47 protein-coding genes (1 of these 47 running past the window's edge) are annotated in these 57,671 nt (G+C 40.6%); 17 read left to right on the top strand and 30 right to left on the bottom strand.

The genetic code is table 11. From position 1 onward, the window contains the following. The first annotated feature begins 360 nt into the window (after positions 1–360). Positions 361–918, top strand: coding sequence for a YgjV family protein (locus tag AAC000_RS12035; RefSeq protein ID WP_339723008.1), 558 nt, complete (start codon positions 361–363; stop codon positions 916–918). Between the two features lie 72 nt (positions 919–990). Next, positions 991–1,695, top strand: a complete 705-nt coding sequence (locus tag AAC000_RS12040) for a DUF445 domain-containing protein (protein WP_339723009.1) — start codon at positions 991–993, stop codon at positions 1,693–1,695. Here the strand turns inward: AAC000_RS12040 and AAC000_RS12045 are convergent. The 5 genes from AAC000_RS12045 to AAC000_RS12065 form a co-directional block, all read right to left on the bottom strand. Beyond that, complete coding sequence (locus tag AAC000_RS12045; RefSeq protein ID WP_339723184.1) at positions 1,692–2,357, bottom strand: RluA family pseudouridine synthase; 666 nt, start codon at positions 2,355–2,357, stop codon at positions 1,692–1,694. The genes AAC000_RS12040 and AAC000_RS12045 overlap by 4 nt on opposite strands. A 16-nt stretch (positions 2,358–2,373) precedes the next feature. Continuing rightward, on the bottom strand, positions 2,374–3,006 hold the full coding sequence (locus AAC000_RS12050; RefSeq protein ID WP_339723011.1) for a LysE/ArgO family amino acid transporter: 633 nt from the start codon (positions 3,004–3,006) through the stop codon (positions 2,374–2,376). A 45-nt stretch (positions 3,007–3,051) separates the two neighbouring features. Next, the gene (locus tag AAC000_RS12055; protein WP_339723013.1) at positions 3,052–4,893 is read right to left on the bottom strand and encodes an ABC transporter ATP-binding protein; all 1,842 of its coding nucleotides are present in this window, start codon (positions 4,891–4,893) and stop codon (positions 3,052–3,054) included. 70 nt (positions 4,894–4,963) lie between these two features. Further along, positions 4,964–5,590 (bottom strand): RraA family protein, encoded by a 627-nt coding sequence (locus AAC000_RS12060; protein WP_339723015.1) that lies wholly within the window; start codon positions 5,588–5,590, stop codon positions 4,964–4,966. 4 nt (positions 5,591–5,594) lie between these two features. Next, complete coding sequence (locus AAC000_RS12065; protein WP_339723016.1) at positions 5,595–6,014, bottom strand: MAPEG family protein; 420 nt, start codon at positions 6,012–6,014, stop codon at positions 5,595–5,597. 320 nt (positions 6,015–6,334) lie between these two features. Between AAC000_RS12065 and AAC000_RS12070 the strand changes: the two genes are divergently transcribed. Further along, positions 6,335–7,216 carry a universal stress protein gene (locus tag AAC000_RS12070; protein ID WP_339723018.1) on the top strand — a complete coding sequence of 294 codons (882 nt, stop codon included), beginning with the start codon at positions 6,335–6,337 and terminating at the stop codon, positions 7,214–7,216. Positions 7,217–7,542: 326 nt separating this feature from the next. Here AAC000_RS12070 and AAC000_RS12075 read toward each other — a convergent pair whose 3' ends face one another. The 6 genes from AAC000_RS12075 to pyrC all read right to left on the bottom strand — a co-directional run bounded on the left by AAC000_RS12075 (position 7,543) and on the right by pyrC (position 13,913). Then, a complete protein-coding gene (locus AAC000_RS12075; RefSeq protein ID WP_339723020.1) occupies positions 7,543–9,012 on the bottom strand; it encodes a sensor domain-containing diguanylate cyclase in 1,470 nt (489 codons plus the stop codon). A 176-nt stretch (positions 9,013–9,188) separates the two neighbouring features. Then, complete coding sequence (locus AAC000_RS12080; protein WP_339723022.1) at positions 9,189–9,686, bottom strand: DUF3592 domain-containing protein; 498 nt, start codon at positions 9,684–9,686, stop codon at positions 9,189–9,191. A 140-nt stretch (positions 9,687–9,826) separates the two neighbouring features. Next, positions 9,827–11,206, bottom strand: a complete 1,380-nt coding sequence (gene dbpA / locus AAC000_RS12085; protein ID WP_339723023.1) for an ATP-dependent RNA helicase DbpA — start codon at positions 11,204–11,206, stop codon at positions 9,827–9,829. A 34-nt stretch (positions 11,207–11,240) separates the two neighbouring features. Continuing rightward, on the bottom strand, positions 11,241–11,930 hold the full coding sequence (locus AAC000_RS12090; RefSeq protein ID WP_339723025.1) for a crotonase/enoyl-CoA hydratase family protein: 690 nt from the start codon (positions 11,928–11,930) through the stop codon (positions 11,241–11,243). A 97-nt stretch (positions 11,931–12,027) separates the two neighbouring features. Then, positions 12,028–12,747 carry a transporter substrate-binding domain-containing protein gene (locus AAC000_RS12095; RefSeq protein ID WP_339723026.1) on the bottom strand — a complete coding sequence of 240 codons (720 nt, stop codon included), beginning with the start codon at positions 12,745–12,747 and terminating at the stop codon, positions 12,028–12,030. Between the two features lie 134 nt (positions 12,748–12,881). Further along, positions 12,882–13,913 carry a dihydroorotase gene (pyrC, locus tag AAC000_RS12100; RefSeq protein ID WP_339723027.1) on the bottom strand — a complete coding sequence of 344 codons (1,032 nt, stop codon included), beginning with the start codon at positions 13,911–13,913 and terminating at the stop codon, positions 12,882–12,884. Between the two features lie 207 nt (positions 13,914–14,120). Between pyrC and AAC000_RS12105 the strand changes: the two genes are divergently transcribed. Further along, positions 14,121–15,869, top strand: a complete 1,749-nt coding sequence (locus AAC000_RS12105) for a lysophospholipid acyltransferase family protein (RefSeq protein WP_339723028.1) — start codon at positions 14,121–14,123, stop codon at positions 15,867–15,869. Between the two features lie 93 nt (positions 15,870–15,962). Here AAC000_RS12105 and AAC000_RS12110 read toward each other — a convergent pair whose 3' ends face one another. The 8 genes from AAC000_RS12110 to AAC000_RS12145 form a co-directional block, all read right to left on the bottom strand. After that, positions 15,963–16,814 (bottom strand): universal stress protein, encoded by an 852-nt coding sequence (locus AAC000_RS12110; protein WP_339723030.1) that lies wholly within the window; start codon positions 16,812–16,814, stop codon positions 15,963–15,965. Positions 16,815–16,823: 9 nt separating this feature from the next. After that, positions 16,824–18,314, bottom strand: a complete 1,491-nt coding sequence (locus AAC000_RS12115; protein ID WP_339723032.1) for a SulP family inorganic anion transporter — start codon at positions 18,312–18,314, stop codon at positions 16,824–16,826. A gap of 347 nt (positions 18,315–18,661) precedes the next feature. Next, positions 18,662–19,063: a Cu(I)-responsive transcriptional regulator gene (gene cueR / locus AAC000_RS12120; protein WP_339723034.1), complete on the bottom strand. Its 402-nt coding sequence runs from the start codon at positions 19,061–19,063 to the stop codon at positions 18,662–18,664. 6 nt (positions 19,064–19,069) lie between these two features. Next, positions 19,070–21,436 carry a heavy metal translocating P-type ATPase gene (locus AAC000_RS12125; RefSeq protein WP_339723036.1) on the bottom strand — a complete coding sequence of 789 codons (2,367 nt, stop codon included), beginning with the start codon at positions 21,434–21,436 and terminating at the stop codon, positions 19,070–19,072. Between the two features lie 311 nt (positions 21,437–21,747). Next, a complete protein-coding gene (locus AAC000_RS12130) occupies positions 21,748–22,185 on the bottom strand; it encodes a hypothetical protein (protein WP_339723038.1) in 438 nt (145 codons plus the stop codon). 2 nt (positions 22,186–22,187) lie between these two features. After that, complete coding sequence (locus AAC000_RS12135; RefSeq protein ID WP_339723040.1) at positions 22,188–22,523, bottom strand: zinc ribbon domain-containing protein YjdM; 336 nt, start codon at positions 22,521–22,523, stop codon at positions 22,188–22,190. A gap of 309 nt (positions 22,524–22,832) precedes the next feature. Further along, positions 22,833–23,354 (bottom strand): hypothetical protein, encoded by a 522-nt coding sequence (locus AAC000_RS12140; RefSeq protein ID WP_339723042.1) that lies wholly within the window; start codon positions 23,352–23,354, stop codon positions 22,833–22,835. A 184-nt stretch (positions 23,355–23,538) separates the two neighbouring features. Then, positions 23,539–24,753: a DNA-binding transcriptional regulator gene (locus AAC000_RS12145; protein WP_339723185.1), complete on the bottom strand. Its 1,215-nt coding sequence runs from the start codon at positions 24,751–24,753 to the stop codon at positions 23,539–23,541. 181 nt (positions 24,754–24,934) lie between these two features. On the opposite strand from AAC000_RS12145, the gene xylB reads away from it, so the two are divergent. Next, positions 24,935–26,404, top strand: coding sequence for a xylulokinase (gene xylB, locus AAC000_RS12150; RefSeq protein ID WP_339723044.1), 1,470 nt, complete (start codon positions 24,935–24,937; stop codon positions 26,402–26,404). Next, complete coding sequence (xylA, locus tag AAC000_RS12155; protein WP_339723046.1) at positions 26,401–27,720, top strand: xylose isomerase; 1,320 nt, start codon at positions 26,401–26,403, stop codon at positions 27,718–27,720. Before xylB ends, xylA begins: the two co-directional genes overlap by 4 nt. A gap of 448 nt (positions 27,721–28,168) precedes the next feature. Here xylA and AAC000_RS12160 read toward each other — a convergent pair whose 3' ends face one another. Next, a complete protein-coding gene (locus AAC000_RS12160; RefSeq protein ID WP_339723048.1) occupies positions 28,169–29,602 on the bottom strand; it encodes an IS1182 family transposase in 1,434 nt (477 codons plus the stop codon). An 872-nt stretch (positions 29,603–30,474) separates the two neighbouring features. Next, on the bottom strand, positions 30,475–31,452 hold the full coding sequence (locus tag AAC000_RS12165; protein WP_339723049.1) for a transposase: 978 nt from the start codon (positions 31,450–31,452) through the stop codon (positions 30,475–30,477). 671 nt (positions 31,453–32,123) lie between these two features. Between AAC000_RS12165 and AAC000_RS12170 the strand changes: the two genes are divergently transcribed. Next, a complete protein-coding gene (locus AAC000_RS12170) occupies positions 32,124–34,502 on the top strand; it encodes an alpha-L-fucosidase (protein WP_339723186.1) in 2,379 nt (792 codons plus the stop codon). Between the two features lie 22 nt (positions 34,503–34,524). Further along, a complete protein-coding gene (locus tag AAC000_RS12175) occupies positions 34,525–35,097 on the top strand; it encodes a PEP-CTERM sorting domain-containing protein (protein ID WP_339723051.1) in 573 nt (190 codons plus the stop codon). 134 nt (positions 35,098–35,231) lie between these two features. Here the strand turns inward: AAC000_RS12175 and AAC000_RS12180 are convergent, their stop codons facing one another. The 6 genes from AAC000_RS12180 to AAC000_RS12205 all read right to left on the bottom strand — a co-directional run bounded on the left by AAC000_RS12180 (position 35,232) and on the right by AAC000_RS12205 (position 44,570). Next, positions 35,232–35,360 (bottom strand): hypothetical protein, encoded by a 129-nt coding sequence (locus tag AAC000_RS12180; RefSeq protein ID WP_339723053.1) that lies wholly within the window; start codon positions 35,358–35,360, stop codon positions 35,232–35,234. 574 nt (positions 35,361–35,934) lie between these two features. Beyond that, positions 35,935–37,572, bottom strand: coding sequence for a glycoside hydrolase family 43 protein (locus AAC000_RS12185; protein ID WP_339723055.1), 1,638 nt, complete (start codon positions 37,570–37,572; stop codon positions 35,935–35,937). Next, a complete protein-coding gene (locus AAC000_RS12190; protein ID WP_339723057.1) occupies positions 37,569–38,891 on the bottom strand; it encodes a glycoside-pentoside-hexuronide (GPH):cation symporter in 1,323 nt (440 codons plus the stop codon). The genes AAC000_RS12185 and AAC000_RS12190 overlap by 4 nt, the downstream gene beginning before the upstream one ends. Then, positions 38,888–40,054 (bottom strand): endo-1,4-beta-xylanase, encoded by a 1,167-nt coding sequence (locus AAC000_RS12195; protein WP_339723059.1) that lies wholly within the window; start codon positions 40,052–40,054, stop codon positions 38,888–38,890. Before AAC000_RS12195 ends, AAC000_RS12190 begins: the two co-directional genes overlap by 4 nt. A 76-nt stretch (positions 40,055–40,130) precedes the next feature. Then, positions 40,131–41,156, bottom strand: a complete 1,026-nt coding sequence (locus AAC000_RS12200; RefSeq protein ID WP_339723061.1) for a LacI family DNA-binding transcriptional regulator — start codon at positions 41,154–41,156, stop codon at positions 40,131–40,133. Positions 41,157–41,288: 132 nt separating this feature from the next. Beyond that, complete coding sequence (locus tag AAC000_RS12205) at positions 41,289–44,570, bottom strand: TonB-dependent receptor (protein WP_339723063.1); 3,282 nt, start codon at positions 44,568–44,570, stop codon at positions 41,289–41,291. A 557-nt stretch (positions 44,571–45,127) separates the two neighbouring features. Between AAC000_RS12205 and AAC000_RS12210 the strand changes: the two genes are divergently transcribed. Together AAC000_RS12210 and AAC000_RS12215 are read left to right on the top strand one after the other, a co-directional pair. Continuing rightward, positions 45,128–45,904 (top strand): bZIP transcription factor, encoded by a 777-nt coding sequence (locus AAC000_RS12210; RefSeq protein WP_339723065.1) that lies wholly within the window; start codon positions 45,128–45,130, stop codon positions 45,902–45,904. A gap of 351 nt (positions 45,905–46,255) precedes the next feature. Then, positions 46,256–50,548, top strand: a complete 4,293-nt coding sequence (locus tag AAC000_RS12215) for a hypothetical protein (protein ID WP_339723067.1) — start codon at positions 46,256–46,258, stop codon at positions 50,546–50,548. An 84-nt stretch (positions 50,549–50,632) separates the two neighbouring features. Here AAC000_RS12215 and AAC000_RS12220 read toward each other — a convergent pair whose 3' ends face one another. Both AAC000_RS12220 and AAC000_RS12225 read right to left on the bottom strand, forming a co-directional pair. After that, positions 50,633–51,358, bottom strand: coding sequence for a siderophore-interacting protein (locus AAC000_RS12220; protein WP_339723069.1), 726 nt, complete (start codon positions 51,356–51,358; stop codon positions 50,633–50,635). Positions 51,359–51,374: 16 nt separating this feature from the next. Continuing rightward, on the bottom strand, positions 51,375–51,830 hold the full coding sequence (locus AAC000_RS12225) for a hypothetical protein (protein WP_339723070.1): 456 nt from the start codon (positions 51,828–51,830) through the stop codon (positions 51,375–51,377). Positions 51,831–51,913: 83 nt separating this feature from the next. Here AAC000_RS12225 and AAC000_RS12230 point away from each other — a divergent pair, with 83 nt between their 5' ends. Next, positions 51,914–52,336 carry a MarR family transcriptional regulator gene (locus tag AAC000_RS12230; protein WP_339723071.1) on the top strand — a complete coding sequence of 141 codons (423 nt, stop codon included), beginning with the start codon at positions 51,914–51,916 and terminating at the stop codon, positions 52,334–52,336. Positions 52,337–52,446: 110 nt separating this feature from the next. On the opposite strand, the gene AAC000_RS12235 is transcribed toward AAC000_RS12230, so the two are convergent. Next, entirely contained in the window at positions 52,447–52,800 is a 354-nt protein-coding gene (locus tag AAC000_RS12235; protein ID WP_339723072.1) for a DUF1428 domain-containing protein, read from the bottom strand. 451 nt (positions 52,801–53,251) lie between these two features. On the opposite strand from AAC000_RS12235, the gene AAC000_RS12240 reads away from it, so the two are divergent. The 6 genes from AAC000_RS12240 to AAC000_RS12265 all read left to right on the top strand — a co-directional run. Next, complete coding sequence (locus tag AAC000_RS12240) at positions 53,252–53,803, top strand: MarR family transcriptional regulator (RefSeq protein ID WP_339723073.1); 552 nt, start codon at positions 53,252–53,254, stop codon at positions 53,801–53,803. Positions 53,804–53,861: 58 nt separating this feature from the next. Next, positions 53,862–55,238 (top strand): cytochrome ubiquinol oxidase subunit I, encoded by a 1,377-nt coding sequence (locus AAC000_RS12245; protein ID WP_339723074.1) that lies wholly within the window; start codon positions 53,862–53,864, stop codon positions 55,236–55,238. Next, positions 55,235–56,233, top strand: coding sequence for a cytochrome d ubiquinol oxidase subunit II (gene cydB / locus AAC000_RS12250; protein ID WP_339723075.1), 999 nt, complete (start codon positions 55,235–55,237; stop codon positions 56,231–56,233). The genes AAC000_RS12245 and cydB overlap by 4 nt, the downstream gene beginning before the upstream one ends. Before the next feature lie 25 nt (positions 56,234–56,258). Further along, complete coding sequence (locus tag AAC000_RS12255; protein ID WP_339723076.1) at positions 56,259–56,612, top strand: hypothetical protein; 354 nt, start codon at positions 56,259–56,261, stop codon at positions 56,610–56,612. Positions 56,613–56,789: 177 nt separating this feature from the next. Beyond that, positions 56,790–57,332 carry a hypothetical protein gene (locus tag AAC000_RS12260; RefSeq protein ID WP_339723077.1) on the top strand — a complete coding sequence of 181 codons (543 nt, stop codon included), beginning with the start codon at positions 56,790–56,792 and terminating at the stop codon, positions 57,330–57,332. A 19-nt stretch (positions 57,333–57,351) separates the two neighbouring features. Continuing rightward, positions 57,352–57,671 carry the 5' portion of a Rid family hydrolase gene (locus tag AAC000_RS12265; protein WP_339723078.1) on the top strand. It continues 151 nt past the right edge of the window, so the window shows 320 of its 471 coding nt (coding positions 1–320); its start codon is at positions 57,352–57,354; the stop codon falls past the right edge of the window.

Raw genomic sequence — 57,671 nt, forward strand, 5'->3', positions numbered from 1 at the left:
TCGAACCCCCAACCATCGGTTTTGGAGACCGCTGTTCTACCAATTGGAACTACACCCCTAAAACTCAGAGCAATTATCGGACATCAAAACCATCATCCAATAATGCAAATTTTAGTTACATCAACCTTGTAGAATCATGGATTTTTCGGGAAAAATTCTGAATCACTAGCAAGGAGGGAGGCGTATTATACTTATTGGCATGGGGGATTCAAGAAGAAAGATTGCAGAAGATCAGTAAGCGCCATACAAACCTCATATTTAACTGTTTAGTTTTCAACTTTGAAGATACATCAGTGTTAACATATCATCATCCTTTAAGGCCGATAGTAGGCTGTTAATAATTAATTCACAGAGTCACTTTTGTTAAATCAATTTATCGCTATCTTTGAAGCACTTAATGTCCTTTTTTGGCAAGATCCCACAGCACAAACTATCGGATTTATTGCATTATTTGTAGGTATCAGTGGGTTCTTGCATAGAGAAGATCAAAAGCTCAAATATTACCTCACTGCGTTCACCTTCTTAATGGCAATACATTTTTTTATGTTGAGTCTTTGGACCGCGGCTCTTTTGGCGCTACTCGGAAGTGCGCGTAATTATGTATCCAGCGTTACGAATAATGTTTGGGTAATGTCGATATTTATAGTGGTGGCTTGGATAATTACTATCCCAAATAGCAGTGAGTGGGTGCAAATTATACCAGTAGTGGGAGTATCGTTTGGTACATGGGCATTGTTTAAAGAAAAAGGCTTACGTATGCGATTTTTTATGTCATTGGGAACCCTTTGTTGGTTAAGCCACAATCACTTAGTCGGTTCAATTGGCGGGGTAATCATTGAAGGATTATTTTTAGTGGTAAATGCTAGAACAATGATCAAATTATTCAAAGAACAACAATCACAAAATCCCCCATTATAGTCTCTTCATATTGACAGCGTGTTTTTTACTGATATAAAACCCTTCCTAATTCTACAGTCTGGAGTTTTTTCTTTGAACAAAAGTATTATCACTAACGCGTTAGCGCTTGCCCTAGTAATTGTTGGTTTTTTCTTGGACAACTTAATCATAAAAACCGTTGGTATGTTTGCAGTGTCTGGCGCCATCACTAATTGGTTAGCGATACATATGCTGTTTGAAAAAGTCCCAGGGTTATATGGCTCTGGTGTCATTCCAGAACGCTTTGAAGATTTTAAGGGCGGTATTCGTACACTAGTAATGGAACAGTTTTTTAGTGAACAAAACATTCAACGTTTTTTGGCTGACAATAAGCAACCTATACAGGTCGACTTTGCACCTATTATTCAAAAAGTGGATTTGGCACCTACATTTGATTCATTACTTGAGGTTATCAAAGCCTCTTCTTTTGGTCAGATGTTAGGCATGTTCGGTGGTGTGGAAGCATTAGAACCTATGCGACAACCTTTTGTAGATAAAATGAGTGCCGCTTTGGGGGATATTACACAGGACCCTAAGTTCACATTGCTACTGCAAGAAGAGTTAACTCAGCCTGATGTACAACAAGATCTTCATGTTAAAATCAGTCAAATTGTTGAACAACGTTTGCAAGAACTTACACCTCAAATGGTGAAAGACATTATCCAAAAAATGATCAGGGAACATTTGGGTTGGTTAGTCGTTTGGGGCGGTGTATTTGGTGGATTGATTGGTCTAGTGGCCGCGTTATTGAGTGCCTAAAAAGGACAGACACTGCTTAGGGTCATAAGCTGTTGCGATTGAGGATGCTCGAAAGTGATATCACTGGCATGCAACATAAGCCGAGGGGCCATTTTTTGGGTTGCTTCAGTGCCATAGAGGTCACAACCTGCAATCGGATGACCAATTGCCTGGCTATGAATACGCAACTGATGAGTTCTTCCGGTCAAAGGGGTAAAAAGCACCTTAGTACGACTCTGCGGTGATAATCTATCAATCACTTGATAGTGACTCTGGGCTGACTTGCCGTGTAGATGACAAATTTTAAGGCGAGGGAATAATAATTTGTCCTTAGCAATGGGTAAATCAATCAGTCCTTCACTGTCGGGGACCTCTCCAGCTAAAATACTCACATAACGTTTAATGACGCTACGTGCTTGAAATTGTTTAGTCAAGTTAGCATTAATTTCTTTGGTTTTGGCTAATAACATTATCCCAGAGGTGCCAAGATCTAATCGATGCGTCAACCTAATTTCAGGGAATTGCTGAGCGAGTCGGTAATGAACGGAGTCTTTATTTAGAGAATTTTTACCTGACAAACTTAGCAAACCACTAGGTTTGTTTATAGCGAGTAACCATTCATCTTCAAACAAAATTTCAATTTGTTCGAGACAAGTAGGCGCTACAAAGTCGTCAATAGGCATAGTTTTCAAACGAGATTCATACACAGAGATTTTGATACACAAAAATGCCCAAATTTGTGGCGATCCAACACATCACTAAACCAATAATTATATCTAACACCACCCAGGTTTTACTGCTTTCAAAAAGCGGTATGAGTTTTTTAGAGGCATACCCTAAGCCAAAAAACCAAACAAATGAAGCCAACACTGAACCTAGCAAAAACCAGCGTTTTTCTTCGCTGTCTAGCGTCCCGCCAATGCCACCAATAATCACTAAGGTATCTAAATAAACGTGAGGATTAAGCAGAGTTATCGCCAAGGTAGTGAAAACTAATTTTGACAAGGATTGTTCTTTACCGCCACTTTGCCCAATATCTAAATGACTATTGCCTTTATAGGCCCGAATAAAAGAATTTAAGCCATACCAATATAAAAATAGCGCACCAATCAGCGCTAAAGTGTTAAGGAAAAATGGCGCTTGTTGTAAAACCGTGCCTACCCCTAAAATACCTAAACTAATTAACAAGGCATCACAGATAAAACATACAGCGCAAGCATAATATACTTTTTGTCCTAACAATCCTTGGCGCAATAGATAAGCATTCTGCGCACCTATAGCTACAATCAAACCACCTGAGATCAATAGCCCTTGTATAAAGATGCTTAGCACTAAATTTTGCTCCTAGACTTATCTAAATACTTGTTGCGCGGCATCTTATTCCACCCCAATAAAACCACCGGTTTGATGTTCCCATAACTTGGCATAAATACCTTGTTTTGCGATTAATTCCCCATGTGTTCCCGATTCAACTATCTTGCCTTGATCAAGCACTAATAACCTGTCCATTTGTGCAATAGTCGACAACCTATGCGCTATAGCCAGAACAGTTTTATTTTCCATGACTTTGTTTAAACAATGTTGGATAGCCGCCTCTACTTCTGAATCCAGTGCAGAGGTAGCTTCATCTAAAATCAATATAGGAGCATCTTTTAACATCACCCGTGCAATGGCAATACGCTGTCGTTGACCACCTGACAGTTTTACACCTCGTTCACCAACATGCGCGTCATAACCTGTTCTACCTTGCATATCAGATAAGGTTTGCACAAATTCATGTGACTCTGCCTGCTTAGCAGCATTGAGCATCTCTTCTTCAGTGGCATCCAAACGACCATATAATATATTATCTCGCACACTGCGATGCAGTAATGACGTGTCTTGGGTCACCATACTTATATTGGCCCGCAAGCTTTCTTGTTGAACCTGACTGATATCTTGCCCGTCTATGGTAATAGTGCCGCTTTGAATATCATAAAAACGTAGCAACAAATTAACTAAAGTAGACTTTCCTGCCCCTGAACGCCCTACTAGTCCCACTTTTTCACCAGGTTTGATTTTGATATCCAAATCTTTAAATACTGTAATGGGAATATCATCAGCCCCTGCATAGCCAAAGTTCACCTTATTAAAATGAATCGCTCCACCTTTCATTTCTAAGGCTTTTGCATGGGGTTTATCTTGCACATCAACAGGCAAAGACAAACTGTTAATGCCATCTTGCACTGTACCGATATTTTCAAAAAGCGAAGACACTTCCCACATCACCCATTGTGACATGCCATTGAGGCGTAAACACAAGCTCACAGTAATGGCAATTTCACCGGGCGTAACCAATTCTAGCATCCACAAATATATCGCCAGTGCTGTAATGCTAAACACCAACAAAGCGTTGCTAAACCACACACAGCCATACAACACAGTAACCAAACGCATCTGAGGATAGACACTTTTCAGAAACCCAAACATGCCCTCTTTGGCATAGTCTGCTTCACGGCTGGTATGGGCAAACAACTTGACTGTGGTGATATTGGTATAACTGTCTACTATGCGGCCCGTCATCATCGAACGTGCATCTGCTTGACGTTGCGACACCCGTTTTAATTTTGGAATAAGAGTACGCAAGATCACTAAATAGACTAAAAACCAAATAATAAGCGGCGCACTTAAGCGCCAATCGGCAGTAATCACCAAAAACAGAATGCTAATAAAATAGACACTGACATAGACTAAAATATCCAGTGTTTTCATCACAGTTTCGCGCACCGACAAGGCTGTTTGCATAACCTTAGTCGCTATACGTCCGGCAAACTCATTTTGGAAAAAACCTAAGCTTTGACCAATCATGTATCTGTGAGCTTGCCAGCGAATTTGCATGGGGAAATTCCCCATCAAACCTTGATGTGACAACAAAGCTTGGGTGATCACTAATACTGGTAAAATAACCAAAACCAGCAACCCCATCCATATGAGACTGCCTAATTCTTGCTGCAGAAACGTATCTCTATCACTGGCCGCTAACCAATCAACCAGTTGTCCAAGAAAGCCAAAAAGTGACACTTCAAGTGCCGCAATAGTGGCAGCCAAAATTGAAACACAAAAAATAACTGGCCACATGCCTTGAGTATAATAACGACAAAACGCAAAAATGGTATCGGGCGGTTGCTTTGGGTGGGCAGCCGGAAACGGGTTAGTTAACCGTTCAAAAAATGAAAACATGGAGAAAATAAACCTTGGAATTGCACAATCCGCTGAAAGTTTCTATTCAACAGACCTTTTCTAAATTAAGTTATTCAGAATACCCTAATTCTTGTAGTTTCGATTCAATTTTTTTCGAATGTTGCGCTTTCCATGCATCTAAATCCATCCCTGCATCCTTATCGGTTCGAGCTTTGGCCAGCTCATAAACCTCAATGAGTTTATTTTTTGGAATAACCGCAACACCGTCTTCATCCGCCACAATATAATCACCAGCATGAACTGTCACTCCACCACAACGAATAGGTTGGTTAAGGGGAAACATTTGTTCTTTGGCTCCCGGTTTAGGCATCAAACCACGAGCAAAAACAGGAAACTGAGCCGCTCGAATTTCACCAATATCGCGAATAGCGCCATCTATTATCATACCAGCTATGCCACGCTGCTGAGCAACTGCACATACGTTACCGCCAGTATTGGCATACTCTGGATCTGCTTCAACCACTATCACATCCCCTGCATTTGCTCGGTATATAGCAGCATGTAAACTTAGATGATCACCCTTACCACATTTCACTGTAAAAGCGGGGCCCGCAATACGTGGCATTTGTGGCCACATTTGATGAATGCAGGGATCAATAAACTGCTCTCTTGGTAACCCTTCTGAATATTCGCAAGGTGACACTTGTAACAACTGTTCGATTGTTGGTTTTGACATCTTGCTAAACTCCTATAAATTTGAATGCAAATAGCACAACCCAATAGATACAAATAGCAATTTGCCCTAAGAAAAAAACAAAACGAATTTGCACAGCCAATACACTAGTCGACAACAAATGCGTAATCGATTGCCCTAAACGAGCTGCCAGCAATACTAAGGCTAGTCCATTAGTGATCGCAGTTGAATGAGTAACTAATGCCAAAAGCATCAAACCGCCAATAAAAGCAAAACTTTCAACGCAGTTTCCTTGAGCGCGAGTCAATCTTTGACCAAAGGCTGGAGAGTCGGACCCATCCGCTTTAAAAGCATTAGGCGCTTTTTGTTTATTAGTCACTAACAAAGTACGATAGATTGCAATCCATAGCAGTAACATCAGAGTCCAAGTGATATAGCCTAAAAGTCCAATAATAGTATCGTTCATCAAATTCTCCACTAATGCTCAGTGATGATAACTTTATATTAATCTGGACGTTATACCAATATCCATTACTCTCGCCCAAGGCTTTAGTGAAGTTGACTCTACCTCATTTTTCCGAGTTTCCGCCTATAGACACTCATGCCACCAAAACAAACCCGCAGAAACCACTACAGAAGTCGCAAATTGAAATGACATATCAACCAGTACTTACTCATCTATAGGAATAATTAACTGAATCTACAGTTATTTATTGTTGTAGATCAAATGTCTTCCTGCCTACAATGGCTAGTATATAACTTATATGAAATGTTCAGGAAACACAGATGAAAATTGAAAATGTTTTGGTCATTGCAGATCAGCAAGACAAGGAACAAAGCGCTCTGGCACATGCGAAGTCATTGGTGAAGCGCACTGGAGCCAAACTACATATTGTGGCCTTTCATTATGAAAATTTAAGTAAGTTAGCAACCAAATTAAACGAAGAACAGCAGTTTGATATTCAGAATAAAATCATTACTTCTGGACAAAAATGGCTAAAAAGTGAAATGACCCAAGTAAACCTACAAGATAAAGCGACAAGTGAAGTGTTATGGGAAAAAGATATTGTAGGATGGATTAAGCAGCATTGTGCCTCGCAATCTTATGATTTAATTATTAAGACTGGTCATCGCAGTGAAGGACTTTTTTATGTACCTACAGATTGGCATTTAATCCGTAACAACCTTGTACCCACTTTACTAGTTGCTGAAAAAAAATGGCGTAAAAAACAATCCATAATGGTATCACTTGATTTAGGTACCCACTCAACGTCAAAACAAGCACTCAATCAAAAACTACTTGATGCGGGGATCAATTTTGCCACTAATGCGAATATGCCTTTACATATTTGTTATAGCTTACCTATCTCATCAGTATTAAAAGATTTAGGAATAATTGACAAAAAGGCTTTAGTGAATGATGCCAAATCGAGATACTTGCCAATCATAGAAACCATGCTAGGTGAATACGATATTCCATTAGCCAATATTCATTTTAAAGCGGGCCCCGCTTCTAAAGTGATCCCAAGTATTGCTTCTAAATACTCTGCAGGGTTGGTCATTATGGGCAGCACCGGACGCAAAGGCATAAAAGCGAAAATAATGGGTAATACTGCCGAAAGTGTTTTAGCATTATTAAAGACTGATATCTTGGTAATACAACCTTAAATAATCGAGAGAACCATTCAGGCCTAAGCAAGGTAGTTTACATTTTAACTTTGCTTTGGCTTAGGTGATCTTCTACCTCGCTGAGTGTCCTAGTTCATTTTTTGCTTTTTTGATTGTCCTATCCCTGACTAACTACATCAGTGTAACTGAAGAGATCAACTACCCAGTCGCGCCCTAGTCCTAGCCTACAGTAATCTTTTCCAAACCAGCTAAGATTGTCGCAATCCATCGGGCTCACTTTGTTTTTAAATAGAGTCTCATTTTGAGCTCATTCCGCTAGGCTCAAAATAGTAAAAAGATAAGGCTATTTTCCATAAGTAAATCCTTTAGGATAGCCTAAGATTTGAATTGCCTACTGGTGACTTAACCTCTATATCATTAGTCGTACAAACGGTGTTTCTACCTGCACGCTTCGCTATATAAAGGGCCTCATCCGCATGAGTGACTATATCTTCTAACTTGTAAGCAGCAGATCTAAAGGCCACACCAAAACTCGCGGTCATATTTAACACTTTATCATCTACAATAAATTCATGATTTGAAATAGCGTGTCTAGACCTTTCAGCGACCTCATAGGCCATTTGAAAGTCTGTTGAAGGTAAAAGAATGACAAACTCTTCGCCACCCCAACGTCCGATTACATCCACATCTCGAAGTTGTGATTTAAGCACTTCAGCAAATTCACACAGAATTAAATCACCTACTGCATGGCCATGGGTATCGTTGACAATTTTAAAATGATCTATATCGACAATAATGGCGCATAAACTTTGCTTGGTTTTTTTAAACTGTTTAAAACGCCACGCAAGGTGCGCTCTATTTGGCAATTGCGTTAAAGGGTCTATTTGATGTTTATTAGCAAACTCAGCTTGGATGTAGGGTATCGCTATCCTAAAAAGTAATAGCGTAAGCAATAATACAAAAATTATATTAAGTGTTTGTATAATAAAGATATTTGTTGTTTCACTTTGCCTTACATGCAATGAGTTAACTAAAAACAGTTTCCAGTTAAGTGCTTTTAGCTCCGCTTTAGCGATGAGTACGTCATCACCTGCTACTTTAACCAGCACATTGTCATTAGGATGCTGACCGGTCTGTTGCTCTGGTGTTAACGCCTTAAACCAAGGCAGTTGTTGTAAGGTTTTAATGCGTTTGCCGTCAGCCAAAAGACTTGTATCAGAAGAAAGCACAATATCATCATTGTGATCGACAAAAACAAAGTCGTAGTCATACTTACTTTTGATCTTTTCAAAAGAAGAAATAAAACTATTTAGTCGCTTACTAACGCCAATAAAGCCTAAAAATTCACCTTGTTCATTGTGAATTTTAATATCGAAATAAATATGGATGTCTTCTCTATTGCCCAGTGCAGCGACTATATTTTGTGCTGAATTTTTAGCTCGAAAATACCATTCTACTTTGTCAGCATTGAGGGGTAACGTTGTACCATTTGAATAGTACTGCACGCGACTCGTTTCGCTCGCCACAAAAAAGTCCATTTCAAATTCGTTAGATAATTGTTCAAGAAGTGCAATCATTTCATTAGCATTAATCACATCCTCATTCATACTTGATTTTAAGGACGATGCGCGAGCTACTGTTTCAGCAGTAAAAAGTGGCTTCAAAATTTCCTGAGTAACTATATCAAAAGCAGGGGTCAAGCTTTTGAGTTCAAGTAAACTTTGATTTCCAACAGATTTTGACAACGATAAAACAGCGCTCAATGCGACTGAAAACACTATAACAATTAAAATGAAATAGAACTTTGTATTGATATATTTTTTCCAGAAAGGCATTAAGGGGCCGTGTGTTGATGAAACAGCTAGCTAAGTTACAGTGATAGATCAACAACAACCATTAGACTTTAGTATCGAAAATACCCAATTAGACGATCTATAAATTAGCCAATACGGAATAGAACACTACTTCAAAACTCTGGTTTTAGCTTAGCTTGACCAAATGGATAATAAACTTACCCATAAAACTCCAACCAGTAACTAAAAGCCGGTAATATACTGATTAAAATAGTTGCAAAAACACCAAACTGACTAGGCAAGATAAGCCAACTTTTCCCAGGGTTAGCAGGGTTGTAGTAAATTTTGACCCTTCCATCAGGGAAAGTCTGCACTTTGGAAAGCTGCTTCTTAAGAACAAACTGAGCGTTGTGACTGGCAATAATAACCCAAGGTGAAATACGTTTACCTTGATAGGTTTTCCCCGCTATTTGATAGGAATACAAAGCGTCAGATCGGTAATCTTGATCAGATAAAATAATGGCTGCCCCAAACTTATCTAGACCAAGATGTTTTAAATGTCCCTTAGTACTTGGCCAACGGCGAATTCGCAACTGGAATAACACTGAATAGCCACCTATTAGAAAAACATAAACCGCAGCCCAAAACCAAATGCCTTGTCTATCTCCTTGTAAGGCTAATTCCCACATTTGTAGAACATGATCAAACATTTGCATTTGTCTCTCACCTCATTAGGCAAAACATCAACAACAGAGCGCTTTGCTACACGGAGGAACATATTATTCAGATTTAACCTTATTTTCCTGTGTGGACTCTTTGGGTCAAATTCTTGTTGTTTTTATCTGTGAAGCTGCCCTTAACTTAGCTTTCTCGCTTTAAACTTACGCCCTTTTAACTTACCTTCATTAAATTGTTTAAGTGCACGTTTAACGCTACGGGTCTTAACCGCCACATAGGTATGAGTCGCTGTCACATTGATTTTACCTATATCATCACCTGCAATATCGGCGTCTTTCGTTAACGCGCCTAGAATATCACCAGGACGAATTTTGCTTTTTTTACCGCCGTCTATACATATAGTCGAATATTCAGGCTGGATTAAACGGTTGGCATGAAAACGCAAGGCCTGGATGCCAGTCCATTTTATTTTCGCCTTTTGATAATCTTCAATCGCATTAGCCCGCGGAATTTCTTTGGCTGTACAAAGTGTTAACGCCAAACCTTTGGAATCAGCTCTACCCGTTCGGCCTATTCGGTGAATATGCACTTCAGGATCTGGGGTGATTTGATAACTGATAACCGCATTTACTTCTTTGATATCTAAGCCCCGTGAAGCAACATCAGTTGCCACCAACACAGATACACTTCGATTTGAAAAGCGGGTTAACACTTCGGTTCTATCACGCTGCTCTAAATCACCATGTAGGGCTAATACAGACACGCCTAATTTGGTGAGTTCGTCCGCCACTTCTTGGCAGGCAATTTTAGTATTGCAAAACACTATGGCTGATTCTGCTTGGTAGTGACTTAACATCGCTGCCACCGCTTTAATACGATGAGGCTCTTCTACTTCAAAAAACAGTTGTTCAATACTGGTGGTTTCGTGAGTGGCCTCAACGCTAACTTCAAGGGGGTCGCGCTGCACGTCTCTACTTATCTGCGCAATAGAATCGGGATAAGTGGCAGAAAAAAGCAAGGTTTGTCTATCTAATGGCACAGCATCAATCACTTTGGCCATTTCTACTTCAAAACCCATATCTAACATACGATCGGCTTCATCAAGCACTAAGGTATTCACTTCACTTAAATCTAGACGACCTCGAAACAAGTGATCCATGATGCGCCCAGGCGTACCCACAATAATATGTGCGCCATGTTCTAGTGAGCCAATTTGAGGACCCAATGGTGTGCCACCGCACAATGTTAATACTTTAATATTATGGATCCCACGGCCTAACTTACGGATTTCCAGTGCCACTTGTTCCGCTAGTTCACGAGTAGGGCACATCACCAACGCTTGCACACGAAATCGCTTCACCTTTAAGTTATGTAATAGTCCCAAACCAAAAGCAGCGGTTTTTCCGCTACCGGTTTTGGCTTTGCCAACTACATCTTTGCCTGCAATGATAGCTGGCAAGCTCATGGCTTGGATGTCAGTCATTTCTGTGAAACCCATGGATTCCAAGTTTTCTAGCAAGGCGTTTTTTAAACCCAGTGAAGCAAATTCTTTATTCAAAACATTCTCTATTTGTTAGGCCGGTCAATCAGCTTTAAAGGCTACTATGACGGTCTTTTTCGATACATTGGTCAAGCGCTTGCAATAACTCTGCTCGTGCTTTTAATTTTGTTTGGTGATGGGCTTGCATATCTAATGTTGTCATAGCCTGTGCAATTGCTTGAACCGTAGGAGCAAATTCTGCTTCGCTAACAACTTTATCTAAAAATCCAGCGGTAACCGCTTCTTTCGGAGAGACCATTTCAGCCAAAATAACTGAACGGTTAAAAAATACAGGTGCCAATCGACCGCGGGCCAATTCTACACCACCATGATGCATAGTCATACCTATTGCGACTTCATTTAAACCAATTTTAAATGCGCCATCGACACCAATGCGGTAATCCGCTGCCAGTAATAAAAATGCCCCTTTCGCTATAGCATGACCGCTACATGCCACCAAAACAGGATAAGGAAACGACAACATACGCCTTGTGAGTGTTGTGCCTTTTTCGACTAAAGCCATGGCTACTGCCATGCTCTCTTTCATGACGTTTAAATCATAACCACCAGAAAACATACCTGATTGGCCGGTTAATACCACAACTGCTTGGGCTTCTTCTGCCTGGTCAAGTGCTTGATTAAGTTCGTCTATCACTTGATGTGAAATAGCGTTCACTTTGCCATTTTGCATTGTAATAGTGGCTACTTGGTTTTCAATTTGACAGCTGACGAGTTCGCTCATATTGATTCTCTTAATAAAATAATGAAGACACTATTTATCTTTCATAAACAGGGGTAAGGGCAAGTTATAAATATGCATGACAAACTATTAATCAAACTTACTCGATTATGACCTTAGACAGAATACTTGCCTCAATATTGGACTGAATGATCGCGCTCAATTCACCGGAGCTTTTAATTTTGGCTATTACCTGATTAATTTGAGTCATTTTGTGTTGCCATTTTTGACTGAATACAAAAGATAACTTCACTTCTTCAATAGGGTATTCTGAGCGCCACACTTTACGCTTTATACCTAACCTATTTATCATCCATGAGGCTCTTAGTTCGCTCATGTAAAGTAAATCACAACGATCTTTTTGGAATAATTTAACCGGTGATACTTGAGTAGACACTCTAACTGCTTGGGCTGCACCACTTTCAAAAAAAGGCTTTAATTTAGGATAGTGATAGTCTTGACGGATACAGACTGCCTTATCTTTCAACCAGCTTAATGGAGCATCGCTTTCATCAAAAGGTGAAAAACCATACAAAAACTCACGATGATGCATAATTGGATCAGAAAATAACAGCCCCTCCTGTGTCCCAACCCATTCTGGAGATAACCAAGTCATATCAGCCCGCCCCTCTTTTACTGACTTTTCTAAATCTTTTCTTGGTGTAGGCAAAAAAACTAAATCAAGCGCTAGCTCACGACTTAGGGCTTGCGATAGGTTAGGTAAAACCCCAACATAGTCAGAATTATCATCGATATAAATATAGGGTGGTTCTTGAATATGGATAACGGCCAAGCGCAGCTTTTTATTTAGAGTACCCATTTCATTTGCCCAAACAGGGTTAATAACTGCTGCCACCCAGCAGAAAAAAATGAATCTAGTCAAGCTTCGCAAATGTAATAAAAACAAATTTATATCACCATAAAGAGTGTATTGAAAATGGCGCAGCGGTTAGCTTACGCTATCTTCCAATTGACTGTTTGCCCTGCAAAAAATGGCACAATGGCTTCACCGTTAGGCAAAGTAACAAAATCTGGTACAGTCCAACTTTGCTTGACCAAGGTCAAAGTGCTGGAGTTACGAGGCAAACCATAAAAATCGGCACCATGGAAACTAGAAAATCCTTCTAATTTGTCCAAAACGCCTAGTTCGTCAAAAACCTGAGTATAGAGTTCCAAAGCGCTCCACGCACTATAACAACCAGCACAACCACAAGCGTTTTCTTTGGCATGTTTAGCATGAGGTGCTGAATCTGTGCCTAAGAAAAATTGTTTTGAACCACTGGCTACCACTTTTCGCAGGGCTTGTTGGTGGGTGCCGCGCTTTAATACGGGTAAACAATAGTTGTGTGGTTTAACACCACCTACCAGCAAATCATTACGATTTAACAATAAATGTTGCGGGGTAATTGTGGCAGCAACATTACTGGCGCTACCCAGAACAAAATCAGCCGCATCACTAGTTGTAATATGCTCAAACACCACTTTCAATTCGGGGAAGGCTTGCACAATTTTAGCCATATATTGATCAATAAATACTTTTTCACGATCAAAAATATCCACATGGTTTTCTGTGACTTCACCGTGCACCAATAACAACAAACCTTGCTTTTGCATTTCTTCAAACACAGGGTACAAAGCTTCTATTCCGCTTACTGCTTGCGCCGAATTGGTAGTAGCCCCAGCAGGATACAATTTGGCAGCAACCACTCCAGCTTGTTTTGCATCAATAATATCTTGGGTTGATGTTTGATTAGTTAGATACAATGTCATCAAAGGCTGAAAATTGCTGCCTTGTGGGCGGGCCGCTAAAATGCGCCCTTTATACTCATTGGCTAACTTAGCATTAACCACTGGAGGCACTAGATTAGGCATTACAATTGCCCTAGCAAAACACCTAGCAGTAGCAGGTACGGTTTCGCCGAGCATATCTGCATCTCTAAAATGTAAATGCCAATCGTCTGGTGTAGTGATAGTAATCTGTTGCATCTTTGTCCCGCTGGAATATTCAATAAAAAACCAATTAAATTAAGTCTCTATTATGCCTCAAATTACCATTCAAAAACTAAGACTCTAGAAACATTTGTTAGGATGCCAATAAAATACGCCACCTCGAACAAGAAGTTGCTGAATTTTTTGATAAATTAACGCACTATTAGCGACCTAAATTATTCATCTATTTTGTGGAATTGTTTTATGCCTGCAGCCATCAGCCTGCTAAATGTTATCCCTGATGATAAAAAGAACATTTTTACAAAAATCATCTTCAAATTATTAGACCGAATTCTTGCTATCAACAAGTTAGATGGTTTATATCGCGAAAACAAGCTGCACGGTTTAGACAAGACAAGTTTCGCGAAAAGCCTTTTAGAAGGGCTTAATATTCAATTGTTAGGCCTTAAAGAGTTACAAGCTAAAATCCCTAAAACGGGTCCAGTGGTTATCGCCAGCAATCATCCTTTTGGCGGTATCGAAGGGGTATTTTTAGCCTGGGCAATCGAACAAGTGCGCCCCGATATCAAAGTAATGGCCAACCAAGGGTTGAAGATATTTCCCGAGCTTGAAGACTATTTTATTTTTACCAACCCACTGTCGGAAGGTGATCCGAAAAATGCCCCCTCCATCCGTACCTGCTTAAAACATGTAAAAACCGGTGGAGCCTTACTTATTTTCCCCGCAGGACGCGTCAGCTATTTTCATAAAGACACACAGCGGATTGCTGACCATAGTTGGAATAGGTTGATTGCCAGCATCGCCAATCGCGCAAACGCCCACTATTTGCCAATATTTGTGAGTGGCTTAAATAGTCCTTTGTTTTATCGTTTAGGCCGAATTTATTTTAGATTCCGTATCTTGATGTTACCCCGTGAACTGGTTAACAAACGCAACGCCAAAATAACTGTAACTGCAGGTGAAGCGATTGCCATTAAACACTATGCAAAGGGCATAGATACAGGCAAACAAACTGAATTGTTTAGAGCACAAAGTTATTTGCTTGACCCCCTTTGGCAAAAGCCGTGGCCAGCGGATCCTGTCACAGAATTACAACCACTTGTAGCGGAAGTCAGTGGTGACACCATTTTACAAGAAGTGCAGCAACTCCCAGATGAACAGCACTTACTCGATCATAAAGGATTGTCAGTGTATTTTGGTTACCAATCTCAATTACCTAATACGGTAAAAGAAATCGCACGACTGCGAGAATTGGTATTTCGTGAACATAACGAGGGCAGCGGAGAACCGCTAGACACAGATCACTTCGACGCCACCTATACTCACTTATTTGTAATGAAAACACACTCAGGGCAAATAATCGGCGCCTACCGCATGGGACAAACCGACAAATTATTAGCCGATGGTAATTTAGAAAACCTGTATTTACACCGCATGTTTAATTTTGGTCCTGACTTTGTAAACCGAAATCAACCTTGCTTAGAAATGGGGCGTTCTTTTTTAATCCCAGAATACCAACGAAGCTTTCAAGGTTTGTTTTTGTTGTGGCGTGGTATTGGCGCCTTTGTTTGCCTCTATCCACATTACCGTACACTGTATGGCACTGTATCTATTAGCAAATTATATGATGTGCGCAGTGCTGCCATTATCCAACAGGCTATGGTGACTGCCACAAATAAAGTGGAACCAAGAGCCCCCTTTGAGCACAAATTACATCCTGAAGTACAAGATTTTGCTAGACAACATGGACTAAAAGAACATGTCACCGCCCTGCTTCAGGGTATAGAGCCAGACGGTAAAGACGTGCCTATTCTACTCAAACATTACAATAAACTAGGCGCAGTTTTTCATTGTTTGGGGATAGATAAAAACTTTAACGATACCCCTGGGCTTTTGCTTAGTGTGGATTTACCTGAGGCCCCTGAGAAATTATTGAAGTTGTATTTAGGCGAAAGTTGGCAGGAATATAAAAAAACTAAAAGCAGTAAATAAAAACGAGTTAAGAGTGCAAAAAACATAACCCATAGATGAAAGTATCACTACATACAAAGAGCGCCGAAATCACCGAAAAAAAACAAGAGAGCCTTACCGCAATACTATTAAGGGCACGTCACAGCGCTCCAACATTTTAATGGTATTGCTGCCCACAAAAAACTGCCGTAGTTTGGAGTGAGCAAACGCGCCCATTACCACCAAGCCCACATCATTAGTTGTTTTGTACTCCATTAAAGATTGGTGAATATCCCCCTCTATAAAAGAAACGGTAACTGCAAACCCTTCGCTTTGCATACGCGTTTTAGCGGCATCAAGCTTATCTTTTAGATTACTCTCATTGTTCTTTACTGACACCAAATGACAATCTAATCCATGCAACAAACCACCATCAATGACTTTTTGCAGTGCTTTATCAGCAGTGGCCCTTCCGTCATAAGCCACCATAAAAGATGTAGGTTGTTTAAATCCTGCTGGGACTATAAGGACCGGCTGACTGGCTTTGCGCAGTAAGGTTTCAATATGCGAGCCAAGAACATTGAAATTACCGTCATGGCCTTCGCCACTCCTGCCAATTACAATCAGACGAGTCTGCTCATAAAGGTCGGCAGTGGCATCAACAATATCACCATGACGTTGCAACATATCTACATTTTTGATGCCCGCGGCTTCTGCTTTTTTAGCGGCGTTACTTAGTAATGCTTTGCCTAATTGCAACGCCACTTTGCCTCGCTGTTCATCTAACTTAGTCATCTCTTCAAGCAGCGCAGAACGAGCCCCGAGTCCAATGGTGCCTGTATAATCATCAGCGCCGTGCTGTTGCTGTTTTTCCAATGTATGTAATAGGCATATTGGCTTATCCAGTTTTTTCGAAGCCCAGATTGCCGCGTCAGTAACGGCGGCCGTGATTGCTGAACCATCCACACAGGTTATTATTTTTCTCATTATTTTTCCTTAGTGTCCGCCTAACAATTTATCGACTTCTTTAGGATCATTATGCACCCCAAATTTGTCGACCACTGTTGCTGTGGCATCATTCATACCTATGATATTCACTGTTGCACCTTCCCGCCTGAATTTGATCACCACTTTATCTAAGGATGACACCGCAGTAATATCCCAAAAGTGTGCGTGAGTAAGGTCAATAACCACATTTTCAGCGGCTTCTTTAAAGTCAAAAGCGTTAACAAATTGCTCTGAAGATGCGAAGAATATCTGCCCAATGACTTCATAGGTTCTGGTATTTTCTGATTTGGAAAAATCCGCTTTGACCACCATAAAACGCCCAATTTTATTAGCAAAAAACAAAGTTGCTAGCAGAACCCCTATAAGCACCCCCATGGCAAGGTTGTGCGTGGCCACAACCACTATGACAGTGGCTATCATCACTATACTTGAAGAAATGGGGTTTTTACGTAAGTCTCTAATTGAAGACCAAGAAAACGTCCCGATCGACACCATTATCATGACGGCTACCAGTGCCGCCATTGGAATAAGACGTAACCACTCATCAAGGAACACTACCATCACCAGTAAAAATGCGCCTGCCACAAAAGTAGAAAGGCGACCTCGGCCACCGGATTTTACGTTGATAATAGATTGACCAATCATGGCGCACCCAGCCATTCCCCCCAACAAGCCCGCGCCAATATTGGCAATTCCTTGACCTTTACATTCTTTATTACGATCACTCGAGGTATCCGTCAAGTCATCAACAATAGTGGCGGTCATCATGGATTCAAGCAGTCCCACAACGGCTAAGCCTATTGAGTAAGGTAGGATAATAGTAAGAGTTTCTAAATTTAGCGGTACATCCGGCCATAAAAATATCGGTAAAGTATCAGGTAATTCTCCCATATCCCCCACAGTGCGAATGTCTAACCCCATTAAAACCGCCACAATTGTCATGGATACTATACATACCAAAGGCGATGGCACAGTTTTACCAATAACAGGTAAGTATGGAAACAAATAAATAATCCCCAGGCCAGCCGCTGTCATGGCATATACATGCCATGACACATCAGTCAGCTCTGGCAATTGCGCCATAAAAATAAGAATAGCGAGAGCATTGACGAAACCTGTGACTACAGAGCGCGACACAAACCGCATCAACTCCCCGAGTTTGAGATAACCAGCGAAAATTTGCAGGACACCAGTCAACAGTGTTGCCGCCAAAAGATACTCCAGTCCATGGTCTTTAACTAAAGTCACCATCAAAAGTGCCATGGCACCAGTAGCAGCAGAAATCATCCCAGGACGCCCCCCAACAAATGCGATGATAACTGCAATGCAAAATGACGCGTACAGACCAACTTTTGGATCAACACCAGCAATAATAGAAAAGGCGATGGCCTCAGGAATCAGAGCCAATGCCACTACAACGCCGGCAAGCACATCACCACGAATATTCGAGAACCAATCTCTGTGAAAATGTTCAAACATGTCATCAACCTAATTATGTTCATAACTCCCCAGAGGGGAATCATTTCGCAATTAATGCGAAAAATTTAACGGGAAAATAAAATCACACCTTAGTAGGCATGGTAATAAGGGGAGCTAATTCACGAGTGCAATGCTCAATTGTCAGATTCAATGATAAATTATTTGCTTAGATCTTATACAAACAGTAATTTTAATACAACGCCTTAGGCTAACAGTGAATCGCGTTATCCTAGCTAACAATCAAAGTGTTGAGCACTCACTCCTGCAAAGTCAGCGATGACTTATAATGTCCCATGGCGTTGCAGCATGAGTGCAAACGTTCGCAAACACGAGTAGTATTCTAGCTGTTAGACGTGATCTAATCCGTCAAGTATTGAGCAATGGGAATGTTCATCATCATTGCAATTATCAGCCATTTCTTGCAGTGATTTTTTCATTTGTTTAAGTTCACTAATTTTTGCATCAATTTCCTGTAGATGTTCTTCCGCAAGACTTTTAACTTCACTGCTCGCCCTATTAGGGTTTTGCCATAAATTAGATAATGCTCTTATTTGGCTCAATGAAAACCCAAGTCTTTTAGCTTGTTTTATGACACCCAATAATTTTAATTGCTGGCTATTATACAGACGATATTGAGCCTCAGAACGTACGGCCTTGGGAACTAGACCGTTTACTTCATAATGCCTGATCATTTTTGCCGAGAGCCCAGTAATATCTGCCGCCTCTCCAATGGTGACTAATTTACTCATAGTCATTTACTCCTTTGGACGCCATCGTTGTAATAATAGTGCATTGCTAACCACAAAAAGACTACTACATGCCATCGCTGCGCCGGCAATTACTGGACTAAGATAGCCCAATGCTGCCAACGGAATGCCAACAGTATTAAAAATAAAGGCCCAGAACAGGTTCTGTTTTATTTTTCGATAGGTCAATTTTGCCATCAACAATGACGATGAAACCAAGTTTGGTTCACCGCGCATCAAAGTGATTGCCGAGGCACTAACGGCCACTTCGGTTCCAGTAGCCATAGCAATACCTAAGTTTGACTGGGCTAATGCTGGAGCATCATTAATGCCATCACCCACCATTGCCACTTGAAATCCTTGCTGTTGATACTGTTTTACAAAAGCCGCTTTATCGGCGGGCATAACCTCTGCGTGAAATTCATCTAATTGCAATTTATTGGCGACATATTCGGCACTGGCTTGACTGTCTCCGGTCAACATAACAACTTTTATATTTTGTTGTTTCAACTGATCAACTGCAGTTTTAGCATGGGGCTTGAGCATATCGGTAAAACAAAATACGCCCAACAACTCTAACCGCCCCCCCTGTTGTCTTGCTAACCAAGACACTGATGCGCCGTTAACCTCGATTGCATCTTTTGGCAATTCGATTCCCATTCCGGTCATCATGTGCTGACTGCCTAGAAATAACATCGAATCCTGTAACTTGGCTTTTACTCCCAATCCCGCCACCACTTGAAATTCCTCAACGTCTAGCGGATTAATGGTCATTTCACTGGCTTTGTTCAAAATTGCCTTCGCTAACGGGTGTTCACTATGTTGCTGCACCGAAACCGCTAGTTGAATAAGTGCTTGCTCAGTCCCAACTAAGGCAGTCATTTGACTGAGCTCAGGTTTACCTTGGGTTAAAGTACCGGTTTTATCAAACACCACCATATTGATGACGGTGGCTTGCTCTAACGCACTGGCATCTTTAACCAATATGCCAAATCGGGCAGCAGTGCCAGTGCCTGCCATAATTGCCGCAGGTGTGGCCAAGCCAAGGGCACAAGGACACGCAATCACTAATACAGCAACGGCATTGAGAATAGCGTGCTGCCAATTACCCGTCAGCATTCCCCAACTTAATAAGGTTATCGCTGCAATCAGCATAACAATAGGTACAAATACCGCACTGACTTTGTCCACCAATGCTTGTACAGGTGCCTTCTCACCTTGGGCATCCTCAACCAATCGAATGATTTTGGCCAAGGTCGACTCAGCACCTACACTACTAGCGTTAATTTCCAAGACGCCATCTAAGTTAACCGATCCGCCAGTGACTTTATCCCCAGTTGATTTACTGACAGGCAGGCTTTCACCACTTATCAGTGCTTCGTCTAAATGACTTTGTCCGGAAATGACTAAACCATCTACAGGCACACGCTCACCAGGTTTTATTTGCAGTCGTTCACCTGTTTGCACTGTGTTAGCAGCAAGCTGTTGCCAACTATTGTTACGCCATACTGTTGCTGTTGTGGGCCGCAAGTTTTCCAGCGCCCTTAATGCGCTTGTTGTGCGCCGCTTAGCTCTATGTTCTAGGTATTTACCTACAAGTACTAAACTCAAGACGACGCTACTGCTTTCGAAATATAAGTGCGGCATTCCGTGATCTAGGCTACTCATCCACCACAGATAAATTGATAATCCATAAGCAGCACTTGTTCCTATTGCCACCAATAAATCCATATTGCCGGTGCGGGCCATCAACGCCCCCCAACCTGCTCGATAAAAACGCGCGCCAAAATAAAACTGAACAGGTGTTGCCAATAACCATTGAATTAATGCTGGCAACATCCAGTCTTTACCCACAAGCATGCCAAGCATCGGAAAAACCAAAGGTAGCGAGAGTAAACTAGCTCCTAAAGCGGGAAACCAATCTGCCTGATAAAACCTAGCTGACTGCTCGGGACTCGCCGAATGATGACTAACAGTTTTGAGTTCATATCCAGCGTGACTCAAAATACTAGCCACTTCGGCTTCAAGCAGTTCGTTAATCAAGGTTAGTGATACTTGCTCTGTCGCAAGATTGACATTGGCTTTAAGCACTTGTGGTAACTTCAACAGCGCTTTTTCCACACGACCTGCACATGAACTACAGGTCATTCCCGAGACGTCATAGGTAGCGCTGGTAGTTGACACTAGGTAACCCGCCTTTTCAATAGCCAATACCAAGTCTTGCATAGCGGCAGTGCCTTTTATAACAGCCATTTCAACCGCCAAATTTACAGATACCACTTCAACACCAGGCACTTGCATGAGTTTTTTTTCAACTCGACCAACACAAGATGAACATGTCATACCGGTAATTTTTAATTTTATAGTGTTACTCATTCACACCTCCATATCGCTTTTACTATTCAGCTTTTAGGATGTTAAAGCTTACCATCATGGTAAGGTCAAACATTTTTTAATAGGTTAAAAAAGTGATAGCCCTACTCAAAGTAGGCTAAGTGTGCAAATAACTTGAACAAACTGGAAAGGATGGGCGAATAGACAGCAAAACATTTATGGCATGACTGCCGCAACTGTTTTAAAAGGTGAAACCGTTGAAAATACCTTGGCATGAGCTGATAAAGCACTGTTTATAGTAAAAAAAGAGGGTAGAAATCGAGTGATAATGGCGCCTTAGTACACCACGAATATTAACTAGCTTGATAGTTAATATTATTTGTAGGATTTTTCAACACAGTTTGCAACCAGTTACGCGCCTCTACTATTGTTGCAAAAAAGGCGTAATTAACGCCTGAATCTATATAGATTTCTTGCCAAAACTGTCGAACCATTTCAGCAGATTCCATCTCAATTAGCACCACAGCAGTCGCCTGTAAATTCATCGCTTTAGCCTGCTTGATTACCTGAACAAACAAAGCTTTAGCTTCTGGTGAGACTAAAGGTGTACCACTCAGTAAGGCTAAACTCCCCCAGGGTGCATGCATAATTTGCTTACGCAGCCCCATAACCTGTTGCTGGTATTCTTGTACCATCTCTAAATTTGCAGGGCCAGAGCCTTCGATAATAAGCAACTGGCCTTCAATTGAAAGTCGTAAACTGCCATGTGCAGGAAACTTACTTTTAGGCATTGTTAGACCTTTTTAACAAACTCAGACTTCAATTTCATTGCACCTATGCCATCGATTTTACAATCGATATCATGGTCACCATCCACCAATCGAATATTTTTCACTTTAGTTCCTACTTTGACCACAGATGAAGATCCTTTTATTTTAAGATCTTTGATCACAGTAATAGTGTCTCCATCGGCTAAAACATTACCGTTTGAATCTTTGATTACCTTTTCGTCTTCATTTACTTCACCTGACTGGGGCCATTCGTAAGCACATTCTGGGCATACATACATATCACGATCTTCATAGGTGTATGTTGAATTACACTTGGGACATTGGGGTAAATCACTCATTAAAAAATCCTTACTACACATATTTTGCGGGAATAATTGCAATAATTATCCTCGTTTTACGGCCCAATTACCAGCCTCAAGCCACCTGTTGATGCAGGTTAGATAGGATAGTCAGGGAATTTAATATTTGCTAAGAGGGACAAAATAAGGTGATGGGTTGCATTGCTTTGCAAATAAATCACTTTTTCAATAAGAATTTCGGAGCGGAATGGCAGAGAACCCATATATTTTAAATGCCAAGTTAATTTTATAACACACTGTTTTTATTACAGTTACACTTCGAAAGTGGTAAGACTGAGTGCGGCTAAACTAAGCTTGCTGACGTATATATGAAGCGGTAACAGGTGCGATTCCAAAGTTCACCTCATCTTTATTGCCCAGCAATGAATTAATCACTGCCAACAAAGAAAAATGATGTATTGCGTGACTAGAAACAAAGACTAATTCACGGGCTAATGTGGATTGAGTATGAGTATTTTGACTGGTACTAATAGACGTTTCGCAAGCTACGGTAAGGGGCATATCGGCATCGAGCTGACTGACTTGTTTTAACCACGATTCTACTTTTTGCCACTCTAACAGAGCAGTTTGAGGACAAGTTTCAACGCTAGCATAACGGTTACGTTTATTATAATTAACCAAACCTTGGTTTAATCCCTCCTTTAATGCCAAATAATGATCCAATATATGCCGCATATGTGTGCCGGCACTACTAATAAAATGGGGCTTGAGTACTAACTGGTAATTTTCAGCTGTTAAGTCTTGCAAAAACCCTTTGGCCTGTTGAACCGTTTCTAATTGACCGTCAAGTGTTAAGGCATTATTAAGCATGCTTTTCCTTTATTCTTATTGCTTTTTTTACATGCTCTTAGTGACCATGTGACTTACGAATATATTTCATCATACACAGGTAAAATTATCTTTGTCTCAGAAATTATGCACATCCACCACTAACAATAAACAATTATTGCGGAAACAAAACTTAGCAGCCAATACCATTAGAGGCATTGCCCTATCACATTTTCACTGCATTACGTTTATATTGTTTAGGGGTTTGTCCAAAATGTTTTTTAAATACCGCATACAAATACTGAATTGAAGGATAACCACAAGAACTAGCGATATCGACCAATTCTGTTTCCGTTTCAGTTAACATTTTGCAGGCTCGATTTAACTTCTCATTGTGAATTTGAGTATGGATACTGTGACCACAATCTTGGACAAATCGTTGCTCAAGATTTGAGCGGGAGATGCCAACATAATCAATCACTTGCTCAACTTTAATGCCTCGACAGGCATGTTGACGAACATAGTGCATAGCCTGAATAACATAAGGATCTTGCAGTGCTTTGAAATCAGTCGACTGACGTTGGATGATACCAATAGGCGGCACTAACACCCTTGGCGCTGACTTTGTTGTTGAAGGCTGCGCAGATGCCTTTTCTGCAGTCTGGCGGTTTAATTGTCGATGTAATAACTTTGCCGCCTGAAAGCCCATTTCAAAGCAACCTTGACTGACCGAACTTAAACTGACTCTACTTAAGTTACGGGCAATATCGTCGTCATCGATACCCACAATAGAGACTTGGTCAGGTACCAGCCGATTGGTTTTATCACAGGCTTGCAGTAAATGTCTGGCTCGCGCATCGGTGACAGCAATAACACCAACGGGTAAGGGTAAACTTTCAATCCATTCCGCCAGCCTATTCATGCTGTAATGCCAAGTATCAGGTTGGGTTTTGTAACCGCGATAAACTGAACAATTGAAACCATCTTTTTCACATAAAGCAATAATGGCTCTTTCTCGCTCCAAGGCCCAGCGGTGTTCTTTATCCGGTGGAAAACCATAAAAAGCAAAGTGCTGTAAACCTTTTTGCTTAAGGTGTTGATAGGCGCAATTGATGACAGCCTCATTATCAGTGGCCACATAAGGTACATCAGGGTAATCGTCGGCGGATTGATATGAACCACCTACTCCGATAACTGGAATAGCTAAATCAATTAGTGCTGCTTGCATATCCGGATCGTCCAAATCAGCAATAATCCCATCAACTTCCCAATTATCAAGATTATTCAGACGTGCTAAACAATCTTCTTCGAGATACACATCCCAATCCACTTTTGTTGACTGTAGATAGTGACCAATCCCTTCTATGACTTGCCGATCGTATACCTTATTGGCATTAAACAATAAGCTAATACTATATTGCCTATTCTCTTGGCCACCCATCCTGCTGTATTCCACTTTTCTTTACCTCAGCTGCTTGACTCTAAAAAGTCATACTAAGGATAACCACAAACTGCTTAACAATAAAATAACAAATTACGGAATTTAATTATGTAATTTCGTAATTGTGCAATTTTGATCTCTAAGCCAATATACTTTCATCAAAAATAACGTGGATATTGTGATGTATTTAGGTGTTGATTTAGGCACGTCTGGGATAAAAGTCATAATTACTGATCCCAAAGGTCAGATCGTGGATTCACAATCGGCAGACTTAGTTGTATCTCGACCACAAGCCTTGTGGTCAGAGCAAAACCCTACAGACTGGTGGTTAGCATTTTGTGAGGTGATGGATGAGTTATCCAGTCGCCAGTACCTGTCTCAGGTCAAAGCCATAGGTTTGTCGGGGCAAATGCATGGTGCTACTTTGCTCGACAAAGATGCTCAAGTTATTCGCCCTGCAATTCTGTGGAATGACGGTCGTAGTGCAGCTGAATGTGCAGAGCTTGAACACGCAGTGCCTAATAGTCGCGAAATCACTGGCAATATTATGATGCCGGGGTTTACTGCGCCTAAATTATTGTGGTTAAAACATCACGAAGCTGACAATTTTGCACGCATCGACAAAGTATTATTACCTAAAGATTACTTGCGATTTTTATTAACCGGCGAGTTCGCTGCTGATATGTCAGATGCGGCTGGTACCCTGTGGCTGAATACTCAAAAGCGTGAATGGGACGAGCAGTTACTCGCTGCATGTGGTCTGAACCTAACCCATATGCCCACGCTTTTTGAAGGCAATCAAATCACCGGTAACTTGCAATCAGATCTAGCGAGCCGCTGGGGATTACCCGAAGTACCAGTAGTAGCAGGAGCTGGGGACAATGCTGCAGGAGCAATTGGGGTTGGATTAGTCGAGCCAGGCCAAGGCATGATTTCTTTAGGCACATCTGGAGTTTACTTTGTAGTGACCGACCGATTCAGCCAACAAGCTGAACTGGCAGTACACAGCTTTTGCCATGCGTTACCAAATCGTTGGCACTTAATGTCGGTGATGTTAAGTGCGGCCAGCTGTTTAGATTGGTTTGCCAAACACATAGTAGAAGAGGATATCGGAGAGTTACTGGAGCAACTTGAAAACAATCCAGTTAATCAGAAAACAGCTCCTTACTTTTTGCCCTATTTAAGTGGCGAACGTACACCCCACAACGATCCTTTAGCACAAGGTACTTTTATCGGATTAACCCACGACACTAGCAAACTCGACATGTTACATGCTGTGCTTGAAGGGGTCTGCTTTGCCTTTGCAGATGGTGTTGATGCGCTACATAAATCTGGTACCAAAGCAATAGAGATCACCGTTATAGGTGGCGGTGCTCAAAGTGCCTATTGGCGTCAACTGATGGCAGATGTATTACAGACAAAAATTACTTTTAGAAAAGGGGGTGAAGTTGGCCCTGCCCTTGGTGCTGCGCGTCTTGCTCAGTTAGCAATGGAACCCAACTTATCTACCGAACAGGTTTGCCCGCAGCCAGAAGCCGTGCAAACCCATACTCCAAATACTGAAACTCAAGCAATTTTTGAGCAACGACTTGCTGTTTATAGACAAGGCTATTCTCAATTACGCACTCTTTTTAACAAGGAAATATTATGACCACTTATTTTGATTCAATACCCAAGATTAAATTTGAAGGCACGGATTCAGACAACCCTTTAGCCTTTCATCACTACAATGCAAATGAAGTAATACTGGGTAAAACCATGGCTGAACATCTACGTTTTGGTGCATGTTACTGGCATAACTTCTGCTGGGATGGCGCTGACGTATTTGGTCAAGGCACTTTTGGTCGCCCATGGTTGAAGCCTGGTGATGCTATGGAACGTGCAAAACAAAAAGCAGATGTGGCTTTTGAATTCTTTGCCAAACTAGGCGTTCCATATTACAGCTTTCATGATATCGATGTGGCGCCTGAAGGAAACAGCATAAAAGAATACGTGAATAACTTTACGCAAATGACAGATGTTCTTGAACAAAAACAAGAAGAGACTGGCTTGAAGTTATTGTGGGGAACGGCCAACGCCTTTAGTAACCCACGTTACGCAGCGGGTGCATCAACCAACCCAAATCCAGAAGTGTTCAGCTACGCGGCCACTCAAGTATTTAATGCTATGAAAGCAACCAAACGTTTAGGTGGTGCAAACTACGTATTATGGGGAGGCCGTGAAGGTTACGAATCACTTCTTAATACCGACCTACGCCAAGAGCGCGAGCAAATGGGTCGCTTTATGCAAATGGTAGTAGAGCATAAACACAAAATCGGTTTTAAAGGTACCTTGTTAATTGAACCTAAACCTCAAGAACCAACTAAACACCAGTACGACTACGATACTGCGACTGTGTATGGCTTCTTAAAACAGTTTGGTTTAGAAGACGAAATTAAAGTTAACATTGAAGCTAACCACGCAACACTAGCTGGCCATTCTTTCCAACATGAAATTGCCACAGCCATTTCACTTGGTTTATTTGGTTCAATTGATGCAAACCGTGGTGATGCACAAAATGGTTGGGATACAGATCAGTTCCCCATCGATGTACCTGAATTAACACTTATCATGGCCGACATTTTGAAAGCCGGAGGTTTTAAAACTGGCGGTTTCATGTTTGATACCAAGTTACGTCGTCAGTCTTCAGATCCCGCAGATTTGTTCCACGGACACATTGGCGGTATGGATCACTTAGCCTTAGCACTGAAAAAAGCAGCAGCTATAGTTGAAAAAGATTTCCTAGGCGATGCTGTTGCTAATCGTTACAGAAACTGGAACGGCGATTTAGGCAAAGCTATTTCAAAAGGTGAGCATAGTTTAGAATCATTAGCTGCTTATGCTGTTGATAATGAACTCAATCCACAACACGAAAGTGGCCAACAAGAATTATTAGAAAACAAAGTTAACCGCGTATTATTTGGTTAAGCACTAGCAACATTTAGTCTTTGAACCCAAAAACGCCTGATGCAAAACATCAGGCGTTTTTTTTAGTCATTTCAATAAAGCAAAGCGTTTCTGTTTTTATTGTACAAACTTATTAATGTTTGAAACTCGCAGAGCCACGTCAGAAGATTTTGGTTGGGTTTGTGCCATTTGGAGTCATTCGATAATAGATATGACATGATTTAAATTGTCACAAAATAGTCGTTTATTCGAGTTGAATTCAACTCAACAATTGTTCCGCTTCGTCACCAGACTGTGTAAAAACTATTTTGAATAGTAATCTGCGGCAGCTTCAGCCACATCCTTAGCATCGGAGTTGATGTGTCGGGTATTTAGTTGAAATAGTAAACTTGCGCGTTGAGTGACTTTTGGATGGCAATAATGGCTGTTAATAAGGCGATACACGTGATTTTTTGAGGGTTAACTACCCCTAGGCCATCATAGCCTCCATCAAACCAGTCGTTCCCATTATCGACATCATTCGTTTCAGGTTGTATGCGAGCACACTGAGACTCATTTCAGTGCCGACGCTCTCAAGGCGCTTGGTTACAAAGTGAGTGGCACCCATCCACATTTTTATGGTGCCAAACGGGTGTTCCACTGTTTGCTTTCTCAGAACAGGTATATCAGGATTATTGTCCAGCCGTTTTTGCATATCATCAATGATTGATTCGTGTATCCACCGCCTCATTCGCCGAGGCTCGTTCTTTGCGCTAGTACTGCATTTAGCTCGTATTTCACGGTAGCTACAAGCAGCATTGTTAAAGTAGACATCTAGCTCAACTCCTTTTTCGTTCGAACGAAAACGGTTTTGTAAGGTCTCTCCCGCAGGGCAAATATACACATCTTTATCCTTGTCATACTTGAACAGCGACTTATTAAATATGCCTTTCTTCTCTGAGCCTGATGTATCGGTTTGGGGAATATTTGCCACCGCTCCAAGGTCTTGCGTTTCTTTGATATCGTTACGACTAAAATAACCTTTGTCAGCAATGACAGTGATATCTGTTTTATTGAGCGCTTCTTGTACTTGACGGGTAACACGGTTTAATTGGCCTCTATCGGGCGTGTTAGTCACCTCGTGACTGATAATGAGATGATACTTGGTGTCCACCGCTGATTGGACGTTGTAGCAAACTTGTCTGTCCATGTGATGCGTTTTCATTAAACGGGCATCGGGGTCAGTTTGTGACACTTGCTTGTCAGGGTGTTCATTCACTTCTTTTTCAAGCGCTTTAAGTTCAATTAAACGCGCTTCAAGCCATGCCAGCTTTGACGCTGACAATTTGGTGTCGGTATCCTTTTCATCCCTATCTTTGGCGTCCATTTGACTGAGGTATTTTTCAATGCTTTTCTCTACTCGGTCGATATGGGACTGAACTTTGCTTGGTGTATAGTTTTTTGATTTGTTATTCACGGCTTTAAACTTACTGCCATCAATAGCGAAGACTGAATCGCAGAACATGTTCATCTGACGACACATCTCTACGAACCTACGACACACGCTTTTTATGCCTTTACCATTACTCTTCCTGAAGTCAGCAATCGTTTTAAAGTCTGGCTTTAATCGACCCAACAACCACATCAATTCAACATTGCGATGGCATTCTTTTTCTAAGCGACGAGAAGATTGAACGCGGTTGAGGTAACCATAGATATAGAGTTTTAACAGGACTGCTGGATGGTATCCTGGACGACCTTTGCCTTTGGCAATAACACGTTCAAATCCAAGTGCTTCAAGGTCTAAACCTTCTACAAATACATCTACGACTCGAACAGGATTATATTCAGTAACAAAGTCTTCAAGCACTTCTGGAAACAAGGTTGTCTGGGTTCTTGACTGAGCTAAAATATGATGTGCCATCACGTTTTCTCTAAGGTTTAGCTGACCATATAATTATACTAAAAGTGGTGATTTAATAGGCGGCAACAATAAGATTGTTTGATCATAAAAACATAGAGCTTAGACCAAAAGGTGATCAATAGTTTTCACACAGCCTGTCACCAAAGCGGACTAAATAATTTAACGGGTTGAACGGTAAACTTGGTGAAGAATGATACATTTCAGCAAACCTGACGCCGTAGTTTCGCAGTTTTTATAAGCACTTATGGGCATTGTCTGGCGGCAAGCCTGTTGGCTAAATAACGTTATAAAAATAAGAGAGCATGTTATTCCCAAAATTCATTCATCCTAACGATGTCTAAGGGAGGCGTTGTTGCAATTCATTTCACCACTTTTTTCCAATTTTAGTTGCTGCTGACACTAGTTTCTTTGTTATTTAAGTTGCCTTTGGGGGCTCAGTAATTTCTAAAAACAACCTAATTTACAATCTTAATTTAATGTTAATGGTTTTCCGTAACTTAGAATGATGACGTCATTTGTGGTTGAAATAATATCCGGATACTCATCACCATTGAGATCTTCAAATACAGCTCTCTCAGTTATAAAAGGTATGAGTAATGATTCATTAAAGTTGCCATCTGCGTCCTGCAAGAATAAGTATGTATAGGTAAAATAACAAGCCACCCATAGTAAATGTATAGGTAAAATAACAAGCCACCCATAGTAAATATTTTAGGGTACAACAAAGCAAGTTTTCAGTGCATGGTTGAATTATTTTCGACTGGCTTAAGGAATTCGGTTGTTTTGGTGAAATCTAGTTGAATAATGAGGCCGTGTCTGAATTTAGGGCACGGTTATGCCGTTTAGGTATTTGGCGTGATGAATTTATGAGGTTATGCGCAGCGTAACAAGGTTTTCGCTTTGCCCATACCTCGAATCCGTTGATGACCCGTGTGTTCTTTAAACTGGTTCATCATCATTTCTCCCCCAGCGGCGTAGCAAAAGTGTCTCTCAAATTCGGTGGTGAGAGTGAGCCATTGTTCGTATGATAAGCCTAACCGTTGTAATATGGGTTGCTGTTGATGGTCAATATGTCCTGCTTTGTCGCTTCTGATTATCCTCCCAGTTGTGTCAATTAACTCACAGTAATCTTTTAGTGAAAAGGCGATACCCTTAGGCATGTCTTGTCTTGGATTACCGACAAAAGGCATCAATGAATGTGTGATTGTTTGTTTTAGCGAGCCTAAACGTTGTTGAATGCTGGTGTGTTTTGACGTTTCTGGCGTATCCGCTATTTTGGCTCGAATAGGGTTTAGATCTACGTAGGCCATACAAGTAATGATTGCCGCTTCATCTAACAGAGCTTGAGATTTGAAGCGTCCTTCCCAGAACCTACCGGTGCAGTCATCTTCTTTGTTTGCTTCTCTGGCAATGTACTCATTCAAATTTCGCATGAGCCAGCTAATGTCATGTAAGCGCCTACGATACTCGGCAATGGTGTCATCTAAGCTAAGCCTTTGGCCTTGACTTAACGTGTCTCCTCTAATAAACATTTGAGTGAGGAGCGTGCCTTTGTGTAACAAGTGCCAGCGCCGTACAATTTCATTATCTGTCCAAGCCATTGCCTGTTTAATGTCCACATATAAAACCACATGAACATGATTACTCATCACAGCATAAGCACAAATATCGATTGCAAATACAGAAGACAAAAATAACAAACGCTCTTCTACCCAACCTCGGCGATGTTCGTAACTCTGGCCTGAGTAACTATCTACACCACACAAGAAAGAACGTCGTACGCAGCGGGAAACGCAATGGTAATAAGGAGTATCCGATAAAGAAATTTGACTACTACGAGGCTGTGGCATGACATCAATCCTTTGAATTATTTCCTAACCAAATCCTAGCTCGTCTTGATATTTAGTCAAATTGTTATGGGTGGCTTGTTAAAAGTGGCAGCTTGTTAAAAGTGGCATTGGATAACATGGGGAACTGAAGTTTTTGTGGCGCAGCGAGGTGCGTGGGAAATTGGCCTTTACAGGCCAAGGACTAGAGCCAGATGGGTGACTGTTGCGGATTTTTTATCCAGCACAACCAATAGAAAAACATATTAGCGAATAAAAACCGGAGCACGCTGTAAGGAAACACAAACTTAAATGTTTGCTAAAAAGCGATCCGACTTTTATCGCACTGTTGACAACGGCTGACTTATGGGTGACCCCATTTCTTTATAAACAGGCTTATGTGTAGTGGTCAAGTAATATTGGTCACCTAAATGTGAACGTCGGCCATAGCCAACTTACTACGGCATAATCAGTATGAATTGATTAGCTGGATATCATTTGTATAAGTTGACGAATAATTGGGGTTAAGCGAATCCCCCTCAACCCCATCATTTCAAATACAAAAAATAATTGCACATATGAATTTCGGCATGTAATATTGTTTGAAAATCAAACAGAACTGTACGAATAACCAACAGCTACTTCAGCTACTTCAATTACTCAATGAAAATAAAACAGAGGTATAAAAAGTGAAAATGTATTTAAAAACACTACAGCGTAAATCTAGACTAACATCGTTTTTGTTAGCCGCTACAATTGCAGGAGCTGGTTTTGCTAATGCAAGTCAGCAAGACGCAGTCGATCAAATGTCAAAAGGTGGTATTACTACGTTTTTACACTTTAATGAAAACTCAGATTTACCCGTATTTATTCCATGGAATGAACGCATTCAAAATTTTCCAGTAGAGCCGTTGGCCGACATGCTTGAAGCTGGTGGCGTAAAACTCTTGTTTTTTACTATCACCCATCATGACTACAATCTTCCATTTCCGGTGCCTAGCACTGCTTCAGCAAATATGAAAAATCTTTATGCTGGCAGATCTGCTGACAGAGATTTAATGAATGATATATATGAAGCTTTAAACGCTAGGGGCATCAAACTCGGGTTTTATTTTAACCCATTACCAGATACAGAAGAGCAAGCCTTTCAAGATCAGATTGGATTTCCAGATGGAGACTGGCTGCAAAATATGTATGAAACTGTAGAGATGACTTCAGACCATTATGGCGACAAGGTATCTGCATGGTGGATTGATAATATGGCTAAAAGTAGCCATTCACGTAAGATTGATCCAAGTGAATTCGCTGGGTATTTGCGCTCTGGTAACGCAGATGCACTCATTGCCTACAACGTGGGGGGGCAGAATGGAAATAGACAAATCCCTTTCGCAAATGACGGTGATGTTAGCCACATTACTAATTTTACCGCTGGTCACCTGAAGAATAAAGATCTTAACTATTTAAAGCCCGCATCTAAGTTTGATTCAAATGGCTTGTTAAATTATCGTCTTGATCAAATGCAAAGAGGGTGGGCTGTACAAGAGCCTGATTCTGAAGTTGGTGGCTCTTGGCAGAACGCAAGATATAAAATGCCAGTGCTGCTAGAATATATGTATGGTCTTAGATCAGTCGGTGCGGTGAGCAGTTGGAATGTTGCTCCTTATCTAGATGGTGATATTGACGAAAGAGTGGTTAATCAGTGGGTGATGATAGGCCAAGCCATGAAACATGGTAAAGCTTTTGTGTCGGAAGACGACGATATGATAACTTACGCAGGCTTCAGCACAACACAAGAAGATCTTTTCGCCTCAGACCGTTATTTAGCTGAAAGCTCACAAAATGGCGATACAGCAACCATCACATATACAGGGTCTCGTATCGAGCTGTGGGGTAAAAAGCAGAGTATTGGAGGAGATTGTAGTATATCTATAGATGGTTCAACGGTTGAAACTCTCAGTCAAAATTCAAGTAGCGATGAGAATCAGGTCAAGTTTTTTGATAGTGGCCCACTGCAATCTGGTGAACATACCCTTGTGATGAAGAATGTAGGAGGAGGTACTTGTACTCTAGATCACGTTTTTTACACCCCTGAACTCGCTAACAAAGCCGATGGGGCTGATTTTGAATATGGCTCTGGCTGGAGTAGTCAAACTAGCAACGAGTCGTATGACAATACTATTCACTATACAGATGTTGATACTAGAAGTGCCGACTTTGAATTTACGGGTGATCGTTTTCAAATTTTCAGCCAAATTGGCCCAGGTGGCGGTGTGTTTGACGTATGGATTAACGGTGAGGTTGTAGCGACGGTTGACACATACAGTCCTACGAAACAACATCAAGTACTTGTTTATTCAAGTCCAATCCTTGTTCCTGGCTTTCAAGATGTCAGAGTAAGAACTAAGAGTAGTTCTGAAGCTAACCCAGCTGCGAGCAATTCATGGGTGCACGTTGATTATATTCAATATAATGAAACTGTGCCTGAAGGTTATATCATAGATTCAATACATCATGACATCAATTATGATAGCAACTGGGGCTTTCATGAAAAAGATGAAGCTCATTTAAACGTTGTTTCTTATTCAAAGGTTAGCAATACACAGGCTTCTTATACTTTTAATGGTACAGGCGTCAAAATTATTTCTAGGAAGAATACTGGTGGTGGTATATGCCAGATTAAAATAGACGGTAACTTAATAGATACTGTTGATTTATATTCTTCAACTTGGGTAGATAAAGCAGAAGTTTTTAGTAAGCAAGACCTATCATCTGGCTCTCATACCATTGAGTTTGTTGTTGATGGAACTAAGAACAGCAATTCTACTAATTACTATTGTGTAATAGATAGATTCGAAATTTCACCATACCCCATCAATATTATTGCCGCACCAGTGTTGGGTGATTGGGATGAAGATGGCGATGTGGATAACAACGACATTAGAGCTTTGACGATAGCGATACAAAAGAGACAAGTTATAGATAGTAGCTTTGATCTAAACAACGATGGTGTGGTGAATATTCTTGATGCACGCGTTTTGATGAGCATGTGTACTCGCGACCGTTGCGCCATTTAATTAAGTAATAGAGGAAAATAACATGAAAAAATTTATAACCACCATTGCAACTGCACTTGTGCTTGCAACCAGTATTAATGTCCAAGCTGGATTTATTGATATTGAACTTAGCAGCAATACCGTTGCCTCTGGGGATAGCATCAATGTTAGTTTATGGGCTGATAGTTTTAGCGATTTTGATGCTATGTACTTTGATTTTGAGTTTGATAATAGTTTGTTTGCTTATCAAGCGCCCTCACTGCAAAGTGAATTACCAGCTTTTGATGGATTTTTAGGATTGGAGGTGACAGAACAGTTTTATGGGCTGTCATTATCATTTTTGGATTTCGATGCTTTTACTGATCTGAATCTGGATGGCGATAATAAGTTTCTGATTGCAAGTTTTGATTTGTTGGCACTAAGTAGCGGCAACAGTTCTTTTAGTATAACCAATCAGACTGCCGGTTTATTTAACCCCAATACATTTGATGTAGATCCACAGCCCGTCGATACTAGTACACCCCAAAGTGCCAGCGCAATCAATGTGCCAGAGCCAAGCAGCTTTGCCATTTTTATGCTGTCGGCTTTAATGTTAGTACGTCGCAAAAAACAGTAATTAAGGCAGGGTCAAAGGAGTCTTTGACCTAAGTTAAAAAGAAGCCAGCTTAAACGCTGGCTTTTTATTTTAAACAAGGATTTTCAGCTGGCTAGTAGGCTGCAACGCCCACTACCAAACTAAAGTGGGGTAGCTTAGCGGATATTGGCTTTTAACCCTTTGACGGCTGTGGCGGTATCTCCAGCACGTAAGGCGTTGAGAATGGCAACGTGTTCATTAACACATTCAACCCCAGAGGTAATTCTTTTGTAATTGAGGCGCATGCGCATTACAAAGGGATACCAAATATTGACTATAAAATAATTGGGGTCGAAATAATTGGGGTCGTAGTCAATTTAAATAAGAAATAATTGGGGTCGTAGTCAATTTAAATAATAGTTTCACGCAAACCTGTTATTTCTTGCTTGAAAATTGATATCGCTTAGATCCGCAATGTCAGATCACTTGTCTTAAGGTAAGCGAATACCAACGTCCGGATTCTTGTAGGTTATCTGCCAACAGTTAAGGTGATTTCCATTCGTGACTTATGTCCGCTTTAGGTCAGAAAGAGAAATCACGTTTATGCTCATCTAACATCAACTTTACGCACAAAGAGAAAATCTCCAGCAGAACATGCTATGTCAGTTAGTCGCTCAAAGCATCGATTGGATGATAACAATTTGTCCTGTAGCTAATTAGCAGAAAGCGGAACTTGGCGTTTGGGACTTTGAAGCACAGAGTGTAAACGACTGCTTCCACAGTTTTGCCGTTACTCAAGAACTCATTATTGAATATTGGCAATATGTACAAAGGAGACCACCGCCTGCGCGGTGGTGATGGACGGGAAATAGCGCAACTCTAGCCTTCGATATATTCGAAAAAATCAAAGTCAGCAACACGGTTTTGACCTGATGTATCATGGCAAGCCATGCCTACAAAGGCACCTGTAAAACTTGCTCCCTCACCCTTACCCGCTTCATCAGAAACAATACTGTAGTCAAAGCGATAGGGTAATGTTTGCCAATTATCAGCATCCAGAGACCATTCAAATTGTAAAACATGATGGTCAACTTTAGCTCGCAAATACACTTCACCTTCAGCAGGCAGAATAAACCTTGGATCGGTAAATAACTCACTTCCTGTATGCCCTTCCCGCAAAGGAAAAGTCAAACTCAGTTGTGGATTACCCAAACAGCTCATCACATCTATAAATCTTTGTCCGTTATCATCTACAGAGATATACAAATAGTGGAACTTATGGCTGTTGTAATAACAAACTAATCCAGCGGTTTGTTGAAAGTTAGTGGGCGAAAAATCAATTTTTGTAGTGGCACTAAAGACAAAAGCTTGCTGCCTACGCGCCACTAGCGCATGTTCATACAATGACCCCATTGATTCTTTACCTGTTAAACGTAAATATCCAGGGCGCTCAGTTAAACTCATAAAGTTTTCAGGGAAAGGTGTTCGCAACCACTGAAAATCAATGGGTAACGCCTTGTCATCGAACTCATGACGAGAGTCAACTTTTGGCCAAGGGTGTTCTGGTAAATTAGGTGCCGGCACCTGTAACGCAGGTAGTCCGTCTGCGGTTGCTCCCTCTACCCTTAACCAACCGTCTTCTGTCCAAGCCGTTTTTTGCAATCCAGTTTCGCGGCCCATTGGGCAGCGACGTTCACCCGTTAACGGTCTACCGCACAAGTGCACTAAATAATGTTCACCAGTTGCAGTTTCCACTAAGTCACCATGACCACTACGCTGTACTGGTAAATGTTGATTATCTTTGGCGGTTAACAGGTAACCTTGTGGATCCAATTCGTATGGCCCTTCTAACTGCTTAGAACGGGCTATGGTCATAGCGTGGGTATAACCTGTGCCGCCTTCAGCTGTCACCAAATAATAATAACCATTACGTTTATATAAATGCGGCGCTTCGGTTAAACCAAGTGGGCTGCCACGGAAGATGTTTTTTATCTCACCAATTAACTTTTTTTGACTTGGACAATATTCTTGAAGGGCAATGCCAGCAAATCTATGCTGATTATGGCGATGATCCCACACCATGTTAACCAACCATTTTTTGCCATCGTCATCGTGAAATAATGACGGATCAAAGCCGCTCGAATTAAGGTACACAGGATCAGACCACTCACCGTCAATAGTGGCACAAGTAGTCAGGTAATTATGAGAGTCTTTATAGTCACCATCAAAACGTTTCACGTCTGTATAGATCAAATGAAATAAGCCGTCATGATGGGTTAAACAAGGTGCCCATATACCACAAGAGTCGGGCTCACCTCGCATATCTAACAGAGACTTACGATTTAGGGGGCGCGTCAATAACCGCCAGTTTTTAAGATCTTTTGAGTGATGAATTTGTACTCCCGGATACCATTCAAAAGTCGACGTTGCGATATAAAAATCTTCGCCCACCCGCACTATGCTAGGGTCTGGGTTAAAACCGGGTAAGATTGGATTGGTAATTACAGAGTGTGTCATAGTGAGTCTTTAAACCCCTTTACTAATTTATATTTATTAAGACATAACAATACGATGATACCGGCTACTACTGAGCTAATAGCAAAGATCAATAAGATGCCTAATATTGCGTGTTCAGTTTGAGTTTCGTTAGGCTGATATCCATAACCAGAAAGCATCCAACCAGCCATGGCACCACCTATTGCAATGCCAAATTTAAGTGCTAGAAGATGACCAGAGAAGCTCATTGCCATAGCGCCACGCCCGAAACGTTTGGCACCATAATCCACCGTATCTGGCACAGTAGAAAAAAGTAATGGGATAAATATCATGTGTACAAAGTTAGCTAAGACCGAGGCGGTTAAAGCAATCCACAAACCAGATTCTGGGATAAAAAACGCCACCCCATTAAATACAATAATGCCCACAGTTGCGTATTTCATAAGTTTAATTTTGCACATTTTGGCACTTGCCCAGTTAGCAAATAACGCCCCTGCAACACCCGCGACCATGGCACTTGTCATAAACACACTTATCATGGACTCTTGTTTTAAATAATAAGTGACGTAATAAGGTGTAACAGCACCTCGCATGGCAACACTGATCAATAAAACTAAAGTGATTAACGCAATAATTCGCCATTGGTCATTTTTAAGGGTGACACCAAAATCCTGCCAAATACTGCTAGATTTTTGATTATTAGTGGCATCAGCTGCAGGCTCAACACGTTCTTTAGTAAACCAAAAACATACAAAAAAACAGATTACCGCAATACTAGATAACACTATCATTGCTATCTGGAATCCTTTGGCTTTGTCGCCACCTCCAAAATACTCAACCATGGGCCAAACACTCGCCGTTACAAGTGCGCCACCCATCATGGCTAATGCAAAACGCCAAGACTGGATAGAGGCTCGTTCTGTAGGTTCTGCTGTCATCACACCACCCAATGCAGAATAAGGTATATTGATGGCGGTATAGGCAGTCATAAGCAAAGCATAAGTAATGTAGGCGTAAATCAACTTGCCAGATTCACTAAGGTCAGGCGTAGTAAAGGCAATAACAGCTAGCGCACCATAAGGAACCGCAACCCACAATAAATAAGGGCGATAACGACCCCAACGTGTTTGCGTGCGATCAGCTAATCCTCCCATAAGTGGATCGGTAATAGCATCAAACAACCGCACCACCAGAAAAAGTGTGCCCACAGCCGCAGCTGAGATCCCAAATACGTCTGTGTAGAAAATCAGCATAAAGTTAATCACAACTTGGAACACTATATTGCTGGCTGTATCACCCAAGCCATAACTGATTTTTTCACGGGTTGAAATGGCACTCACTGGGCTAGTTCACTTTTAAAGTTTTGCGCTGCTTTAAGCAGTTCAGAAACAAAAGGTTTAACTTGATGATTGCGGTCAATTAACAATGGATAATCAGTCCTTCCTTTCATTGGCCAACCATTACGCCACGAATCAGCGTCAGTTACGCCCCAGAAGGTCACGCGATCAATCACCTTATGATGTTTTAATAACACCTCAAATACACTTGCATAGGCGTCATATAATTTTTTCTCAACATCCATTGGAAGTCCCATAGAATAGGGATTAAAAGACTCTTGAAGTGCAAAATTCAAGCTTACATCTGCGCCCATTTTGGACTCGTCAGGAAACTTCAATACAGAAATATCTAATTCTGTGATCATCACCTTCAACCCCAAAGAAGCAAAAGCTTCAATACTGTCATTGAGTTGTTGTACAGGTGGATTTAAGTCGTAATGAGCTTGCTCACCAATTCCATCAATGCGGATACCTTTTTTGAGTAGATTAGCAGCAATACGCACCGCTCCGGCGCGTTTTTCGGGTTTAAATAAGTTGTAGTCGTTGTAATAAAGCTCTGCATTAGGAGCGGCTTTACTAGCAAATTCAAAAGCCTTTTCTATAAAATCGTCACCAATTATCTGACGCCATTTAGAATCCCGTAAACTGCCATCTTCATTTAATGCCTCGTTCACCACATCCCAACCTACTATTTTACCTTTATAGCGTCCTGCCAACGCATTGATATGCGCTTGCATACGTTGTAACAACAATTCTCTACTTGCGGGTACGCCTGGAGACACTTCAAATACCCAATCAGGCGTTTGGCTGTGCCAAACCAATGTATGCCCGATGACGCTTTGATTATGCCTTGCCGCAAATGAAATTAAGGCATCGGCGCCTTGCCAGGTAAACTGATTCTCATTGGGTTCAATGCTCTCCCATTTCATATCATTTTCAGGGGTTAATACCGAAAAATGTTGGGCAGCAATGGCCGCACCTTGTTGATCTTTGTTTGTCGCCTGATTTTGATTAATGGCCACACCAAGCTTAAACAAACCTTGATACGCATCTTTTAGCGAATGGTAATTTGCTGATTTATCTTCAGTATGAGAAGCCGGTAGTTGCGTACAACTAGACAAAGTAAAAAGGGTTATCACAATAAGTGTCAAATTAAAGAGTTTCATAACGTGTCTTAGCTCATAAAATGTTAGCGCTAACATTATTACGTTATCAGTAACATGTCAACAAATTGATTAACAATTAGCCTACAGTTTGTTTACTCGATTCTCGTACACAAAGTTGATAGGGCAATACATGTCGTTTTACAGCTGAAGCTATGTCTAGTCTGTGATTTGCAGGTTCAGTAAGCAAACTTATGGCAAGCCCCGCCATATCTCTGATTGGCTGTTGAATGGTGGTAATACTTGGCCACACTACCCTGGCTAACTCGGTATCATCAAATCCCACAACTGATATTTGTTCAGGTACATCTAAATGTTTTTTGTGAGCAACAGATATAACCGCCGCCGCCATTTCATCGTTACCTGCAAAAATGGCATCGGGAATATCCTTAAGGGAGAGTAACTTTTCAGCTGCAGTAAGCCCAGACTTATAGGTGAAGTCACCTTGTTCAATATACTCTGGTGGCATCAACAAACGATGGGAACGTAATGCATCTAAATACCCCTGATAACGCAGTCTACTGACCCCCTGATTTTCACTACCAATAATATGTGCGATGCGTTTATGCCCAGATTTAATCAAGTGTTCGGTGATGTCATATGCGGCCTGATAATCATCCATACAGATATATGGGCTAGCGAGTAAATCGATATCAGGTGCAATACGCACAAAAGGAGTATTTGATTTTTTCAGCAAAGATAAAACTTCTGGAATATCAGCCAAAGGAGGCAACAAAATTAAGCCATCCACTCGAGTTACATGAATAAGATCATTCACAATTGATAGCGCTTTTTCGGTTTCTCCAGCGGTTTCGTCAATCACAATATGAAAGCCGTTAGTGCGACACTTTTTTAATGCACCCACCAAAAACTTACTCACGTAGTTAGCATTTGCATATTCACATACAATACCGATAAAAAAGGTTTTGGAGCTGGATAATCGTCGTGCAGCCACATTTGGACTGTAATTTAATTCCTGAGCAATCGCGGTTATTTTGTCTCTGGTCTTGGCCCCTACTTTAGGGTCGTTATTCATAACACGGGATACGGTCATCAATGAAACCCCCGCTTTTTCCGCGATATCTTTTAACTTTACTCTGGACATAAGTCAGGTTTACACAATAGTGAGAAATAGAATGTTAAGTTAACATTCTATCGATAAAATTCATAAATTTTCAAAAAAAAGACCACCAAAGAATATTCTTTGATGGTCTATTATTAGCAAATAATCCTTGCCTTAGAACGTATATTGCACGCCAAATTGAAACCTGCGGTCAAACATGAAACTTGAGCGTTGGAAAGTTTCTCCCCCTTCGTTCAAGATATCCTTAGATTTTTGCAATTCATCCGTTAGGTTAGTGCCTTGAAGACTGACTTGTAAGTTGTCAGTAAGTTGATATTTAACTGACGCATCTAAAGAGAAGTTCGCATCTTGCACATTCGGGTTACCCGTAATATAAGTCTCGTATGAGTTCAAAAACTTGTCACGATATTGATAGGCAATACGTACTTCTAAATTATCGTCTTGATACATGCCTACAAGGTTAGCGAAGTTTTCTGATTGTCCAATAATACCGTTTAGAGTATCGATACGGACGATACCTTCAAAACTATCAGGATTACCATCTCCGTCAGCATCAAGTGAGCGTTCCGGTGAATCAGCGTCTACATCAAGTTTGGTATAGTTAGCTTGCACTCCAAAGTTTGACCAAATCCCCTCTAAACCGTCAAAGAAGTATTGACCGGCGATCTCAAAACCAGTCACAGTAGCATCAGACTGATTCACTGCTCCTTGATAAAAAACAGGTATATCATTGCCATCTAGGACAATAGTATCGACCTGAACTATTGTTCCTGATTGGACTATGTCTTTAATGTCTTTATTAAAAAACGCAAGACTGAAGTAATTACCTCCCTCTCCGTACCACTCAACCGCTAAATCCAAATTAACCGCTAAGGTTGGCTTGAGATCTGGGTTACCACCGCTGATGAGTAATCGAGATGCAGCTGCGCCTAAGGCGCCTAGTGGCTCTGGATCATCAGGTCCAACGTCAGGAAAACTCATTGATGTTATTGCTCTTACAGACTGTGATGCGCTGTAATCAGAGATGTTAGGTAAGGTCAAACCTTTACTTAATCCAAGCCTTACTAACCACTCATCATCCAAGTTCAATTTAAGATTTAATGAAGGTAAATAATAGTCTTCATCTAGGCCAACACTTCTGTTTGTATCAGCTTGATCAAGATAGGCGGCAGTTTCAGGCAAGAAGTCTCTTAAATTGTCGATAGCTTCAATTTCAGGGGAACGATCTGCCTCTTGCTGGTCGTCAGAAAATTCGCTGTATTGAAAAGAACCAACAGAAGCAATATCCATTTTCACATAACGGACACCAAAGTTACCTTCTAAAAACATGCCATTGTCAAAGTCCTGAGCAATGTCAAAGCGGGCATATAAATTGGTGATAACTTCACTTACATTTGCTGTTTGCCCATCAGTATACTGCTCGATATAATTAGCATCCCTACGACCATTGGTAAATGGACTATAATCACCTGTTCTGGTGTTTTCTGGATCAGTACCCGTATTTAAATCTGGCTCTGTGGCCAAAAAGTCATAAAATGAATCTGGATTACTCAAAAAATCAGAATGTGCAAAAACGATCCCGGAATTATCACCAACAACTACACCACCACGTTGGAAATTAGAAAAGTCGTATACTTCATGAGCCACAGTATCAAAGGCATTATACCTAGCAATGCCCCCTGCCCATGCTTGACTTACACTCTGCCAATTTAGCCCTGCATTTTGATAGATTTGGTCACGCTCTGCTCGGCGTGCGCCAAACTTAACTGATTGGAACCAGTCATCTCCATCTGGATTAAAGTCATAAGTGGCGTCTACTTTAACTGCCGTTGAATCACCATTACCATCTTGATAATCATCGGCAGCATATCCCATAAAATAACCAGCAGGATCGGAGGTAGAGGTAGGTGCAGCGGTTGGCACAACATTATTACCTGCATCAAGAATAAAATCTTGGTTATAAGCAAAGCCGTCGTTATAAAAGAACTCAATTTCAGGATCATCGAGATTCGGACGACTTCTAAAGTCTAAATGGGTCGTTGAACCTATCCATTGATCTCTTCTGGTTAACTCTGAGGTTGTGTGATGTGCATCAAACTCTACATACCATTGTTCATCAACGTTCCATTCAATATTAATACTTAAGTCATCAGTTGTCGTTTCTGTTCTTCGACCTATGCCTAAGTTACCCACTTGAGCACCTGGGGCACCATACCAACTGCTTTCGTTAGAGGATAGAATGCCTTCTTCAAACAACCCGCCATCAACAGGAACAAGTTGGCTACAAAAACCTTGTGACAACTCATTCCCATCTGCATCTTCTCCTGCAACGGCTCCGTTACCGCAACGAGGTACGCCTGATGATGTGTAAGGAGTAAGTGAAACATCACTTGCTATAATATTGCTGTCAGAAGTGGTTGTAGCAAAGGCTATACCACCATCTTGCCACTCTGAGGTTCGTTCTAAATCAAAAATCTCATTATCTACACGAACATATTTAACAGTCGCTTTAAACGACTCATCAGAGCTTTTCCATTGCCCCGCTAGATAGACATTGCTGCGTTCTCTATCAACTTCAGTCGCGCGCAGTTGAAAACCATTAACAATACCCACTGTTTGACCCGCAGTTGGGATTAAATCACCAGTAAAATCCTCAACATCAAGATCAGGATAAAAGTCATTAGCGACAGAACCCACCGGGACTGGTGTTATCGCACCTGATTGATAGCCGTTAAAAAGTGACTTTAATTCAGAACGGGAGAATGATCCTAAAAGACCAAATTCACCACTGTCGGTTTCCCAACGATTACTAAATATTGCACTCACTGTAGGAGTGGTTTCTTCTCTTAAATCGCTGTAAGTACCATCAACTGACACCACACCATAAAAACCTTCACGGTCGAAAGGCTCAATGGTTCTTAAATTAATGCTACCGCCAATGCCACCTTCGATGAGATCAGCACTTTGATTTTTGTATACATCAACACCTTCAATCATTTGCGGAGGAATACTAGACCAATCTAAAGCTCGACCGCCATCTGAGGTGAAAGCATCGCGACCATTCAATTCAGAGCGTATTAGGCCAAGACCACGAATAAGGTTACCTGAACCTTCCGCCGACGGGAAATCACCGCCATCTGCGCCGATGTCAAATTTGGTCACTGTCACTCCAGGCACTCGCGATAGTGCTTCAGCAACAGATAAGTCAGGAAGGGCATTGGCATCTGATGCCGTTATTGAATCCATAAAGGTATTAGATTCACGTTTTAACTCAGCAGCATTGGCTAATGCGCCACGTATGCCTCTGACCTCAATGACTTCTTCTTCAGTTTGAGTAGCTGTGTCTTGTGCCGATTGTGCATATGCAGTATTGGTAGCAAGCGCTGCCAAAAGTGCTGTAGCTATGCGGCTTTTTTTAAGTAAATTAGTTTTCATGGTTATCCTCTAAGTGCATGTACACGGCTAGCCAATATTGATTTTGTGTCTTTAAAGCAGGCTTACCGAGAGGATAAATAATACATAATGTTAGCGCTAACACAACATGTAGTTAACAAAGCATTTTCATTTGCAAAACATCAAGCCTATAAATTTGCAGGGGACTAAAAATATATTCCATCTTTACAAATATGTTTTCAGCACTGAAAAAATATCAATAACAATCTGTTTTTAAAGGATTTATACAAATGTAGAATTTAGTATTACTGGAGTAATATATTTATAAGTTAACTTGAAACCACAAATAAATACGGCAAAAAATGGAAACATGAAACAACTCAAACACTAAAAAACGCAATATAAATACCAAATATAGTTAATAATCGCGTTTAAAAACATTCTCGCTCTAATTTTTGATAGCGATAACAATTGAGTGAAAAAATGTTAGGGGTCTAGCAGACACAAACAAAGCATGCCATTTTATAAATATCTTGCGTTTCCTTGTAATTTTCTTTGTTACTATAATGCAATTAACAAAATAGCTTTATGAGATTTTTATGAAAAAAGGTTTAGGGATTTTTGTCGTATTACTACTGCTAATAGCTGGTGGTGCGTATTATATGTTGAGCGGCGCTGGTGATTTTATTCGTGTACAAATGGAACAACAAGGTAGTCAATATCTAGATACACAGGTGTCGGTTGCAAGTGTTGATCTAGTGCTGACTGAAGGACGAATGACCATAAATGGTGTGAAGATACAGAATCCACAAGGTTTTAGTGATGAAGATGCCTTCAAGGTCGATGCAATGACTCTAGATTTAGGTGAGGTTCTCAAAGAACCTTATGTAATTCAGACGGTTAACATCAATGCGCCAGAAATTCTTTATGAGGTAGATAAAAACGGCAAAGGCAACCTGCTAGCGCTGAAAAATAATTTGGCAGCCAATTTACCAAAAACCACAGATGAGCCAGTGGCAAAAGATACAGCAAACCCTTTATTGATCGTTGAAAACGTCAGCGTCAGTAATGTGCGCCTCAAATTAAATTTTGAACAACTTGAGACAGGCGATCTCAAAATCGAAACCAAAGCTTATGAGGTAACTTTACCTACATTTAGTGCTGGTCCTATTGGCAACCCCAAGGGTATGCCCGCAGATAAAGTAGGGGCCGCTGTGGTAAATGCGATGCTGGATAACGTGATCGCTGCAGCTAAGTCTGAAGCCAAAAAACGCTTGTCAGAAGAAGCCAAGAAAAAAGTCAATAAAGAACTAGAAAAACAAAAGGATAAGCTGTTAGATAAAGCCAGCGATAAGCTTAAAGGCCTACTAAATTAAGGTCCATATCCCAATGGACTCTATTTTAGACCTATTCTATTGTTATTGTTTTGCACTCAGTTGAGTGCAAAACAACCCTGTTTATTGCTATCTAACTCATTCATATAAGTCGTCATTACCTTTATTAAAAAGCCACTCTAGAGAGTCAATATTTTTCCCTGCTCTACGCGATTTCTTATTGCACTTATGAGTAATTAATCCCAGAGACACACAAGCCATTCCATATCAGCAGCCTCAAAAGCCATAAATTAAATAGCCTAGTGCATTTTATTCGTGTCTTTTTGCTACCAGTGACTATAGTTTTTGGAAAGCCCCAGAGTTAGAAGCTTATTTCACACACGGAGGTGAAAAGTGCCATCGTTTAAAAAACGCTACTCTAGCCTAATCATGTTCTCGGTGACTGTGTTACTTGCAGTGACTATTTCTAGTGCAATGTACTTCTTTAAAATCCAAAAAAATGAAGACTATCAAAACCGTTTACACTTTCGTGAACTCAATGAGGTCAGTCGCAGTTTTATTCAATCTGCCGGGCAATTAACAGAAATTGCGAAAGTATGTGAAGACATCGAAAGTTTGTCCAGCTCATGCGAAGACTTACTAAAAAATCGCGTTGCTTTGGCTAACCGTTCGGCTAATTTGAAAAGCTTAAAAGTATCCAATGCCAATCTAATAAATGACTCAGACTTAAGCAACCACAGGATTTACTTTCATACTGGAGGAAAAACGTATATTAAAGTTGATGTGACCTCTACCCCGACAAAGAGTCTCCCCAAAGAAGCGGTTAAAGAGGCCTCGAATGACAGTGCTAAAACCTCATCAACAGTAGAAAATAAAAACAAGATAAATATCCTTGAAGTAGAAACCAAGGATTTTGTGCCTGCCAATATTGAGCGTTTTCCTCTCGTACTTATAGCTGATGCACTTGGCACTGTGATAGGCGCTAGCCAAATCAACAAAAAGGGAGTGGAAACCGCTGATTTACAATTTCAGGACATCAAGATTTTTTTTAATGAAATTGCTGAAAAACATACACAGAGAGCAGAAAATAAAGACTACGTTAAAGATTTTAAACCCACCACCAGCGAGATATTAGATACCACTATAGGTGGAGTGGATTATCGTGTTTTTTTACAACCTTCAAGTTTGACTTCATTTAGCACTAGCACCAATAAATTATACCTTTTAGGTTTGGTTCCAGCTAATGAATTGCGGCTAGCTAAGCTGAACGTATCGCCGAATACCGCGCTGTGGTTTGTGCTTATTTTAATCATATCCATATCTTTACTACCACTACTTAAACTACGCTTTGTTTCGGTCAAGTACGCATTTACGCGCAGTGATGTTAGTCAAATTGGCTTGGGATTATTGGTTGCAGTTGGCATGTCGAGTATTGGTATCAACCATCAATTATTTTATGGTTACTTAATAGAAGACAAGTCAGAACAAGCCACAAAACTGCATAACCAAATCACCGAAGAGTTTAAAACCGAAATAAATACGCTTCGTGGCTGGGCTGATTTCAACAGCAAAGACCTAAAAGAAATTAAATCCAAAGAAGAAATGGAGAAAAAATTACAAACATCAGAAGAACTAAATCAGGCAATATGCCGATTTGTTAAGACCAAACGCTCTGCTAAAGATACTGGTTTTTTAAGTTGCGAACGTGATGATTTGGTTATCAAAAACTCAACCAATTCAGAGATTTACGATTATGTGATCGAAGGTGCATTTATTCTTAACGAAGATGGACGTTTTGTCGAAGGGACGACCACTACTTGGAAGCAAGAAAACCTATTGGTAAGCCGCGAACTTGATCTGTCCCATCGACAATATTTTAGAAAAGCAAAAGAGTGCAATGTATGGGGTGAAATTGAAAATCGTAAAAAATGCGATAAAGGCCTAGTATTTGAACGGATAAATAATGTCAGAGATGGCAGAAAGAACACCCAATTCGCCATACCACTTTTTAACCAAGAACATGAAGAAGACAAACTTATATTGAGTTTTGGTACACGACTGCGCACTTTCTTCCATCGAGTGATGCCCAAGGACTTTGGATATTTAGTCTTTGACCAATCAGGAATGGTCTTGTTTCACAGTGAAGAGCAGCGAAGTCTCATTGAAAATGTCTTCGTTGAAACTGACAATAATAAACAACTGTATGCATTTGTATCCAACCAAAATTATGATTCTGGTAAAAGTATGGATCCAGTGACTTTTGATGCCGTATATCGTGGCAAGTCACACCTATTTTCAGTAGGTGATTTATTTATCGATAATTATTATGCGAATGCACCATTAACACTAGTCGTATTTTTTGACCAAAGTGGGGCCGAGTTAAACAATATGTTATTGCTGTTTATGGCTGTCATCTTGTTCCTTTTTATTATCATTCCTTTATTTGCTTACATTAGATATACAACCAGTCAACCTTTCTGGGCAAGCTTACTTTACTTTAATCCTCTACATGCCAATCGCTATCGTAGTTGGTTGTTTTTATTAATCGGTGGGAGCCTATTTTGTTTTTTAATGATGGGAGTTGTGTTCGATCTAACGTTAAGAATTAGTATCTGGCTGTTAGTCACCGCGATGATACTTAAACTTATTATGAAAAGTCTTGATCCTGATAAAACTGTATTGCGCGGCGCATATCCAAATTTAATACCTTTTGTTGTTATTGCTGTAGTGACGGCAATAATTGGTCTGTCCCTAGGTCCAATTTACCCCAATGATAACCTTATCAATTGGGTGTTTTTTATAGTGGGATTAGGGGCATTTTTAACCGCTTTATTTTTATATTTCCGAGTGCCTTATTCTGAATCCTACACCGACACAGTGTTTGAAAAAGAGCGTTATACCAAGACTTACCTGAGTTTTATACTGGCTATAGTATTTCTTGTTGCTGCTGTGCCTGCCAGTCTAATTGTTAATAGTGCCAATGGTTATTTATTGCAACATCAGGCAAGGTTACAAACGCATCATTTGCAAATAGCAGAGAAGAACTACCTGTCTCAATTAGCAGATTACAAGTTGATTATCGGCGAAGCTGAGCATGACAATTTTAAAGGTAATAATTGGTTATTGGAAAGCTCACTACAACAAATGTTCCCAGCTTTCGGAAAATGGATAAGTAGCGTCAACACAGACAATCAATGCTATACAGATAAGGCGATCCAGAAGATTTTTTCAAATATTGCCTTTGCTGATTCAATGCTGGCGGAAATTACTCATCTAGCAAAGCGTGTCACCTCCGCGCAAAAAGAGCGACATTGTATAAAGCTAGGAAAGGATAAATCACCGAAGGAAAATGTTACGGGCTCGACACTCAATAGCACTTTGCAATACCATCCAGATTTATTCATGCTGCTCGCGAGTGAGCGTAGTAAGCTCTTTATTGTACTCGCTATTCTTTTACAGTTGGTTGTGATCCACCGTTTAATTACACTGGTTTTGGTTCGACGTTTGTTTGGTGATCACTTAACTAACGATTTTAGAATCTCTTATCCAAGAGAACACTCTACTGCTACCGAAAAATGGGACATTCTGGCTGCAAAACTGCAGCAAGATGATCCGGCTAGAATTCTACTGCTGCATTCCACTCGCCAGCGTATTGTTAATGAAGTTAAGAAAAGAGAAATCGAGCTTTTTGAAGACACTGTATTTAACATTGCCGACTTAGTCACGAAAGACCAGGGCAACTTTGCGATTTTATCGCGACTCACAAAAGGCAAAGATAAGCTGCCAGCGGTTTTGTTACTGGAAGGTTATGAGTTACTGGCATTTCTGCCTGAAAAACGCCAACTTGCCTTGTCACTCACTGAGTTTCTGGTAAAGGTGCCTAGCGTGCACCTTGTCATTGTGGCAGACACAGCCCCTATTTTTCGCCTAACCAAACAAGATGAGTACCCTCATGCTGAAACTGAAACAGTCTCTAGTACAACAGAAGAGCTAGGTTGGGCTATGTTATTCGCACAGTTTTCGAAGCACTATGACTGGACGCCAGGCAAGAAATATATGCCCAGAGCAGTGGGCGATGTCATTAATTTGATAGAGAACGAGTCCAACGGTTGGGCAGAGTTGCGTGACATTGAAGAAGACTTTAAACAATATCACCGCCTAGTCAAAATGAAAGATACTACCGCCCTTATAACCGCTGAGAATTTGCAAAAATTCTGGAAGCCTTCGCAAATTATTGGTTTTTTCGCCATGCATGGGGGCGCTTTGTATAGGATGAAATGGGAATTATGTACCAAGGACGAACGTTATTTATTGTTTCAATTGGCATCAGGCTGCCATGTTAACCCATTAAATTCAGAAGTATTAGAACACCTAATGAGACGCGGTTATATTTACCGTGATGCTGGCTGGCACTTGGTTAACGATAGCTTTAAACGTTTTGTATTGCATGCTGAAAGAGAAACCGACATAGCTGAATGGCAGGCTGATGCAAATACTGGCATTTGGTCAATGCTTAGGATCCCAGTATTCACAGTAGTATTGGTGTTGCTTGTAGTAACAGTGTTTAGCAGTGGCCAAGCAATTGATTCAGCACTAGGGATCTTAACCGCAATATTAGGCATGATCCCACTATTACTGCGCAACGCATCGCTTTTAAAAGGGGGGAATACCAATCTAGGCGAATAAGATAATTATCTGACTATGATTATTTGAGCCGTTTATTCATTTACTGTGTTAACCCTAGCAACAACCAATATACCCATATTGGGATCATCTTTTTTGATTCCAATATGCACTGGCATACAACTTCGATTTATCATAACGACAATTGGTGTTGAGATGAGACTTAAGTTGTTTAACAACACTTGCCTCAACAGCAATAAAAATAGCGGTATCGCTTAGTTCACTTCCGTATGCTTCAAGCCCTTTCAAAAAGTTATCGGTTAACTTATTAGGCGTAACTAACCAGTGAATTTCGACCCCTTGTGGGGCGGTAAAGCATTGAATATCTTGTTTATCTGGTACTTGTATATAAGCATGGCCCACTGCGTTTTTAGGTAACCTTTCCAATGTGGCAGCAATAGCCGGTAATGCGGTTATATCCCCCAAAAACAGATGGTTATCCGCAAATAAATCAGGGTGTTTGGTATCACCGGGGCCTGCTATACCAAGATAATCCCCTGCTTTAGCTCCCAGCGCCCAATTAGCTGCTAAGCCTTGATGATCATTTACCGCAAAATCGATAGTTAATGCTAAGTTTTGTTTATCAAAAGCTCGGATGGTATAAGAACGCATCCACTTCTTAAAACCTAGATACATACCTAATTTAGGTTCTTTATTATCTGAATTTGGATTAGGGAAAATCACTTTAACATGGGCACTTTCCTTATTTTCAGGAAAATCGCTAAGCGAATCACCTGTTAAAATAATACGTCTCATGTGGGGTGATATATCACTCACAGATAAAACCTCTGTCAAACGCATAGTTGGACCCATACTCCCTCCTGAAAGGTTAAATTGAAACCTTAGTTAGATGACGTTGAAGTTTTGGCTTAATAACTAACGACATAAAACAAGAAAAACAAAGCCCTAATGGCAATGCATAAAATAAACTAGTGAAAACGAAATCAGAAAATTGCGCCAAAGAGTGATAGGGATGGCTATTTAAGGTCGTAATGACAGCCATTAGCGCTTCCATTATTACCGCCATTAAAATCCCCTGTAATAGATTTTTTTGTAAATCTGACCAAGAGGGGAAAAAATGATCAAACAGTTTCGTGAGCGTTGTGAATAGGCATGCGCCAATTGGTAATAAAACAAAACTTACCCAGGCAAAAGAGCTGATCCAAACACTCAAAAAAGGTTCTGATGGTGCTAGATTAGCCAAAGTCATAATTGCTGTCATGGTGCCAACTAAAGTCAACACGACTAAAAGCATAAAGAGTCGTTTTTTTAATTTAGGTTGCATAGTAAAACTCATTGAAATATAGTTGATAAAGTCAACTATATTTCAATTTGGTTGATATTGTCAACTATTTATTTGGAGGAAAAATGGAATTAAGTGAAGCCCTTTTTAACTTAGTGCATACGGTACGCATCAATATGCAAAAGGAAATAAAGCTCAATGCATTGGGTTTATCTCCTATGCATTTCAAATCACTCAAAGTGATCTCAAAAATTGAAAATTGCACAGGTCAAAAACTAGCGGATTTTATGGGGCGTGATAAAGCACAAATTAATCGGCTTATTAAAGAGTTGATTAGTCAGGAATTAATTACAAAAATTGATAATGAAAATGACAAACGAAGTCAGTTTTTGGTCTTGTCAGAAAAAGGCGTAAAAATCATTAAGGTGTTTAAAAAGGCCGAAAAAAAGGTGTTCAATAAAATGATACATGAACTCACCCCTGAGCAAATTGCAAACTTTGTTGAGGTAAGCCAGAAGCTTAAAAACAACCTAAGCCAAATAGACTAAAACCTCAGAGTATAATGGCATGATGAGATACCATGCCTACTTCAAGATTCTTTATCGCTTATTATTAACGCATCTATTTGGCCGTTTATTGCGTACTTATCATCGAGTGATTACTCACCTAAAAGTATGTCAAAACCACCATATATTAAACGCTTACCATCAAAGGGCATTGGGTTATTCTCAGGATCCATTCTAGGATCTTCCATCACCGCTGCCCAGCCAGCATCGCGAACTTCCTTTGACGGCCATACCACTGTAGAAAAAACCACGGTTTCATCATCGCCACATTTGACCGCCATTGGAAGAGATGTCACTTCCCCATTTGGGACATCCTCTCCCCAAGCTTCGGTAATCTTTAATGCGCCGTGCTCCCTAAATACCACGCCAGAAAGCTTTGCATGCTCAATATATTTTTCTTTATTTTTAGTTGGAACTGCGGCCACAAAGGCATCAATGTACGACATATTACTCTCCTAGTTTCTACTCTGCTGATGAAGGCTTTGCAAACATCCCAAAATGCCGACAAAACAAGTTCAGCCAGTTAAGATTACTATCCTTATACACCTTTTTCACTATTTAGGTAAAAGGTTTAATAAGTGCTCTCGATTGACTAAGACACTTACTGTATTCAATTTTTCGGCTGTCTAAAATCTCTGGAGATCAAAAGTCATAGAATCACTCACTTTTACAGCAGCATCTTTAAATACCATTAAGTAAGCAAGATCTTCAACCGCCACTAAATCCCATATTGAAGGTATTTGGCCAGTCAGACTTAAGGTTTAAGTGGCTAAAAACCATACACCTAGGCACTGGTAAATACGCTTCATTTACTCTTTTTAAGCAACTATATATTGACTTAGATCATTAAACATTCTAAAGTTTCAATAATTACTGAAACTTTAGAATGTTTAAATAATGAAAATGACACCAATGATAGAAACCTTCGTGATGCACTTTGGTGAAATGGGCAGTCGCTGGGGGTTTAACCGCACAGTTGGGCAAATGTATGCCTTGCTGGTCATCACTAAAGATCCTATTAGCGCCAATCAAATTGCTGAAGCCTTGAGTATTTCCCGCGGCAATGTGAGCATGGGGTTAAAAGAATTACAGTCATGGCAATTGATTCAACTTCATCATAAACCTGCAGACCGAAAAGAGTATTTTCAAACCAATGGCAGTATTTGGGATATGGCGAATAGGGTATTCGAAGAACGCCGCAAGCGAGAAATGGATCCTACCCTTTCTTTGTTAAGAGACATACTGCTCGATACGCCAGCCAATGCAGAAGAACAACATGCTCAGCAAAAACTGCAAGAAGTACACGACTTATTAGAAGGCATCACTAAGTGGTCAAGCGAGTTACAACGTTTGAGTCCTGAAAAATTAGAAACCTTGATGAAGTTAGGTTCGGGTGTAGGCAAAGTATTGGATATGAAAGACAAATTATTAAAACGTAGTAACGAATAAGCTGCCCTGCAGTCCACAAACAATCCACTCATTCTTTTAAATACAATTGAGGTGTCCCATGGCTGACGTCTTCCTGTTGTCTCGCCTGCAATTTGCGGCCAACATCAGTTTTCATATTTTATTCCCTAGCATCACCATAGCCCTAGGCTGGTTTTTATTTTATTTTAAATTACGTTTTAACCTTAGTGGCCATCCAGTGTGGATGCGTATTTACCGTTTTTGGGTCAAAGTATTTGCACTTACCTTTGCCTTGGGAGTTGTGAGCGGCATTACTATGTCGTTTCAATTTGGCACTAATTGGCCGGGTTATATGGAGACAGTAGGTAATATTGCTGGGCCATTGCTAGGCTATGAAGTACTCACCGCTTTCTTTTTAGAAGCCACGTTTTTAGGTGTGATGTTATTTGGCATGCACCGAGTGCCCAACTGGTTACATACTTTGGCCACCTTATTAGTGGCGGTTGGAACAACCCTCTCGGCGTTTTGGATTATTGCCCTTAACTCTTGGATGCAAACTCCCACAGGCTTCGAGATGCGTGACGGTGTTGCCCACGCGGTAGATTGGTGGAGCATCATTTTTAACCCGTCTTTTCCTTACCGCTTGAGTCATGTGTTATTGGCCTCAGCGTTAACCGCATCGTTTTTAATAGCGGGAATTTCTGCCTACCGTATTATCCGCGGAGACAATAAAAAAGCCCCTCGACTGGCACTCAAAACCGCCGTTTTTGTTGCAGCCCTGCTGGTGCCGTTGCAAATATTTGTGGGTGACTTACATGGTTTAAATACCTTAGAACATCAACCACAAAAAGTCGCCGCTATGGAAGGTATATGGGAAACACAAAAAGCAGTGCCAATGTTAATGTTTGCCGTTCCCGATGAAGCAACCCGCAGCAACCACTTTGAAATAGCCATCCCCAAGCTCACCAGCATCATTTTGACACACGATCCAGAAGGAGAGGTACAAGGTCTAAATGACTTTATTGGCGAACACCCGCCGGTAAAACCGGTATTTTATGGGTTTCGTATTATGGTAGGTATTGGGATGTTAATGCTAGTCATTGCTTGGTTCACCAGTGTCAAATTGATCCGTAAGCAGCACTTAAGTAAAGGCATCTTATATAGCCTGATCGCAATGAGTTTTTCAGGTTGGATTGCCACCTTAGCGGGTTGGTATGTAACAGAAATTGGCCGCCAACCTTATTTGGTTTCAGGCCTACTAAAAACCTCAGATGCGGTCACCGACATTGCCCCTGAAAACGTCATTTTTACCTTTATTTTGTATTTGTCTGTGTACGCTGTGCTGTTAATTGCGTATTTACACACGCTGTTTTTAATGGCGCGAAAAGCGGTTGAAATAGAAGAAATCCAACCTGAAGAACGATTGCAACAAAAATACTTTCGTCAAACACCTAACACTGCCGGAGAATTATCATGATTGCAGACGTGAACTTACCGGTTATTTTTGCTGGGCTTATGGCTTTATCAGTCATAGTTTACGCGATTTTAGACGGTTATGACCTTGGCGTGGGCATATTGTTACCCCTTAACAACGATCAGCAAGCTGATAAAATGATCGCATCAATCGGGCCGTTTTGGGACGCCAATGAAACGTGGCTAGTTTTGGCTGTGGGTTTACTATTGATAGCCTTCCCAACGGCACATAATGTCATCCTAAAAGCCTTGTATATCCCATCAGCCATAATGTTAGTGGGCTTGATACTAAGAGGCGTTGCATTCGATTTTCGAGCTAAAGTAGCCCAGGTCAATAAACACCGTTGGAATCAAATTTTTAAACTCGGGTCATGTATCGCATCGGCATCACAAGGATATATGTTGGGGAGTTTTGTGATGGGTTTTGAAGACTCTGTCACAGCCTATTTGTTTTCAATATTAAGCGCATTTGGAGTCACCTGTGCTTACGCCTTAATTGGCAGTACTTGGCTAATATTAAAAACCTCAGACGAGTTACAATTGCGCGCGTTAGAATGGGCCAAGTTAACAGGAAAAATCAGCTTTTTGGGTATTTTGGCGGTGTGCATTGTGAATCCCTTGATCAATCAATTTGTATTCGAACGCTGGACCACCCCACCTTTTGCTTATTTTATGGTGATAGTGCCTTTTGTATGTTTTACCTTATTTTATATTGGGCATTTAGTACTCAAAAAATTACCTCTAAAGGATGACAGTGGCTGCTGGTTGCCTTTTTTCATGACGGTAGTCATTTATGTATTTTGTTTTTGTGGCTTAGCCTTTAGTTTTTACCCTTATGTCGTGCCCGGTAAAGTCACGATCTGGCAAGCGGCCAGTGCCCCTGAGTCATTGCGTTTTATTTTGTATGGCGCATTAATCGTTATTCCCTGCATATTGGGTTACACCGTATTTTCGTATCGGGTGTTTTGGGGAAAAGTACAGGATCTAAAGTATTACTAGGTTCACCTAATTAGAGGCTAAAAAGATGCTCGCAGCAGCCGCCATTATTTTGTTAATAACAGCCATTGCCCATTCGTATTTAGGGGAAAGGTATATTCTCATTCGCTTGTTTAGTAGAAACAAACTCCCTGAACTAATGGGCGGTGACGAATTTACCAAAAGCACACTTAGGTTTGCTTGGCATATTACTTCAATTACTTGGCTTGGCATCGCTGCAGTACTGTATTTTGATAATTACCACAGTGCGCTATTTTTATATTCTATTGCAGCTATTTCATTGTTCAGCGCAGCAATGGCGGCATTTTTTACCAAAGGTAAACATCTGTCTTGGGTAGCGTTTTTAAGCGTGAGTGTGCTCAGTTATTTAAGCGTCGCCTAGTCAATATTCGTGGTCAAGTAATGTCAACAGGGCCACTGTCTTAAGTCGCTCAATAAATATTATTTCTTAGGCATTAAAAATTATTTGTATTTAAAAGCCATCTACCCCTAGATTTTTCAGTAGGTTTAGATAGATGATAAGTATTAAGGGATTCATCATCTAAGGAAGTCGACCGTAATGGAATATATTATTGCTTGGTTTTTCAGAGTCACAAACATCCGATTAATCATCATCATGTGTATGGTTTATTTAATCTTTCCATTGTATTTGTTACCCAAGATTATTAATACCGGCAGCGTTGGAGCACTCGACTTACTCTTTTGGTATAACCACGACATCCTTTATCAGATGTTAACGAATTACGGCGAAGCTATTCGTAACAGATATATCATCGGATTATTTACTGCAGATCTTGCTTATCCTTTTTATTATGGCACTTTATTGGTTATGATTTTTGCCTTAGTTTTTAAGAAACTTTCCATCCCATTTTCTAGAAAACTTATCCTTATACCTTACACTGTGGTACTTTTTGACTTAACAGAGAACTCACTTTTAATTTTTTTACTCAGTACTTATCCGAGTCAACATTTAGAAATTGCAAATCTAGCGGGATATATCACCGCAATAAAATGGGGTGCATCTGGGGTCATAGCCACCTTTATAATTTATATCGTTATTTTTGGTATACGAAGTAGAAAAGCGATAGGTCACAAACCATAACATCTTCAATGGAACAATGATGAAATCCACTCAATTACGATTGATACCTTACTTATTTACTGTTTTGATTTGCGTCTTTTTGTCACTGCCAACGTTAGCGGAGCAAATCGAATACTTTTCGTCGCAACGAAATATTGAAAACAATTATCCATTTTCAAATGCCGTTCGCGTGGGGGATCTATTATTTTTATCTGGTGAGTTAGGCACCCTACCCAATTCAAGTCAGTTGATTGAAGGTGGCATCAAAAATGAAACTAAACAAATCATGGAGAATATTAAGGCGAGTCTGGCGAAACATAATTTAACTATGAACGATTTAGTAAAATGCACCGCTATGTT

Source organism: uncultured Paraglaciecola sp., assembly GCF_963977085.1.
In the GTDB taxonomy this organism is placed as follows: Bacteria; Pseudomonadota; Gammaproteobacteria; order Enterobacterales; family Alteromonadaceae; genus Paraglaciecola.

Bases quoted from the DNA above. Each gene is read 5' to 3' on its own strand.
- AAC000_RS12045 (WP_339723184.1), bottom strand. From the start codon at position 2,357: ATGCCTATTGACGACTTTGTAGCGCCTACTTGTCTCGAACAAATTGAA.
- AAC000_RS12055 (WP_339723013.1), bottom strand. From the start codon at position 4,893: ATGTTTTCATTTTTTGAACGGTTAACTAACCCGTTTCCGGCTGCCCAC.
- AAC000_RS12060 (WP_339723015.1), bottom strand. From the start codon at position 5,590: ATGTCAAAACCAACAATCGAACAGTTGTTACAAGTGTCACCTTGCGAA.
- AAC000_RS12065 (WP_339723016.1), bottom strand. From the start codon at position 6,014: ATGAACGATACTATTATTGGACTTTTAGGCTATATCACTTGGACTCTG.
- AAC000_RS12070 (WP_339723018.1), top strand. From the start codon at position 6,335: ATGAAAATTGAAAATGTTTTGGTCATTGCAGATCAGCAAGACAAGGAA.
- AAC000_RS12075 (WP_339723020.1), bottom strand. From the start codon at position 9,012: ATGCCTTTCTGGAAAAAATATATCAATACAAAGTTCTATTTCATTTTA.
- AAC000_RS12080 (WP_339723022.1), bottom strand. From the start codon at position 9,686: ATGCAAATGTTTGATCATGTTCTACAAATGTGGGAATTAGCCTTACAA.
- AAC000_RS12090 (WP_339723025.1), bottom strand. From the start codon at position 11,930: ATGAGCGAACTCGTCAGCTGTCAAATTGAAAACCAAGTAGCCACTATT.
- AAC000_RS12095 (WP_339723026.1), bottom strand. From the start codon at position 12,747: ATGGGTACTCTAAATAAAAAGCTGCGCTTGGCCGTTATCCATATTCAA.
- pyrC (WP_339723027.1), bottom strand. From the start codon at position 13,913: ATGCAACAGATTACTATCACTACACCAGACGATTGGCATTTACATTTT.
- AAC000_RS12105 (WP_339723028.1), top strand. From the start codon at position 14,121: ATGCCTGCAGCCATCAGCCTGCTAAATGTTATCCCTGATGATAAAAAG.
- AAC000_RS12110 (WP_339723030.1), bottom strand. From the start codon at position 16,814: ATGAGAAAAATAATAACCTGTGTGGATGGTTCAGCAATCACGGCCGCC.
- AAC000_RS12115 (WP_339723032.1), bottom strand. From the start codon at position 18,314: ATGTTTGAACATTTTCACAGAGATTGGTTCTCGAATATTCGTGGTGAT.
- cueR (WP_339723034.1), bottom strand. From the start codon at position 19,063: ATGAGTAAATTAGTCACCATTGGAGAGGCGGCAGATATTACTGGGCTC.
- AAC000_RS12125 (WP_339723036.1), bottom strand. From the start codon at position 21,436: ATGAGTAACACTATAAAATTAAAAATTACCGGTATGACATGTTCATCT.
- AAC000_RS12130 (WP_339723038.1), bottom strand. From the start codon at position 22,185: ATGCCTAAAAGTAAGTTTCCTGCACATGGCAGTTTACGACTTTCAATT.
- AAC000_RS12135 (WP_339723040.1), bottom strand. From the start codon at position 22,523: ATGAGTGATTTACCCCAATGTCCCAAGTGTAATTCAACATACACCTAT.
- AAC000_RS12140 (WP_339723042.1), bottom strand. From the start codon at position 23,354: ATGCTTAATAATGCCTTAACACTTGACGGTCAATTAGAAACGGTTCAA.
- AAC000_RS12145 (WP_339723185.1), bottom strand. From the start codon at position 24,753: ATGGGTGGCCAAGAGAATAGGCAATATAGTATTAGCTTATTGTTTAAT.
- xylB (WP_339723044.1), top strand. From the start codon at position 24,935: ATGTATTTAGGTGTTGATTTAGGCACGTCTGGGATAAAAGTCATAATT.
- xylA (WP_339723046.1), top strand. From the start codon at position 26,401: ATGACCACTTATTTTGATTCAATACCCAAGATTAAATTTGAAGGCACG.
- AAC000_RS12160 (WP_339723048.1), bottom strand. From the start codon at position 29,602: ATGGCACATCATATTTTAGCTCAGTCAAGAACCCAGACAACCTTGTTT.
- AAC000_RS12165 (WP_339723049.1), bottom strand. From the start codon at position 31,452: ATGCCACAGCCTCGTAGTAGTCAAATTTCTTTATCGGATACTCCTTAT.
- AAC000_RS12170 (WP_339723186.1), top strand. From the start codon at position 32,124: ATGTATTTAAAAACACTACAGCGTAAATCTAGACTAACATCGTTTTTG.
- AAC000_RS12175 (WP_339723051.1), top strand. From the start codon at position 34,525: ATGAAAAAATTTATAACCACCATTGCAACTGCACTTGTGCTTGCAACC.
- AAC000_RS12180 (WP_339723053.1), bottom strand. From the start codon at position 35,360: ATGCGCCTCAATTACAAAAGAATTACCTCTGGGGTTGAATGTGTTAAT.
- AAC000_RS12185 (WP_339723055.1), bottom strand. From the start codon at position 37,572: ATGACACACTCTGTAATTACCAATCCAATCTTACCCGGTTTTAACCCA.
- AAC000_RS12195 (WP_339723059.1), bottom strand. From the start codon at position 40,054: ATGAAACTCTTTAATTTGACACTTATTGTGATAACCCTTTTTACTTTG.
- AAC000_RS12200 (WP_339723061.1), bottom strand. From the start codon at position 41,156: ATGTCCAGAGTAAAGTTAAAAGATATCGCGGAAAAAGCGGGGGTTTCA.
- AAC000_RS12205 (WP_339723063.1), bottom strand. From the start codon at position 44,570: ATGAAAACTAATTTACTTAAAAAAAGCCGCATAGCTACAGCACTTTTG.
- AAC000_RS12210 (WP_339723065.1), top strand. From the start codon at position 45,128: ATGAAAAAAGGTTTAGGGATTTTTGTCGTATTACTACTGCTAATAGCT.
- AAC000_RS12220 (WP_339723069.1), bottom strand. From the start codon at position 51,358: ATGGGTCCAACTATGCGTTTGACAGAGGTTTTATCTGTGAGTGATATA.
- AAC000_RS12225 (WP_339723070.1), bottom strand. From the start codon at position 51,830: ATGCAACCTAAATTAAAAAAACGACTCTTTATGCTTTTAGTCGTGTTG.
- AAC000_RS12230 (WP_339723071.1), top strand. From the start codon at position 51,914: ATGGAATTAAGTGAAGCCCTTTTTAACTTAGTGCATACGGTACGCATC.
- AAC000_RS12235 (WP_339723072.1), bottom strand. From the start codon at position 52,800: ATGTCGTACATTGATGCCTTTGTGGCCGCAGTTCCAACTAAAAATAAA.
- AAC000_RS12240 (WP_339723073.1), top strand. From the start codon at position 53,252: ATGAAAATGACACCAATGATAGAAACCTTCGTGATGCACTTTGGTGAA.
- AAC000_RS12245 (WP_339723074.1), top strand. From the start codon at position 53,862: ATGGCTGACGTCTTCCTGTTGTCTCGCCTGCAATTTGCGGCCAACATC.
- cydB (WP_339723075.1), top strand. From the start codon at position 55,235: ATGATTGCAGACGTGAACTTACCGGTTATTTTTGCTGGGCTTATGGCT.
- AAC000_RS12255 (WP_339723076.1), top strand. From the start codon at position 56,259: ATGCTCGCAGCAGCCGCCATTATTTTGTTAATAACAGCCATTGCCCAT.
- AAC000_RS12260 (WP_339723077.1), top strand. From the start codon at position 56,790: ATGGAATATATTATTGCTTGGTTTTTCAGAGTCACAAACATCCGATTA.